We start from the raw sequence: 54,541 nt of genomic DNA, 5'->3' as shown, positions 1-54,541 counted from the left end.
CAGCGGCTGGACCGGGAGGGCGACGTGCACCGCGGTATCCACCTGCAGTGGCCGCGGGAACGGCATCATCTGGACTTCTCCGAGCTGGTCGGCCGCACGGTGACGGTGTACGGGCAGACCGACGTGACCAAGGACCTCGGCCGTGCGCGGTCGGCCGCGGGACAGGAGATCGTGTACGAGGTGAGCGACACCGCCGTGCACGACGTGGAGACGGACCGGCCCTCGGTGACCTACACCGGCCAGGACGGGCGGCCAGGACGGATCGAGGCGGACGTCGTGGTCGGATGCGACGGCTCATTCGGGCCCTCGCGCACGGCTGTGCCGGATCCGCGGACGTGGGAGCGGGTCTACCCGTACTCGTGGCTGGGCATCCTCGCCGACGTCGCCCCCTCGACCGACGAGCTGATCTACGCCTGGCATCCGGACGGGTTCGCGTTGCACTCCATGCGCTCGCCGACGGTGTCCCGGCTGTACCTGCAGGTCCCCAACGGCACCGACGTCGCAGCGTGGTCCGATGACCGCATCTGGTCCGCGCTCGCCACTCGGCTCGGCGACGGCCAGGACGGCTGGACACTCGACCCGGGCCCGATCATCGAGAAATCCGTGCTGCCCATGCGCAGCTTCGTGCAGCAGCCGATGCGTCACGGCAGGCTCTTCCTCGCCGGCGACGCCGCGCACATCGTGCCCCCGACCGGGGCGAAGGGGCTGAACCTCGCCGTCGCGGACGTCGCACTGCTGGCGCCCGCATTGGCTCGGTTGCTCAACGACAAGGATCCGGCACCGGCCGAGGCCTACTCGGACACCGCATTGCGGCGGGTGTGGCGGTGCACCCACTTTTCCTGGTGGATGACCACCATGCTGCACACCTCCGGCGACCCGTTCGACGAGCAGCTGCAGCTTTCGCAGCTGCGCTGGGTCGCCACGAGCGAAGCCGCCGCGAAGGGCCTGGCGGAAAACTACGCCGGACTGCCCATCGGGTACTGACGAACTTCCGCATCCGGACCGCCGCGGCGGTGCCTGCGCCGGGCCCGGCCGGGTGCAGTTCATCAGCTGTCCGGCGAGAAGGTCACGGTGGTCGAGTCGTCGTGACCGTTGATCTTGCTGTGCGTGGACAGCGTGTACCCATCGTCGCGTTGTCCGGTGACGGTGTAGTCGACGTCGCCCTCGGCCGAGGTCACCGTGAATTTCCCGTTCGGGCTCCAGGTGCCCCGGGAGATCTCCTTGTCGCTGGTCTTCGTCAGCCACCGGCGGACGTCGGCGGGTGTCGCGTTGGTCGTGACGCCCGCTTCGACGACCGTATGGTCGTCGTAGAAGCGCAGGAAAGATCGGCTGCCGCCCTCGTCGCCACCCACATACAGGCCGTCGGCCCGTGGGCTGAAACCCGCGCTCTTGCTCGCTGTCGACCTGACGATGCTGCCGGTCTCCGGCCCGGTACTGCAGGAGGCCAAGAGGAAGAGCACGCACAGGGCTGCGACGACCTTCATGGCTGACGAGCTTAACCAGGATCTGTCGATCCACCAGCTCCGCGCAGCACGCAGCCGAGGTCGACGACCTGGCCTGCGACGGTTGACCGGCCATCCGGGCGGTGGGGCTGACCTCCCCGCGGCCTACTTCAGGGCGTTGCCGGCCAGCCGCAGGTCCGTGAAGGCGCGGTCGAGGTGGGTGTGCAGGTCGTCGGTGCGGTCGGCGCCCCAGCGGCGGATCGCGATCGAATAGGTGTCCATGCCCACCTGGGCGCACAGAGCCGCGAGCGGTTCGGCGACACCGCGGGCCTGCAAGGCCTCGGTGAGCGCGGCGACCAGGCTCGCGGTCTTGGTCAATGCCCGTTCCTGCAGGGCCGGTGTGGCGGCGATGACCGGCGCCCGCCGCTCGGTGACCGGGAGGTTGCGCTCGATCAGTGGCACGGCCTGGTGGAACGCGGTCCGCAGGGCGGGCAGCGGCCTGGTGTCCGGCGGCACCTCCGCGACCGCACCGGTCAGCAGCTCCCGCAACTCCGCCTCGCCGTCGAAGAAGACCTCACGCTTGTCGGTGAAGTGCCGGAAGAAGGTTCGCTCGGTGACGCCCGCACGGGCGGCGATGTCCGCGCCCGTGGTCTTGTCGTAGCCACGCTCCAGATACAGCTCGAGCGCTGCCTCCTGCAGCCGCTTCCGCACTTCGTCCCCGCTCCGTGGCACGGTGCCGACCCTATCACGAGCGTCAGATACTGACGGAATTTTGCGTCAGTAACTGACGATCTGTATCGTCAGTTACTGACGAATAAGAACGGCGGTAACCGACCAGGAGAAGGTCCTATGGAACAGCGTTTCACCGGCAGGACGGTCGTCGTCACCGGCGCGAGCTCCGGTATCGGCGACGGCATCGCCCGGCGGTTCGCCGCGGAAGGGGCCAACCTCGTTCTCGCCGCACGGCGCGAAGACCGGCTCGCGGCCCTCGCGGCCGAGCTCGGTGCCGACCGCGCGCTCGCCGTCACCACCGACGTGACCAGCGCGGACGACGTACAGGCGATGATCGATGCGGGCGCGGCCCGGTTCGGCGGGATCGACGTCCTGGTCTCCAACGCCGGCGTCGGGCTCGGCAAGGAATTCGAGGAAACCACGTCGGCGGACTGGCGGCTGATCATGAGCACCGACGTCGACAGCTGCTTCTTCGGCGCGCAGGCGGCGTTGCCGTACCTCAAAGGCAGCCGCGGCAGCATCGTCCAGATCGCCTCGGCCTCCGGCCTCGGCGGGGACCGGCGGCGCACGGCCTACAACGCGGCCAAGGGTGCGGTCGTGAACTTCACCCGCGGACTCGCCTTCGATCTCGGCCGGTTCGGCATCCGGGTGAACACCGCCGCCCCGGCACTGACCCTCGGGGAAGAACTGGCGCCGACGTACGCCGACCTGATCGAACGCTTCGACCAGCGCCGGGCGCTCACCGGTTTCAGCACTCCGGCCGACGTCGCCGCCGCAGTCGGTTTTCTCGCCTCGGACGACGCCCGGTTCATCACCGGCACCATCCTGCCCGTCGACGGCGGCATCACCGCCGGCAGCGGCCAGCCCTCCCTCTACTGAACTCCTCCGAACGGATTTCCCATGCCTGGAACCATTCCCGAGCTCGACCCGGAACTCGCCGCCGCGTTCGCCGCGATGCCCAAGGCGGCGAACGGCACCCTGCTCGAACTCTCCGACATCCCGGGCCTGCGCGCGCAATCCCGCGCGGCGCTCGCCCAGCTGCCGCCGATCCCGCCGGACACCAGGGTCACCATCGAAACCCGCCACCTCCCGCGGGAGGACCGGACCGAACTCGAGATCGTCCTGTACCGCCCGGCCGGTGCCGAGCACGCTCTCCCGGCAGTGGTCTGGTTCCACGCCGGTGCCCAGGTCCTCGGCGACGACGCCCGCGACGACGACGCCTACCACACCGCGCTGGCGCTGGGCTTCGACTGCGTGCTGGCCGCCGTCGTCTATCGGCTCGCCCCGGAGACCCCGGCCCCCGGTGCCGCCGAGGACGGCTACCTGGCCTACACCCACCTCGTCGAGCACGCCGCCGAGCACCGGATCGACCCGCGCCGGATCGCGCTCGGCGGCGCCAGTGGCGGCGGAGCGCCCGCCGCGGCCACCGCGCTCATGGTGCGTGACCGGCAGGCCCCGCCGCCGTGCGCGCTGTCGCTGCTCTACCCGATGCTCGACGACCGTCTCGAAACCCCGTCGAGCTCCGAGGCCGGCTCCGAGGTCGTCTTCGCCCGCCCGGACATCCGGCTCGCCTGGGCCGCGGTGCTCGGCGACCGGCTCGGCACCGACGAGGTGCACCCGTACTCCGCACCCGGCCGGGCCACCGACCTCACCGGCCTGCCGGACACTTTCGTTGCGGTGGCCCAGTTCGATCTGCTGCGGGACGAGGGCATCGACTTCGCCCGACGGCTGCTCACCGCCGGCGTGCCGGTCGACCTGCACCTCTACGCCCGCGCCTTCCACGCCTGGGACCGGTTCGCCGCCGAGTCGGCACTGACCCACTCGTTCGAACAGACCTGGCGCATCTTCCTCCGCCGTCGCCTGCACGGCTGAACCTCCCGGGGGCAAATGTCCGGTGGCGAACGGAACTGGGCCGTCCGATGTGGTCTGGTGTGGTGGTGTTCGGGCGGCAGGTCGTGGACGGGGTGGAATGGGTGGCGGTGCGGGTGGAGCACCGGTTCACCGTGGACGAAGCGGTGATCGGCGTGCTGGCCGCGCACCCCGGCCATCCGGCCGGGCCCGCCGGAAGGCCCGCAGCGGTGGGCACGTTGTCGGTGCGGGAAGTGCGGGCGGCGTTGAAGAAGTCCGCCAGTGACCGGTTGTGCCCCGGGATGTCCGCACGGCTGGAAGGGGAACATCCGGGTGGCCGGTGGCACCGGTCGGCCGACGCGGTGCGTGCCGAGCTGGTCCGGTTGCGGATGTTCTCCGAACCGGGCGGTGGCGCCGGTGCGGGCCGGTACGAGTTCGTGGCGGTGCCGGTGGAGCACCGGTTCGCGGTGTACGACGCGGTGGTGGCGGTGATGTCCGCGAAGGCCGTGGTGCGGCCTGTTCCCGGGCGGCGGATCGTGCCGCTGACGGTGCGGGAAGTCCGGCGGGCGCTGGAGTTCTCGGCCCGGCACGGTCCGTGTGCCGAGCTGGTCCGCCGGTGGCAGGCCGAGCCTGCGGGCGGTCCGCTGGAAGGGCTGGCCGGATGGGTGCGCGCGGAACTGGTCCGGCTGCGGGTGTTCAGCGGAGCGGCCGCGGAGACCACGTAGTGGTGGTCTCCCGCTACCCTGGGTAGGCGAGCCGAGAGCCGATCCCGGGAGGCTGCGAGCGTGGTGGACGGGTGGCGGCAACCGTCGTTCCTGGACCGGTTGGCCGAGCGGGACCGGACGGCGCTGCTGCAGCTCGGTACTCCCCAGCAGGTGGCGGCCGGGCAATCGGTGCTGCGGCTCGGCGAGGCGGGCGCCGACGTGGTGGTGCTCGAGGCGGGGTACGTGAAGGTGACCTCGACCGATCCGCAGGCGCACCACGTCATCCTCGACATCGGCGGACGCGGTGGCCTTTACGGTGAGGCCGCGGTGATCTCCGGACGGCCGAGGATGGCCGACGTCGTGGCGCTGAGCGAGCTCTCGGTGCGCCGGATCGACGCGGACAGCTTCATCCGGTTCCTGCGCGCGCATCCGGACGCCGGTCACCAGCTGCTCGTGCTGTTCGCGTGCCGGCTGTCGGACGCGCAGCGGCAGCGGACCCACACGCGTGCCCCGGACACGGTAACCAGGGTCGCACGACGGCTGGCCTACCTGGTCGGCGTCTGCGGACGCAACACCGGCTCGTACTGGCAGCTGGAGGCGCCGCTCAGCCAGGAGGAGCTGGCCGCCTTCATCCCGCTCGGCCGCACGGCGCTCGCGACCGCACTGGAGCAGTTGCGGGAACTCGGCGTGATCAGCACCCGGCGCCGCGGGCTGTCCGTTCTCGATCTGGACCGGCTGCTCCAGCTCGCCAACATGTGACGGAGTTTCACCCTTTTGCGTGGGCCGCCGGGAGAGTTCTGTTCGTCGCCGAACAGAACTGAACGCCGGTAGTCGTGAGACTCCTCTGCGTAACCCGTTGGGAAGGTAGTGCAGGGGGAGAGTCGGATGAGCGCGTTCCCGTCCAGTCGGTACAACGCCCGCACCAAGGCGGTCATCGCCGTCGACATCGTCGGTTCGTCACAGGTGAGTGACGACCTGCTGGATCCGATGAAGAGCGAGATGGAGTCCTGCCTTGCGGAGGCTCTCGCCGCGGTCGGCCTGTCGTGGGGGCAGGCCGAACACGTGCGGGAGACCGGCGACGGCGTCATGCTCGCGTTCCCCGACCACCACGCGGGGCAGGTGGTGGAGGTGGTGTTCCACCTCGACCACCTGCTGCGCTCTCGCAACCGGAACCGGCGCGCGCCGATGCGGGCGCGGGTGGCGGCGCACCTCGGGCCGATGGCCGAGCAGAACCGCTACCACCGCACCTACATCACGCTGACCCGGGTGCTGACCGCCGCGGTGTTCGACGAGGTGGTGCGGCACTGGTGCCGGACGGATCCGGCCGGGGAACGCTTCGGTGCGGGCCTGGTGATGTCGGAGGCGATCTGGCGATCGGTGGTCGAGCCGTTCTCCGTCGCGCTGGTGCCACCCGCGCGCTGCACCCGGATCGAAGTGGTCAGTGCGGATTTCAGCGGTTCCGCCTGGATGCACCTTCCCGGGCTGGACGTCGAGGACGCACTGGCCCGTGCCCGCGGGACGGTGGCGTCGGCGATCGTCAAACCGTTGCTGCGCACCGGGGGCACCGCCTCGAACGGGACAGGCCTGCGCGCAGGCGGTGACGGGCCGGGACACGACGGCTGAACCCGGCCACTGCCGCGGCCGGGAGCGGCAACGATGCCCGAGGGTTTCCGGTCGCCCGAGAACGCAGAAGACGGTGTAAGCCCACTCGATCAGCACGGGGTTTGCCGCATGCGCATTGAATGCAAGAAGGTCATCGGCTGCAGGCCCCGCACATCGGTCGCCGCTCGCGCGTGGCGGGAGCTGAGCGACGACGATCTGGCCTGGCTGGCCTCGAGAGGTGAGCAGAAAGCCTTCCAGCGCTTGGTGGAACGCTACTGCTCGGCGGTCTATTCGATGGTCGACCGCCGGGTCTGCGACGCCGGTACCGCGGAACGGATCGTCATCGAAGTGTTCCGCACAGCCTGGCACGAATTGCGGGTACCGCCGTATCGGCGCGGATTCCTCGTGCTGCTCGCCGAAGCGGTCGCCGCGGCACTGCATCGGCACGACACGCGCTGAACCGACACGTTCCACAGAACGGGCATCCGCGCAGTGCGGAGGTCGCCGGAGCTGAGCCCGGACAGCCGTGGACGAGTCGTCTGCGCGGACGGCCGGCTCGGCGAGGTGTGCACGCGATGGTGGACCCGGTGCACCGCCCCACGGTCAAGGACGTCGCGCGCACGGCCGGGGTTTCGGCAGGCACGGTGTCCAACGTCCTGTACGACCACCCCGAGGTAACCGACGAGAAGCGGCAGCGCACTGGCCCGACGCCGGAGCATCGACCGTCTGCTTCGGACTCGCCGGGGATGGGTGTACTGGCATTCGGCTGGGTGCTGTTCCTGATCCCGGAGACGAAGAACCGCAGCCTCGGCCAGATCGGGCAACAGCGCCCGCCCGACCCGCAACCGGTCACCGGTCCCTGACCGAACGGTGGCAACCACCGGACTCGGCTGCCAGTGTCTCCGCGGTCGAGTTCTGCGGCAGTTTCGGTGCTCAGGCTTCGGCGACGACTTCGTAGTACCAGTGTTCGACCGTTCCCCCGGTGGCGGAGGCCAGCTTGCCGCGGTTGGCCGACGCGGCCGCGTCGGCGTTTTCGAGGGATTCCCGGCTGTCCCACAGTGTCACGGACAACCCGTGCCCGGAATCCCGGTCGAGCAGCCAGAGTGCCCGGACGAATCCGTCCTTGCCCGCCGCGTTCGGCGCGATCTCGGTGCGGACGATCCGGCGCCACTGTGCCAGCCCGTCCTCGTCGGCGGAAACCTTCGTGACTCGAGCGTGCATGGGAATCCTCTTCTCCTGCCGGTGCGGGCACAAGACCGGTGCTGATTGCGGAAGCTGTTTCTGCGGAACGGGTTCTTGACCCGTTCCGAGGCGTGTCGTAGCGTACCGGGCATCTGCTTGCCAGGCAAACATTAGTTCGCTAGGTGGGCACCAGTCAACACCAAAGGCGGTGGTTGCCGATGACGCACAAGCCGTGCCTCGTTCGTCGGGGCGGGCGCAGCGCGGTCCGCAGCTTCGGGCTTCGGCGATCCACAGTGGACGAAATGGACCACGACGCCGCCGTGCGGTGGCCGGCACACGACGAAGCGACACCGTCGCGCCGTTCTCTTCGGAGGGTGCTGTCATGACCCGTTCACCGGACGGCGGCGACGCCGGCAGGACTCGTGTCGCCCGCTCGCCCCGCCTCTTCGGCGTGCTGCTGATCTGTTTCCTCACCGTCATCTTCGACGGTTACGACATCATCGTCTACGGTTCCGTCCTGCCCGGTTTGCTGCACGAGCCGGGCTGGCACCTCGGCACCGCGGAGGCCGGGGCAATCGGCAGCTACGCGCTGGTCGGCATGCTGTTCGGGGCATTGGTATCCGGTCCGCTGGCCGACCGCATCGGACGGCGGCGCCTGATCCTGGCCGCCGTCACGTGGTTCACCGTGTTCACCGTGCTGACCGCGTTCGCCCCCTCGGTCACGGTGTTCGGGCTGCTGCGATTGCTGACCGGGCTCGGTCTCGGCGGTGTGCTGCCCAGCGCCGTCGCGTTCACCGTCGAATTCGCACCGCCTGGACGCCGGCAGATGTTCAACGGCCTGATGTCCATCGGGTTTCCGCTCGGCGGCATTCTCGCCGCGGTACTCGGGCTGGTGCTGCTGGCTCCGTTCGGCTGGCGCTCGATGTTCCTGGCCGGTGCGGCGCCCGCGGTGCTGATCCTCCCCTTCGCGTTCGCGTTCCTGCCGGAATCACCGGCGTATCTGTACGCACACGGCCGGATCGACGAGGCGAAGCGAACCGCCCGGCGCTTCGGCCTCGTGCTTGCCGACACCGAAACGGATTCCGGTCGCGAGGCCACCGGGTTGCGCAGTGTCCTCAGCCGGCGGCATTTCCGTGCCACGGTGGTGTTCGGCCTGGCCAGTCTGTGCGCGCTGTTGCTGACCTACGGCCTCAACACCTGGCTCCCGCAGATCATGCAACAGTCCGGGTACGCGCTGGGCTCGTCACTGCGTTTCCTGCTGGCGCTCAATCTGGGCTCGATCGTGCTGAGCACGATCGCGGCCATCGCGGCCGACCGGTTCGGTCCCAAGATCGCGGTGCTGGCGGCGTTCGTCGCGGCCGGCCTCAGCCTGCTGCTGCTCGGCCTCCGGGTCGCCCCCGGACTGCTCGTGCTCGCGGTCGCCGTCGCCGGTTTGGGCGGCACCGGTACCCAGGCGCTGATCCACGGTTACGTGGCCGCGCACTATTCGCCCGGCGCACGGGGCAGCGCACTGGGCGTGGTACTGGCGACCGGCCGGATCGGCGCAATTCTCGGCCCGATCGTGGGCGGCCTGATCCTCGCCTCCGGTGCCGCGCTGGGCTGGAACTTCGTGGTGTTCGCGCTGCCCGCGCTGCTCGGTGCGGGCCTGATCGCCTGCGGACCCCGGACCGCCGGGAGACCGCGCCCACCGGCTCCCGGTCCTGCGGCCGAGCCCCCTCGCGAAGCCGCGTCACCGCACTCGGGAAACGGCTGAGCCAGAGGTCGGCCGGTAGTGATCAGGGGGTACGGGACAACCTTCAGGTGCCGGATTTTCCCACGGGGCCAAGGCCGTTGAGGAATACCTCGAGAATTTTCTGCCGCTGGGCCTCGGAGTCGATCTCCATGGTGGCGATGCCGTATACCGCGCGGAGGAGGTCTGCGTCCGTCACGTCCCGGCGGAGATCGCCGCTGGCTCGTACCCGGTCGACGATCGGCGCGGCGGTGCCCAGTATCGCCTCGCTGCACGCTGCGAACACCTCGCCGTCGGGGCTGATCGCGACGCCGAGCTTGCGTTTGCGGCCGAGGTGTTCGACGAACCGGCGCACCCAGACCGTCATGGCCTCCCACGGCGCCAACTCCTCCACCGACGCCGCGTCGCCGACGATGGACTGGATCTCCTCGACGTAAAGGTGTTCCAGCAACACCTCACGGGTGGGGAAGTTCCGGTACAGGGTGGCGATGCCCACCCCGGCGCGTTCCGCGACCAGCTCGAGTGCGACATCCGCGCCGTCGGCCAGGAACGCTTCGCGCGCGGCTGCCACGATGGCGTCGAAGTTCCGTGCGCCGTCGGCCCTTCTCGGCCGCGGCACCCGGAACTTCTCGAGGTCGACGTCGGTCACCACGCGAGTGTATGCCTCACCCGCGGGGCATCATGATTTCCGGGTAACGGGCGCCGAACGCGCCGTGCGGGACGATCTCGTCGATCCGGGCGAGGTCGTCTGCGGTGAGCTCGACGTCCGCGGCGGCGGCGTTCTCCTCGACGCGCGCCACGCTCCTGGTGCCGGGGATCGGGACGATGTCCTCGCCCTGTGCGAGCAACCACGCCAGCGCGAGCTGCGTCACCGTGCTGCCCTTGCCTGCGGCCAGCTCGCGGAGTTGCCCGATCGCGGCGAGGTTCTTCTCGTAGTTGCCGGGCTGCCAGCGTGCGTCGTTGCGCCGCATGTCGTCCTCGGCGTAGTCGCCCGCGGGCTTGACGTCACCGGTGAGGAAGCCGCGGCCGAGCGGCGAGTACGCGACGAAACCGATGCCGAGTTCCCGGACGGTCGGCAGCACTTCCTCGGCGGTGGCGCGCTCGAAGATGGAGAATTCGCTCTGCAGCGCCGAAACCGGGTGCACCGCATGTGCCCGGCGGATGGTGTCCGGCCCGGCCTCGGACAGCCCGAAGTACTGCACCTTGCCCTCCTCGACGAGCTCCCCGACCGTCCCCGCGACGTCCTCGATCGGCACGTCCGGGTCCACCCGGTGCTGGTAGAACAGGTCGAGCCGATCCACCCCGAGATACCGCAGGCTCGCGTCGGCGACCTCGCGGATGTGCTCCGGACGGCTGTCGTAGAGCTTCTCCGGGTTGAGCGGGAGCACCCAGCCGAATTTCGTCGCGAGCGTGATCTCGTCGCGGAACGGCGCGACCGCCCGTCCCACGATCGTCTCGTTCGATCCGGTGCCGTGCCCGTACAACTCCGCCGTGTCGAACATGGTGACGCCGAGTTCGTGGGCGCGCCGGATCGCCGCGATGCCGCCTGCCTCGTCCGCGGCACCGTAGGCCGTGGTGATCCCCATCGCGCCGTAGCCGATGGCCGCGGCCTCGAGTCCCTGGGTGCCGAGCTTCCGTGTCCGCATGTCTGGTTCCTCTCCACTGGTCAGGCCATAAACGATAACACTCCTCCGGTTATTTGTCCTGTCCGCAGGCCGGGCCGCACGTTTCCGGCCGGCTCACCAGGCGGTGAAGTCCAGTACGAGACGGCCGCGCAGCCCGCCCCCGGCCAGTCGCCGGTGTGCCTCGGGCGCCTGTGCGGCGGGCAGCACGCCGGCCACGCGCAGGGTCAGCTCGCCTGCCTCCGCTTGCTCTCGAAGGCGGCGCAGCCGGGCGTGGTCGGTGGCCGCCGAGTTGACCCAGACCGGGTGCACCTGGATCGCGCGCTCGACCGGGCCGTCCCAGCCGCGCAGGACGGCGATGCCGCCACCGTCCCGGATCGCCGGGAGGACCGGCTCGTGCAGCATCGCCCCGTCGAGCACGCCGTTCACCCCGGCGGGGGCGAGCGCGCGGAACCGGTCGGCGACGTCGTCACCGCGGCGGACCACCTCGTCGGCGCCGAAGCCGGCCACCAGCTGCGTGTCCGACGGCGAGGCGTCGGCCAGCACACGCAGGCCGTCACTCTTGGCCAGCTGCACCGCGTACCCGCCGAAAGCCCCGGCCGCGCCGGTCACCGCGACAGTGCCACCGGCAGGCACCCCGAGCAGGTCCAGTCCGAGCCGCGCGGTGAGCGCGTTCATCAGCAGTGTGGCGGCAGCCGGGAAGTCCACATCGGACGGAATCGGCAGCACGGATTCGGCAGGCACCACGACCGACTCGGCGTAGGCGCCGCCGCGGCGCTCGTAGGGGCGGACTCGCGATCACCGCATCCCCCGGCCGGAGCGGGGTGTCGGTGCCCGGTCCGATCGCGTCGAGCACGCCCGCCGCGTCCATCCCCGGCACATACGGCCCCGGCCTGCCGTCGAACCGAGCGCTCGTGGCACCGGAACGCAACAGCGTGTCGGTCGGGTTGACTGCGGCGGCGTGCACCCGGATGCGCACCTCACCGTTGCCCGGCACCGGATCCGGCAGCTCGATCACCCGCAGTACCTCGGGTCCGCCGAACTCGGTCAGGCCGATCGCTCGCACTGCCCTGCCTCCTTGTCTCTTCGCCTGCCGTCTCGTTGCCTGATCTTGCCGTTCGCGGTGCTTCGCTAGGCCCGAATGCCGGCCACCTCCAGCCACAGGTGCCGGGGACCGCGCAGTGCGGCGGTGGGCCGGTACGGCGGCGGGTCGGCGGCCAGCCGCGGATCGTCGAGGCGGCGGACCAGTTCGGTGAGCACGATCTGTGCCTCCAGCCGGGCCAGTGGTGCGCCGATGCAGTAGTGCATTCCACCCCCGAATCCGAAGTGGTCGTTGGGGCTGCGGTCCGGGACGAAGCGGTCGGCGTCGGCGAAGTGCCCTGGGTCGCGGCTGCCTGCGGCCAGCAGCAGGACCACCACCGAACCGCGCGGGATGGTCGTGCCGCCGATCTCGATGTCGGCGAGGGCCGCGCGGTGGCGGAACTGCACCGAGGGCTCGTAACGCAGCAGTTCTTCCACCATCGGCACGACCAGTTCGGGTTCGCCGCGGAAGCGTTCGAGGAGATCGGGGTGCCGCAGCAGGGTGAGCATCCCGTTGGTGATGAGGTTGACCGTGGTCTCGTGCCCGGCGATGAGCAGCAGCCGGGCGGTCACCACCAGGTCCTCCCCGGTGAGCGGAGCACTGTGGCTGCTTCCGCTGAGCAGCCCGGAAATCAGGTCGTCGCCCGGGTTCTCCGCGTGGTCGTCGGCGAGCTTGCCCAGGTAACGGCCGAGTTCCTCGGCCGCGTGGTTGATGTCGTCGATCTCCTGCCGGGTCAGGCTCGGGTCGTTGTCGATGTTGCGGGCCACGGTGTCGGCCCAGGAGTGGAACCGGGCTTCGTCCTCCCTCGGCACGCCGAGCAGCGTGCAGATGACGCTGACCGGCAGCGGGTAGGCGACCTCGTCGACCAGGTCGAGGCGAGTCCTGGAACCGATCGCGTCCAGCAGCCCGTCGATCAGCGTGCGCACCTCGTGCCGGAACGATTCGACCACGGCGGGGGTGAACTTGGCCATCACCGCACTCCGCAGCCGGTCGTGGTCGGGCGGGTCCTGCACGAGCAGCGAGCCGCGCACCATGGCCGGCCGGGCGCTGTCGGCGTTGCGCAGGTCGGAGCTGATCCGCGGATCGTGCAGCAGGGTGTTGATCTCCTCGTAGCCGCTGACGACCCAGGTCCCGTCGGACTGCCGGGACACCGGCTCGGTGCGCAACGCGGAGTAGAGCGGATACGGGTCCGCCCGGCTGTCCTGGTCCAGGACGCGGGCGAAGAGTTCTTCGTGCGGCGTCGATACCGCGAGGCCGGCGGTGGACCGGATACTGGTCGTCATGATCGGTCTCCTCGGGAACGGGATGGTGGGTTCTCGTGCTCAGGCGTCGAGGATCCGGATGGGGTCCGGGGCGTCGGCCGCGTTGAGCGCAAGCGGGAATCCGGCGCGGTCGTTGATCATCGCGGCGTAGGAGTCGACCGCCCGCGGCGTGTTGACCGCCAGCGCGCCGATGAGCCTGCCCGCTCGGCCGTAGGTCGCGACGAAGCACGCGTCGCGCACCGAGCCCTGCACGACCGCGACCTGGTCGGCACGGCTGGGCACGCCGACCACCTTGATGTTCACGCCGAACTGGTTGGACCAGAAGGTCGGCAGCGCCGTGTGTGCGAGCACCGGTCCGTGCAGCATCGTCGTCGCGGCCACGCGGGCTTGGCGCACCGCGTTGTCCCAGTGCTCCACGGCCAGCGGCTCGTCTCCGAACAGGGGATGCGGCCAGCACGCGACGTCGCCGGCCACCAGTACGTCGTCGTCGATCCGTCCGTCGTCGTGGATCGCTCGGCAGAACGCGTCGCAGCGCACCCCGCGGTGGTCGACGGCCAGCCCGGAACCGTCGAGCCATTCCACGTTGCGGATTGCTCCCAGTGCGGCCACGACCACGTCGACCTCGAGGACGTCGCCGTCGGACAGCCGAGCGCGGCACACTCGGCCGGCGGAGTCCCCTTCCAGCGCCAGCACCGAAGTGCTGGTGCGCAGGTCGACGCCGTGGTGGCGGTGCAGCCGTCCCGCCGCGGTACCTGCCGGACCGCCGAGAGCGCCTGCCAGTGGTGCCGCACCGCGCTCGACGACCGTGACCGCCAAACCCAGCTCGCGGCACACCGACGCGGTTTCCGAGCCCACGAAACCTGCGCCGATCACCAGCACCCGCCGGGGACCGGCGGCCAGCCTGGCCCGCAGGTCACGGGCGTCGTCGCGGGTGCGGATGGTGACCACCCCGTCGAGTGCGGCCTCGGCCGGCTGCGGCCAGGTACGCGCCCTCGTGCCGGTGGCGATCAGCAGCTTGTCGAAGCCGAGCACGTCGCCGTCGGCGAGGGTGACCGTCTTGCCCTTGGTGTCGAGCGCGACCGCTGCGACGCCCAGCCGCCACTCTGCGTCCAGCTCGATCGACTGGGGGAGCCCGGTGTTCTCCGCGGACAGCCGGCCGGCCAGTACCCGTTTGGACAGTGGCGGACGGTCGTACGGCGGATGCGGTTCCGCGCCGACGAGCGTGAGACGTCCGGCAAATCCCTTCTGTCGCAACGTTTCGGCCGCGTGCAGAGCGGCGAGGGACGCGCCGACGAGCACGACGTGCCCGGCCGACGGCGGCACCCGGTCATCGGCGGGCTGCTGCTGCCCGCGGGGCGTCGCGCTCACTTCGGCTGCCGATCCCGCTGCGGGCCTGCGGCCGGGCCGATCGTGATGGCCTGGACCGGGCACGCGGCGCGGGCTCGTTCGGCGTGCAGGCGCAGCCGCTCCTGCGGGGCACTGTCGTACTCGAGGATCTCGGGTCCGCCGACGAGTTCGAAGATCTCCGGTGCCGCGAACACGCATTGCCCGTAGCTCTGGCATCGCGCGAGATCGACCGAAACCTGCATCGCGATCTGCTCCCTTCCGCCGCTCGTGCCGGGTGGTCCTGCCGCGGCAGCTCACCAACTACTATCGCTTTGGAAGTAGATCTTGTCCAGTAGTACTTCGTGATATGTGGTGATGAGGTATCGTGGCGGCATGTCGACACGGCCGCACACCCCGTTGGCCCAGGAACTGTTCGCACTGCTGGGCGAACGGTGGAACTACGCCATCCTGCGGGAGGTCTTCTTCGGCGTGGAGCGGTTCGGCGCGCTGCAGCGCAGCCTCGGCATCGCACCCAACACTCTGACCAGTCGCCTGGCCGGGCTGGTCGACCTCGGCTTGCTCGAACGCCACCGGTACCGGCCGGACAAGGACTGGTACGACTACCGGCTCACCGCCAGCGCGCGGGAACTCGTTCCGGGCTGGATCACCCTCTCCCAGTGGGCGGCGAACCACCTGAGCACTGATCCGGCGTCCCGGCGGCACTTGCGCCACACCGGATGCGGGGAACTGATCGAGCCACAGCTGACCTGCGGACACTGCGGAGCCGTGCTGCAGGGCCGCGAACTCGAACCCGTCGAACTGGTCTCGGAGGGCGAATCCTGACCCGCAATACCGGACAACACCCCGGCACGACCCGCTGACCCGAGCGGGAACGCCACCGGACGGCCCCCATCCACCTTGCGGCGGGAACACGCCGGCGGCACGGTTCACGGGAGCGGGTTTGGCCTGCGGAGGGTACTTCGGGGGAGTGGGCCTGCTTGCGGCTGGAGTACGACAAGGGCGCGGGTCTTGCTTGCGCGGGCGCTTTGCGAGAGGGGATTGCTTGCGCGGGACGCTTCGGAGGAGTGGGCCCGCTGGTAGCTGGAGCACTTCGCAGGAGCGGGGTTGGCTTGCGGCGGGGCGGTGGGCGGGATCGGCTGTGGCGGGAGGGTTTCGTGGCGGAGGGGCCGGGGAGCAGGTTTGCCCACCGCGGTCCTCCTCCGGGATTTTGCCGGGTGGTTGCCGGGGCGGTGCGGGCCGCAGCCGGCCATGGTCGGTGTGGTGACCGAGAATGACCGGCTGGCGGCTGCGCTTTCTGTGTGCTGACTCGGCGGCATCTCGCGCTTCGGCCGGGATACGCCGGGGCCCGGCAGGTGGCTCAGCGGTTCGTGTCGCCGCGGCTGTGCTTGTTCCGATCGCTGCGGCCGAGTTCGACGCCGTCAGTGGTTTCCGCGTCGATTTGCTCCTTTTGCAGCGTCTCGTTCACGGTGGCCTCGTCGGTCACGGTTTCCGTGCCGAGCCGGACCCGCTCCACCGGAACGGTTTCCTTGTCCGTGACCACTCGCTCCTCGTGCAAAGTGACCTCTTGTTCGTCCTCGGTGAGGTGTTTGCCGGACGTCGCATTTCCGCGATTGGTGTCCGTGATCGGCTCGCGTTCCACGACGACCTCTTCATGGCTCACCGGGACGGTCCTGGTAACATTTTCGGTCACGATGTGCTTGCGCAGCCGGGCGCGGCCGGATTCGTGGGTCTGCTTGCCGACGCGCAATTGTTCTTCCGAACGCGTCATCGTGTTGTCCTGACCCGAATCGCCGCGATTTTCACGGCCCTGCCCCACGGTGGCATCGCCGCGGTCATCGCGGGCGTGCCGCCGTTCGGAACGCTGGTCGCCTGCCGCCCCGGCGGCACCGGCGGTGCCTGCGGCTCCGGCCGTGCCGGCTCCGGCAGCCCCGGCCGTACCTGCGGCTCCGGCGGCTCCCGCGGTGCCTGCCGCACCGGCGGTGCCGGTCGCGCCCGCCGTGCCTGTCGCACCTGCTGCGCCGGACCGGTTGGCGGAAATCCCGTAGTGCCGGTAGAGCTCCTGCTCGTCCTTCTCACTCAGGGCCTGGTCGGGTTCGTGGTGCGGGGCGGCCTTGAGCGCTTCCTTGTCGAAGGGCACGCTCAAGGCGCTGCCGTCCCACTTCCCGCGTGCCAGCGGCACCAGGGAGACGTGGTTGCCGAACAGACCGCTCTTCACCGCGACCCATTCCGGCTTGTTGGTCCCGGTATCCAGGTAAACGGAGTCGACCTTGCCGAGTTTGCCGCCGTCCCGGTCGTATACCGCGGCACCCATCAGAGTGTCCGGGTTGTTGGCGTTGGTGTTCGGCTTGTCCGAGGTAGTCATCACTGCCCTGCCGATCGGCGTGCACGATTCACTGGTCTCGTCCTGTGCGGGTGTGCACGCACAAACTCGCACAATGGAGGTTGGAACGTCGAAGCTGGGGCTTCGAAAAATGTCCCTACTCGGGGCGAGTACCCCCGGGTCCCGGCCCGCACACTTACCGCGCCGAGGAATTCCCCGGGCCCGAGGTGAACCACTGCACCGCCCGTCTGCGCAAGTACACTGCCGGAGCAGCCGCGCCGATCCGATCAGGACCGTTCCTTTCAGGACACTGTCGCGGCCGGTGCCAGCGCATCACGGCCTTGGGGTCCGGTGTAGGCCGGCTGGTGTTCCTCCGCGCTCTCGTCGGCCGGATTCCCGGTCGCGCGCTGGATCGCGGCGAGGGCTGCTTCCGCTCGCGTCGCCGCGGCCTCGGCCCGTTCGGCGTCGTGGCGGGCCTGCGCACCGGCCTTCTTGATCTTCTTGAGCTTACCCACGTTTTCCTCTCTGTTCATCGGCTTCGTGAGACGGGCGGGTGCGGAACCGGTCAGCTCCTTCGCCGCGACGACGCTGCACGCCCACCGGGAAACGCTCGGAAACCCGTGCGGCACAACGAAGAAGCCGCAGTCCGCTCCGGCCGTCACCCGTTCCGGGTGCCCCGGACGTGGGACCCGGAAACCCCGATCCGCCACCGGCCGCGGCTCGTGCCCGGTGCGGTCAGTGGCGCGGGTGTCCCAGGATCGTGGCCGGCTCGGCGGTGCCGTCGATGACCGAGCGGGCGAGCTCGGTCAGGCGCCGGTTGTGGTCGCGGGCGTAGCGGCGCAGCCGGGCGAACGCCTCGTCCATGGAGATCGCGCTGTGCGCGGCGAGGACGCCCTTGGCCTGTTCGATCACGATGCGGCTGCGCAGTGCGGTGTGCAGCTGCTCGGTGAGCTGGTCGCCGTGTTCGATGGTGCGTTGCTGCAGGATCCCGATCGTGGCGACGTCGGCAAGGGCCTGGCCGAGGTCGAGGTCGCGGCGGTCGGCGCCGCCGGGGTCGATGCTCAGCAGGGTGAGCACCCCGACGGTCTGCTCCCGCAGCCGCATCGGCAGCGCCTGCGCGGCACGGAACCCGCATTCGGCGGCCGCCGCGGTGAACCTCGGCCACCGGTGTGCTTCGGCAGACAGGTCCTCGCACGACACCGGCGCCGCGGTGCGGACGCAGTCGAGGCACGGACCGTCGTCGGTTTCCACCGCGAACAGTTCCAGCAGTTCCGCCCGTTCCGATGAGGTGGCCGCGACCTGCAGGGTTTCGTCCGGGCCGAGCAGGATCACCCCGGCCGCGGAGACGTCGAGCAGGTCGGTGCACTGCTCGGTGAGCATGTTCAGGAAGTCCGCGATGTCGAAGTCGGCGACCAGGGTGTCGGCGAGGCGCACGAACGTGCGGGACACCCGCCGCTCCCGATCACGCAGCGCTTGTGTCGGCGATTCCGGTGTGGGTGACACGCGTTGTGCTCCTCTGTCCTTCACTGGTCACGGCCGCGAGACCGGACACATCGCCGCCCGGCAGACCGTCACCCGCTCGACCTCAAGCGGCTACCCGCAGCGTACGACCCGCACACCAGACGGAAAGCGGGCTACGGACAGTGGTGCTGCGGCTCGGCCGGGCGGCGTTGCCACGGACTGGTGCTCCGGAGTTCAGCTCGGCTGCCCGCCGGGGTGGTCGCCGCGTTCGGCGGCGCCGGTGATGTTGCGGGCCATGCCGCCGAACACGATGTCGTGGAAGGGCGCGATGGCCCGCCAGTAGAGATGCCCGGCGAAGCCGTGCGGTTCGAACAGGGCCTGCTGGCGGTAACGGGCACCGCCGGTGCCGTCCGGTTCGGCGCTCAGTTCGAGCCAGGCACGGCCGGGGAGTTTCATTTCGGCGCGCAGCCGGAGCCGGTGGGGGCGTTCGAGTGCTTCGACGCGCCACCAGTCGAGTGCTTCGCCCACGTGCAGGTGGCGGGGGTTGCGGCGGCCCCGGCGCAGCCCGACGCCGCCGATGAGGCGGTCGGCCCAGCCGCGGACGGTCCAGGCGAGCGGGAAGGAGTACCAGCCGTGCTCGCCGCCGATGGCTTCGATCACCTGCCACAGTGCTTCGGGGCCGGCGGTGGTGTGGTGCTCGCGGACGTCGCGGTACCGGGTGCCGCCGGACCACTCCGGGTCGGTGGGCAGCGGGTCGGAAGGAGCCGACGGCCAGGTCGCGTCCGACCAGCGGGTGGGCACGTCGGCCTCGCGGATGCGGGCGAGGGCGAGTTCGATGGCGCGTTCGTAGTGGGTTGTTCCTTCGGCAGGCGGCGGGATGTGCGCGTCGATGTCGTGGTCCCGGCGGACGACTTCGTGCACAAGGGATTCGATGAGCGGGATGCCGATGCTGCGCGGGACCGGGGTGACGAGGTCGACCCACTGTGCCGACAGCCACGGCGTCAGCACCGGCACCGGCAGCACGAACCGCCGGGGCAGGTGGGCCACGACCGCGTAGCGGCGCATCATTTCGAGGTAGGTGAGCACGTCCGGGCCGCCGATGTCGAAACCGCCGTGCACCGTGGCGGGAAGGCCGGCGGCGTGCGTGAGGTAGTGCAGGACGTCGCGGACGGCGATGGGCTGGATCCGGTTGTGCACCCAGCGCGGAGCGACCATCACCGGCAGCCGTTCGGTGAGGTAGCGCAGCATCTCGAAACTGGCCGAGCCGGATCCGATGATCACCGCGGCCTGCAGGACACAGGTCGGCACACCGGAACCGAGCAGGATGCGGCCGACCTCGGCACGGGAGGCCAGGTGGTCGGACAGCGGTTCATCGCTCGACGGGGTGATCCCGCCGAGGTACACAAGGCGCGTCAGGCCGGCTTCGCGGACCGCGGCCGCCACATTCCCGGCCGCGGTGCGGTCGACGCGCACGAAGTCGGCGCGGTGCAGTGCGTGCACGAGGTAGTAGGCGACCTCCTGTCCGTCGAGCGCGGCGCGCACGTCGGCGGGATCGGTGACGTCGCCGCGTACCACCTCGACCTGTTCGTGCCAGGGCACGTCGGCGAGCTTGTCCGGGCTGCGGGCCACCACGCGGACGCGATGGCCCGCTTCGAGCAGCGCCGGCACCAGCCGGCCGCCGATGTAGCCGGTCGCACCGAAAACCACGCAACGCATGGTCTGGCTCCTTTCGACGTGGGCCGGACCGACGTCGGGATCGAGCCCGGTGGTGACCTTGCCACATCGGACGGGTGCGCGTCAGACGTACGGCGGCCCCTGCGGCCGGTGCGGCACGCCGTAGGGCATCGGCTGGACCGGAGGCTTTGCCGACGCCAGCGCGACGATGCCGATGACCGCGGCGACGATGAGCGCAATGACCATGAACAGCGCCGCGAGCAGGTACACCAGCCGGAAGCCGAGCGCGTCCGAAACCAGCCCGCCGAGGAACGGTGCGATCACCAAGGCGAGGACGCCGAGGCCCGTCGTCACCGCGGCCGCGACACCGCGACCGGCGCGGAGCCGCCGGATCAGTGCGACGGTCACGCCGATGGCCGCGCCCGCACCGAGTCCGCTGAGCACCCGCCCGAGCAGAAGCAGGCCGGTGCTCGGGACGAACGCGATCAGCAGTACGCCGAGGAGCATCAAGCAGATCGCGGGCACGGTCACCGACGTCGGGAAGCGCGCGCCGGGCAGCAGACCGGCCGGGAAGGCGAGCGCGGCCGCGACGAGATACGCGACGAGGCCGCTCAGCAGCAGCGACTGACTGGACAGGCCGAGCTCGATCTGCAGGAACGACCGGCCGTTGAAGCGGTAGATCACGGTGAGCAAGAAGAGCCCGATCAGCGCGGCGAACGCGGGCCCGATCACCAGCCACCACGGCGGTCCGGCAGCTGGGCGTGGGTTGCTCTGCATCGGCGGCGTCACGTACATGCGCACACCGTATAGCGTCCGCAGGTGCGGCCGGACCACTTCGCCGGAAGCCGTGGACTGTTCTCCCACCGGCGGCCAAAAGCCGGCGGCAGCCGGCACACCACTTGCGTCGGCCGGTCGAGACGGCGCGGCGGAGTCAGACGATCTCCGCATCCGATTGCGGGTCGTGGTCCGGCCAGGCGAGCACCGGCGGGTTCGGTCCGTAGGCGTTGGCCCTGGCCGAGCGAGCGCGCATGCCCGGCAGTGCGGTGACGATTTTGAGCAGCCAGGGCGGGCCGATCGGCCGCCCGGTTTCGCGGGCGGCCGCGACCCGCTGTTCGGTGCGCACCTGGGCGGCCTGCACCTGCCGTACCGCCGGCTCGCGCTCGGCCTGCACCGCCGCGAGCACCGGGGCGGACACCGTCCGCCCGGCCCGCAGCACCGGCACGAGGTGGTTGGCCGCGACCACCGCGTCCTGTACGGCCATCAGGATCCCGTTGCCACCGACCGGGGAAATCACGTGTGCGGCGTCCCCGATCAGCAGCAGGCCCGGCTGCCACCACTGCCGCACACTGGCGATGTCCACCGACAGCATGGTGGTCTGCGAGAAGTCCGTCAGCAGGTGCACCCGATCCGCCAGCCACGGCACCAGGTGCGCGACTGCCGCCCGGATCGGCGCCACGCCCGCGTCGCGAGCGGCCGGATAGCCGCCTTTCGGCAGGCTGTAGCCGACCTGCCAGCCCGCCGTGCCGGTCAGCAGCCCCACGTAGTGATTCCGGGCGAAGAACAGATCGACCCCGGCATCCGGCGGATCCGAGGCGAGGTGCGGAAGCCGGAACCACAGCAGATCCGTGCTCGCGCCCAGCGAATCCGCGGTCAGGCCGGCGGCGCGGCGCACCCGGGAGAACCGCCCGTCGGCACCGACCACCAGTCCGGCGGCGAGTTCGTGCTCGCCGGTGCCGTCCCGGTACCGGACCCCGGTGATCCGCCGGTCGCGATCGCGGAGCAGGTCGGTGACCTTGGCGCCGGTGCGTACCTGCGCACTCGGCAGCCGCTCCAGCTCGGCGGCCAGGAAATCCAGGAACCGGGCCTGCGGCATCAGCGCCACGTAGGCGAACCGGCTGCGCAGCTTTCCGTAGTCGGCGGGGGTGATCGGACCGGCCGGGGTGTGCAGGCGGAAGTACCGAGCCCGGTGGTGCGGCAGCCGCAGCAGTTCCCCGGCAAGGCCGAGCCGATCGAGCAACTCCAGGGTGTACGGGTGCAGCGAATCGCCCCGGAAGTCACGGTCGAAATCGTGGTGTGCCTCCAGCAGCGTAACCGGCACTCCGGCGCGTCCCAGCAGATACGCCAGCACCATGCCACCGGGGCCGCCGCCGACGATCACACACCGCGTATCCGCACCATTCACACCGTCTCACCACTTCCGGGTAGGTATGCCACCAGGCCCCGTTTCCACAGCCTGCCCGCGGCTCGAGTTCCGTACCACTGCTTCGGCGGGTTTACCATCGAAAAATCAGGGCATCCGTGCCGTGCGCCCCCAGACCCCGGGCTCGATTCGACCTGTCTACCAGGGGGCGATGATGGCTGAAGCCAGGCGCAACTCGGAACCGCCGGACACCCCGCTGTTCCTGGAACGGGCTGCGAACACCTTCGTCAAAGCGGCCGACGCGGGACTCCTCGACGCCGAGGAACTGCTTTGGCTGCTGAACCACCTCCGGTCCGCCGTACCCGCCCCGAGGACGGCCCGATGACCGCCGGGACGAGGGAAGCCCACCTGGGTTCGGTGCCGGCCTGGCTGGACGGAGAACCCGCGGTCGACGAACGGATGCTGACGCTGGCCCACCGGGTTGCGCGGCGGGCCGCCGGACGGTCACGCCGTGCGCGTGCTGAGGCCGGGAAGAGCGTGGTGCTCGTACTGAGCACTGTGGACACGTCCGGCCCGGCCGCGGTTCCCGGCGGACGGGATGCCCGTGCCAAGGTGCTGGCGGCCCTGCAGGCCCGGCTCGGTGCGCGCGTCGATCGGCGACGGCTGGACTCCGCGGCACGGGAGGCGGTGCTGCTCGACGAGCTGGCACTGCTTCCGCCCCGGCAACGCTACGCACTGTGGGCGACCGCGTTGCAGCATCGGAGCGTGGCCGAGGTCGCCGCTGCGACCGGTTGGAGTCCGGCCCAGGTCGCACGCCTGTTGCGGGCCGCGCTGCGGACGGTCGCCGCCCACGCACAGCTCTGACCAACCTGACCAAGCCGGGCCCCGCGCTCACTCCTGCGGGGGAGCGGCGAACCGTTTCGTGCGCCAGGCGTGGAAAAACCCCAGCGCGCACACCGCCAGGAAACCGAGGCACCCGAGTGCGCCGTCACCGGCAACCAAACCGGTCACGAAGGTCAGCACCGCGGTGCTGCCGGCGAGCACGAGTACGGTGCGCCAGCGGATGTTTTCGGCGCGGGCACGGACCGCGAAGGCGTGCCGGGTCAGTGAGCGTGGCAGATCGGATTCGAGATGACGCAGGACGCGCTCGTCAGTCTCGTTCAGCATGGGACCTCCTCGGGCCGGGCGTGCCCCGGGTACCCGCGCACGCGCCCGTTACGCGGACCGCTCACCGGCTCGGGTGTTTCCGCGGACGAGTGGTCGGGTAGCCGGACGACGATCGACGCGGGAGGAGATACTGGTGGCCATCGCTACGGTGAACCCGGCAACCGGCGAGCGCATTCGCGAATTCGACGCCCTCGGCGAGAAGGAGCTGGAGCAGAAGGTGGCACTCGCTGCCGAGGCGTTTGCCGGCCAGCGGCGCACGTCGTTCGCCGAACGGGCCGAGTTGCTGCGCCGGACGGCGGGAATCCTCGAAGAGGAGGCCGAGGCGCTCGGCCGGATCGCGACCTTGGAGATGGGCAAGACACGGCCGGCGGCCGTCGCCGAGGTGCGCAAGAGCGCGGCAGGCTGTCGCTGGTACGCCGACCACGGCGAGGAGATGCTGGCCGACCAGCCGTGGCCGGTCGAGCGGGCGCGGGTGTTCACCCGGTACGAGCCGCTCGGTCCGGTGCTCGCCGTGATGCCGTGGAATTTCCCGTACTGGCAGGTTTTCCGGTTCGCCGCCCCGGCGCTGATCGCGGGGAACGTCGGCCTGCTCAAACACGCGTCCAACGTGCCGCAGGTCGCGCTCGCGATCGAGGACGTCTTCCGTCGCGCCGGCTGGCCGGACGGGGTGTTCCAGAGCCTGCTGGTGCCGTCTTCGGCGGTTGAAGGGCTGCTCGGCGACGACCGGATCCGTGCCGCGACGCTGACCGGCAGTGAACCGGCCGGGCGCGAGGTCGGCGCGGCCGCCGGGCGCAACATCAAGCCGAGCGTTCTCGAACTCGGCGGGAGCGACGCGTTCGTCGTACTGCCCTCGGCCGACCTTGCGAAGGCCGTCGAAAGCGCGGTGCAGTCCCGGATCCTCAACAACGGGCAGTCCTGCATCAACGCCAAGCGCTTCATCGTGCACCGGGAAATCGCCGGGGAATTCACCCGGCAGGTCACCGAACGGATGGCCGCACTGACCGTCGGCGATCCGGCGAAGGACGACACCGACCTCGGGCCGTTGTCCTCGGCCGATGCGGTCGAAACCCTGCACCGGCAGGTGACCGACACCGTGCGGGCCGGTGCCCGGCTGCACACCGGCGGCGAAACCGTTGCCGGGCCCGGGTTCTACTACCCGCCGACGGTGCTCACCGACATTCCGGACGGTTCGCCGGGACAGCACGAGGAGTTCTTCGGCCCGGTGGCGCTGATCTGGCAGGCCGAGGACCTCGACGACGCCATCCGGATCGCGAACGATTCGCCGTTCGGCCTCGGCGGCAGCGCGTGGACCACCGATCCGGCGGAGCAGGAACGCCTGATCACCGAAATCGAGACGGGCATGGTGTACTTCAACGAATTCACCCAGTCCACCCCGGAGGTGCCCTTTGGCGGCGTGAAGAATTCGGGCTACGGCCGGGAACTGGCGTCGTTCGGGCCACGCACCTTCGTCAACGCGAAAACGGTCTGGCTCGCCTGACCGGAGTGCTTCCGGGCGGCAGCCGACGACCGGTTACCCATGCCGATCCGAGGGCAAACCCCTCGGCGGTCCGCCGAGCGGAAGGGTGCGCAACGGCCTAGCGTCGAGAGTCATGACCGACATCACCAGTGCGATCCTCGACGATCACGACCGGTTCCGCCGGGCGTTCGCCGAGCTGGACGATCTCGCCACCCCGGACGAGCTGGCACGGGCGTGGGAACCGCTTGCGACACTGCTGGACCTGCACGCGGCGGCCGAGGAGGCAGTGTTCTATCCCGAACTGATCCAGCGTGGCACCGACGCCGAGGACGAGACGCTCGACGCGGTCGGCGACCACAACGAAATCCGCGATGCGGTCGCCGAGGCGAGGCGTCATCCGGCAGGCAGTGCGGCCTGGCGTGCCGCGGTCCGCCAGGCCCGCACCGCCAACAGCGAGCACATGGCCGAGGAGGAGGACGACGCGCTCGCCGACTTCCGCCGGCACGCCGATCCCGGGCTGCGGGAAGAACTCGGCCGCAGGTTCCTGGCGTTCAAGGCCGAGCACGAGAACGGGGAGGGCATCGACACCGGCGATGTCGACCCGGAGCGCTACGTGGCCGAGCAGGAGCAGAAGGCAGGCAACGAAATACCCGACGACGTTTCGCTGGGCATCGGCGGACTGAAGGAGCAGTGAGCACGATGAACCACCTGCTGCGCGAGCTCGCGCCCATCCCGGCCGACGGCTGGCAACAGATCGACGACGAAGCGCGGGAGCGGCTGACCACGCACCTCGCCGCCCGCAAGATGATCGACGTCGCGGGCCCGCACGGCTGGGCGCACTCGGCCACTTCGCTCGGGCGGACCCGCCGCATCGACGTGCCGGAAGCGGCAAGGGAGCGCGAGGCCCTCGTGCGGCAGCGCCGGGTGCTGCCCCTGGTGGAGGTGTGCGTGCCGTTCACCGTCGAGCGCGCCGAACTGGACGACGCCGAGCGCGGCGCGGACGACCTCGAGCTCGACGACCTGGACCGGGCCGCCGCACAGGTGGGTCTGCTCGAGAACCGGGCGGTGTTCCACGGCTGGCCGGACGCCGGGATCGGCGGGATCATCGACGCCAGCCCGTACCAGCACCGGACGCTGGGCACCGATCCGCAGCGTTACCCGCACGTCGTGGCGAATGCGGTGGACACGTTGCGCTGCAACGGGATCGGCGGCCCGTACGCGCTCGCGATCAATCCGGACGGGCACACCGCCATCGTGGAGAGCACCGAACACGGCGGCCTGCTCGTGCTGGACCACCTCCGCCGCGCGCTCGGCGGCGGCCGGGTCAAGCGCACTCCCGGGATCACCGGCGCGGTCGTGCTCAGCCTGTCCGGCGGGGACTTCACCCTGGAACTCGGCCAGGATCTCGCGGTCGGCTACCGCCACCACGATGCCGGAACGCTCACCCTCTACCTGGAGGAGAGCTTCAGTTTCCGGGTGCGCGAACCGGATGCGGCGATCGTCCTCGACTGAGTTCGGGGCCGGCGGCCGGATTCCGGTGCGGCCGCGGCGGGTATCCGGCGACCATGACTCGAAGTCGTGGAAAAGTGCAGGTCACCGCCAGGGTGCGGATCGAGGGCCCGGACGATCTGGCCGAGCACTACACACCCGGTGTCGCCGAGCAGGCGAAGCGGGTCGCCGAGGACCCCTCGGTGCTCGCGCGGGAAACGGTGCAGGCCAACTCCGTCGCGATCGTTTCCGACGGTTCGGCCCTGCTGGGGCTGGGCGATCAGGGCCCGGCGGCCGCGCTGCCGGTGATGGAAGGCAAGGCGGCCCTGCTCAAACGCTTCGCCGATGTCGATGCCTGGCCGATCTGCCCGGTCAGCCGGGAACCGGACGACCTGGTGCGCACGGTCAAGGACCTGGCGACGTCGTTCGGTGCGATCAACCTCGAAGACATCGCCGCGCCGCGGTGTTTCACCGTGGAGCGCCGGTTGCAGGACGAGCTCGACGTACCCGTCTTCCACGACGACCAGCACGGTACCGCGGTGGCCGTGCTGGCCGCTCTGCGCAACGCGCTCAAGCTGACCGGCCGTGAGCCTGCGGACACGTCGGTGGTGATCTCCGGTGCCGGGGCAGCCGGTTCCTCCGTCGCCCGGCTCTTGCTGGGCGCGGACTTCCGGGCCGAGCGGGTGGTGGTCTGCGACAGCGGCGGCGTCCTGCACGAGGGCCGCGATCTGACCGCGGAGAAACGATGGCTCGCCGAACACACCAACCGCGGTGGTGCGGCGCAGGGCAGTCTCCAGGACGCCTTGTGCAATGCGGACGTCTTCATCGGCGTGAGTGCCGGCGGGCTGCTCGACGGTGCCGACATTGCGCGGATGGCCGACCGGGCGATCGTGTTCGGACTGGCCAATCCGGACCCCGAGGTCGATCCGGAAGCCGCCGCCGAGCACGCGGAGATCGTCGCGACCGGCCGCAGCGACCTGCCCAACCAGATCAACAACGTCCTCGTGTTCCCCGGCATGTTCCGTGGCCTGCTCGACTCCGGCGCCGCGCGGGTGACCACCCGGATGCTGCTCTCGGCCGCACAGGCGCTGGCCGACACCGTGGGCGACGACTTCGATCGGGAGCACATCGTGCCCAGCGTCTTCGCCGAAGGCCTGGTGCCGGCGCTCGCCGAAGGTGTTGCTGCTGCGGCGAAAGACTACTGAACGCAGGCATGCCCTCGAACCACTGCGTGCGCGGTTCGAGGTGCCGCACCGAGCCTGCCGGGCTGCCAGTCCGGGAACGGCGGGGCTCGGCCGTTCCGCGAATCCGGTCAGAGGCCGGTCAGGTGCACGGTGGCGGGACGCGTGGCCGCGTCGAATGCCGCGTGGGAGCCGGTGCTGCCCATCCCGCTGTCGCCGGCAGGTTCGTAGACCCGGCCGGGGCCGCCGCCCTGCCACTGGTTGACCCAGACGACGCCGGCCCGCAGTGCCGCGGCCGCCGCGGCGTGCTCGTGGCTGCGGGTGTACACCGTGGCGGCGAGCCCGAACGACGGGTGGACGGCCCGGCGCAGTCCGTCCGCCCAGGACGACACGACCTGGACCGGCGCGACCGGCCCGAACGTTTCCTCCTGCATCACCAGCATGTTCTCGTCGACCCCGGTGAGCACGGTGGCCGGGTAGAAGAAACCGGGCCCCGGCGGGATCGTCCCTCCCGAGTGGACGGTGGCGCCGCGCTCGACGGCGTCGGTCACGTGCCGGTGGACGATCTCGCGCTGGCGTTCGTCGACGAGGGGCCCGAGTACGGTCTTCTCGTCGTGCCCGTCGCCGGTCGGATAGGCCGCCGCGGCTTCGCAGAGCGCGGCGATGAACTCCTCGGCAATATCGCGGTGGACGTAGATCCGTTCCATCGACGTGCAGATCTGCCCGGAGTTGACGAAGGCGCCGAAGGCGACGGCCTGTGCGGTCGCCACCGGGTCGACGTCGGCGTCGACGACGACCGGATCCTTGCCGCCCAGTTCGAGGACGGACCGGTGCAGGCGCTGCCCCGCGGCCGCGCCCACCTTCCTCCCCGCGGCGACGGAACCGGTGAAGTGCACCAGCTCGACGTCCGGATGCGCGGCGAGCGGACCACCGGAGCGGCCGTCGCCGTGCACGACGTTCAGCACGCCATCGGGCAACGTCAGCAGCTCGGCCAGCCTGGTCACCGACAGCGGGCAGCGTTCGGAGGGCTTGAGCACCACGGTGTTGCCTGCGGCCAGCAAGGGCCCGACGGCGATCAGGACGTTGAGGACGGGGAAGTTCCACGGCGTGATCACCGCCGTGACACCGAGCGGGTGGCGCAGGACGTGGGTCCGACTGCCGTCCGCGTGCTCGGTGCTGTCCTCGAACCGGTAGCTGCGCGCGTCGGCGCAGGCGCCCTGCAGTGCGGCGGCGCCGGACTCGATGAACGTCCGGCCGAGGGCCACCGGCTTGCCCATCTCACGGCATTGCAGCTCGGCGAGCTCTTCGGCGTGCGCAACCACCACGTCCGCCATCCGCTCGAGATGTGCGAGGCGGTTTTCCAGCGGGAGTGCGGCCCACGCCGGCTGGGCGGCGGATGCGGCCGCGACGGCGGAGTCGACGTCCTCGGCACAGCCGACCGGCCACTGGGCGACCACCTCACCGGTCGAGGGGTTCACCAGATCGGCGACGGCCGGGGAAGCCGAGGGCGCCCACCGGCCGCCGATGTGGTTGCGCAGGGTCGGCACGGCAGTGGCCTCCTCGGGCGGATTGGCGGTTTTCACGCGTGGCTCAGCCGGTCGGCCATGAGCTCGCCGGCCATGATCGCGGTGAGGTTGGTGTTGGCGCGTGGCACGGACGGGAAGATCGAGGCGTCCACGACGCGCAGGCCGTCCACCCCGAGTACCCGGCACGCCGGATCGACCACAGTGCCGGGACGGCCGGGATCGCCCATCCGGCAGGTACTGGTCGCGTGCTGCGCGTCGGCAGCGGTGGTGAGCAGGTGCTCGTCCAGCCGGGCGTCGTCGTCGAGCACCGACAGCAGGGTGGCATTGACCCGGTCGAGCGGCCCGTCCGCGATGGCGGCCGCGTCTTCGCCGCGGGCCAGCTCGACGAGAGCCCGGATACCCGCGCGCAGCCGGGCACGATCCCGTTCGTCGGACAGCATCGCCTCGCGGACCTCCGGCTGCGCAGCCGGGTCGGTGGAGGTGAGCGAGACCGATCCCCGCGACCACGCCTGGTTGACCCAGACACCGAACCCGCCTGCCCCGAACCGCACGTCGGCGTTCTCCATGGACAGCACGTTCTGGTTGAGCGACACGAACATCATGTCGTTCGGGCGGGCGTCCGGTGCGTCGCTGGTGTAGCGGACGCAGACATTGGTGTGCCGGTCGTCCGGGGTGCGGATGGCCGATTCCTCGTTCAGCGGGATGGCGACCCCGACCATCGGATGGTCCTGCAATCCCCGGCCCGCAGGCAGGTCCGCGACGACGTCGATGCCGAGTGTGCGCAGCTGGTCCGCCGGGCCGATGCCGGAACGCTGCAGGATTGCCGGTGAGTGCACGGCGCCCGCGCTGAGCACCACGAGATCCGCATGTTCCTCGACCGTCCGGCCGTCCGCGAGGTAGCGCACCCCGACCGCGCGAGCGCCGTTGAGCAGGACCCGGTCGACGAGGGCGCCGCCGCGGATGGTCAGCTCCGCCGTCGCCCTGGCCGGCTCGAGGTAGCCGTCGTTGACGGTCACCCGCCTGCCCGCGCGGGAGTTGATCGGGTAGGGCGACACCCCGGTCGCTCCCGGCGCGTTCACGTCCTCGGCCCAGGCGTGCCCGGCCTGCAGTGCCGCGGCCCGCAACGCGGTGTCGGCCGATCCCCAGTGCGCCCTCGGCATCCGGTGGATCGGCGTCGGGCCGCCCTGTCCGTGGTAGGGCTCGGTGCCGAACTGCTCGTCGTCCTCGGCGCGGCGGAAGTACGGCAGCACGTCGCCGGGCGACCAGCCCGCGCAGCCCCACCGGACCCAGTCGTCGAAGTCCTCCGTCGGTGGCCGGATCGCGATCTGCCCGTTGATCGCGGAGCTGCCGCCGGTGCCGCGGCCACGCCAGTACAGCGCGGCTTGCTGCCGGTCCGTCCGCGTCGCCAGCAGGTCCCGCCACACCAGGTGCTTGCCCGCCTCGGGATCGACCAGTGCGCGCAGCGGGTTCGGCGAGCGCCACACCTCGGGCAGCTCGCCGCCGCGGTAGTCCGGTCCCGCCTCCAGCAGCAGGACGCGCCGGCCGCTCGCCGCCAGCCGGGTCGCCAGCGGTGCGCCGGAAGAGCCCGCACCGACCACGATCACGTCCCACCCGTTCTTCGCCATACCGGACCTCCGTGACCGACCGGCGGAATCCGGAGCGAGCCCGCCGGTGTCCGGTACTATGAGCCGCACGAGAACTCTCAGTCAAGAGTGAATTTTCATGTGACAGTGAAAGTGGTGCTTGTGCCCGAGACGCCTGCCCGTGCCGGCGGTGCCCACACCGGGGGCGCTCATGCCGACGGCACTCACGCCGAAGGTGGCGAGCGGCTGCGTGACGACTTCGCGACGGTCATCGGTCAGGCGATGGGCTGGCCGCCGATGGCGGGCCGGACCGCGGCCGTGCTCCTGCTCAGCGAACGCCCGATGACCGTGCAGCAGCTGCAGGACGAACTCGGCGCCAGCGCCGGATCGGTGTCGGAAATGACCCGGCTGCTGATCACCAACGGCGTCGTGCACCGCTTCAAGCCACCCGGCGCCCGGCATTTCGCGTACGAGTGGCGCCAGGACGCCTGGGCAGGCTGCCTGGAACACACGCTCCGGCAGACCACGCAACTGCGCGAACTGGCCCACAACGCCCTGCGCGAGAACGACGAATTCGCCGGACTGCAACGAGGCAGACTTCGCCAGATGGCTGCCTACTACGACTTCATGGTGGCGCGCCTGACCTTGCTGCTCGAGGACTACCGAGCCGAACTCTGAATCACCGCGCCCGGGTGAGTGGCATCCGGCTTGGCACGAAAAGCGGACAGGCCTGCGCGAAGAATGGCTTGCCGAATTCCCGGATCCGCGCATAACGTTATCGGCACCGCAAGTGGTTCGTGCCCGTATATCGGCGCGAAGCGAGCCGAATGTCAGAGTGGACGGAGCATCGCATGGTCAAGTCGTGGCTTTTCGAGATCTTCAGCTATCCGTATGATTCGGACCCGGTGAATTTCGATCCGCAGCTGTGCAAGGAGCTGTACGACTGGAAGCTGGAATCCTGGATTGCCGCCGAGGATTTCGGGTTCGACGGTGTTTTCTTTTCCGAACACCACTTCACACCCTACAGCATCAGCCCCTCGCCGAACCTTCTCGTGGCGACCCTGGCGCAGCGGACCGAGCGTATCAAGATCGGCGTGATGGCGAACATCACCGCGTTCCACAATCCGCGCCGGCTGGCCGAAGAAGGCGCGATGCTCGACCACCTCACCGATGGCAGGCTGGAAGTCGGACTCGGACGCGGGGTCGACGAACCGGAGTTCGTGCGCGAAGGCATCAAGATGGAGGAAACCCGCGCCCGGTTCGAGGAATCGGTCGCGCTCATCCAGTCCGCCTGGAAAGAGCCAACTTTCAGTTTCAAGGGCGAGTTCTACAATTACGACAATGTCGGCATCTGGCCGCGGCCGTTGCGCCCGGAACTGCCGATCTGGATCACCGCGCTGAGCCCGCAGACGGTGAGCTGGGCGGCGAAGCAGGGCTTCAGGTTCACCTCGGTCTTTGCTCCGACCGACACCCTGCAGACGATTTTCGAGCAGTACAAGAAGGCGGCCGCGGAAGCCGGGCGCGAAGCGGAGCCCACGGACATGGGCGTGTGCCGCAACGTCTTCATCGCGGATTCCGAGCAGGAGGCGCGCGACCTCGCGGAGCCTGCTTTCGACGCGTTGTTCGCGGCATTCAAGGAAGCTGCGGTGTTCCACGACCTCGACAACGTGCCTACCGGCTACGAGCACTACCAGTCCTTCTTCCGTCCGTTCGCGGGCGAGAACGTGTCCTTCGACGCGCTCATCGAGATCGGCGCGATCTGTGTCGGAACGCCGGCGACCGTCCGGGACCAGATCGTGAGCCAGGTGGAGCAGATCGGCTGCGGGAACTTCCTCAACTGGGGCTCGTTCGGCACCCTGACCAAGGAGCAGACGATGCGCTCCTACCGGTTGTTCGGCGAGCAGGTGGCGCCCGCCTTGCGCTCGCTGAGCGTGTAGCCGTGGCCGCCGAACTGGCCCTGTGCTGCATGTCGCACAGTCCGCTGCTGCGGGTGGCCGACCCCGGCGAATCGGTCGAGCGGCAGGTCGAGGAAGCTTTGCGCGAGGCTCGGGCGTTCGTCGACGCGTTCGACCCCGACCTGGTCGTGATTTTCGGCCCGGACCACTACCAGGGCTTCCGGTACGAGCTCATGCCGCCGTTCTGCGTCGGCGCGGCAGCAACCGCCATCGGCGACTACGGCACCAGCGCCGGTGACCTCGACGTGCCACAGGCACTCGCCGACGACCTGATCGCCCATCTGCTGGCAGCCGATCTCGACGTCGCCATGTCCGAGAAGATGGTCGTGGATCACGGGATCTCCCAGCCGCTGGAGCTCCTGCTCGGCTCGAGCGGCGCGAAACCGGTGCTGCCGGTCTTCATCAATTCGGTTGCCGAGCCGCTGGGGCCGCTGCGCCGGATCAGGCGGCTCGGCACCGCGGTCGGCGAGTTCGCCGGACGACTGGACCGGAAGGTCCTGCTGGTCGGTTCGGGCGGGCTGTCCCACGACGTGCCCGTCCCGCGGTTGCGGGAATCGCCGCCGGAGGTCGCCGCCTACCTCGTGTCCCAGCGGCGCACCCCCGCAGAACAACAGGCCCGCGAGGAGACGATCTACCAGGCCGGTCAGTCCTTCGCGCGCGGTGATTCCCCGCTCCGGCCGTTGAATCCCGAGCTCGACCGGGAGATCCTCCGGCAGTTCGCCACAGGGGACCTCGCGGGGTTCGACGCGATGAGCGTCGAGTGGCTCGGTGCGCGGGGCGGCAGCTCGATCCACGAGGTGCGGACGTGGATCGCTGCGCATGCCGCATTGCAGGAGGCCGGCCCGTACCGGACCGAATCGTCGTTCTATCAGCCGATTCCCGAATGGATCATCGGGTTCGCGGTCACGACCGCGCGACCCCGGACAGTAACCAGGTGAGAAAAATGGTGGAGAAAGAAGAAATCGTCGAGACCGGCGACGGGCCCATGACGGTCACGATTCGCCATCCCGACGGTGGCGGTCCGTTTCCGGTTGTCCTCGTTTATCACGACGGGCCGGGGCTGCGGGCGGATATCCACGACGTCACCCGGAAATTGGCGGACGCGGGCTATTACGCCGTTCTGCCGGATCTCTACCACCGGATCGGGCCGCAGATCTCCTTCGACATCGACGGCATCGCCGAGGGGCCGGGCGCACCGGAGTTCGACCGGCTGACGGCGGCGGTCACGTCCCTTGACGACGACCTGGTGCTGGCCGACACGGCTGCCGTGCTCGCCGCAGCCGCGCGCGACGCCGCGGCCGACATGAACTCCAAGGCCGCCATGGGGTTCTGCATGGGTGCGCGGTTCACCCTGCGGCTGCTCGCTGCCCGGCCGGGACAGTTCGCCGCGGGCTCGGCCCTGCATCCCTCGAACTGCGTCACCGACGATCCGGACTCGCCGCACCGGAGCATCGGCGCGATCTCCGCCGAGCTGTTCGTCGGCCTCGGCGCGGCCGACACGATTTCCCCGCTCGAGCTGAACAAACCGCTGCGTGCCGAGCTGGGGCAGCCTTCGGTGAAGGCGACCGTCGAGGTCTTCGACGGAGCCGACCACGGGTTCATGTTCCCGCATTACCCGGCCTACCAGCGGCACGCTGCGTCGGTCTCGTGGGATCGCACCCTCGAGCTGTTCGGCCGGGCACTGCCGACCGGGAGCCGCTGATCATGAGTCCGATAAGGACAGAGGAACTGAGCACCGGCGCGGACACGACGCACCTCGCGACGGCAGGCGACGGCAACGGGGAACCGCTCCTGCTGCTGCACGGGACCGGGCCGGGCGCGACCGGAGCGCTGAGCTTCCGGCCGCTGCTGCCCGGACTCGGCGCGTACCGGTGCCTCCTGCCCGACCTGGTCGGATTCGGGCGCAGCAGCCACCCGGAGACCGTGGCTGCCGGACCCGGGCCGTGGTTCGCACGGCGCGTCGAAGGCGTGCGCCGGTTGCTGGACGAGCTCGGGCTGGAGCGCGTCCACGTGGTCGGGCACTCCTACGGCGCCCGGGTGGCGCTGGAGCTGATCCGCTGTGTCCCCGAGCGGATCGGCCGGGTCGTCCTGGTCGCCGCCGGTGGCACTCCGGTCAAGGCCAAGCTGCAGAGACTGACCGGCTTCTACCAGGATCCGAGCGAGGCGGGGATGCGTGCCATGGTGCGCGCGCAGTTCTCGCGCCGCGATGTTCCCGGCACCGACGAGTACGTCCGCGAGCGATTCGCCGTGGCGGCCAGGTCCGAAGTCCGGCGATCGTTCGAGGCCGCGATGGCGGCAGGAGAGCCCGCGCCCACCTACGACGAATCGGTGCTCGCCGCCATCGCCCACCAGGTTCTGGTGGTACACGGCAAGGACGACGCGACGATTTCCCCTGCCGCGAGCTGCTTCCTGGCAGAGCACCTGTCCCGAGCCGATCTGCACTTGTTCGCCGGTTGCGGGCATCTGGTGCAGTTCGAGGTCCCGGCGCAGCTCGGTTCCCTGATCCACGAGTTCGTGGCGGGCACCCGGTGATGGTTCCCGATCCCGCCGAGACCGGCGCAGTGCGGCGGGCCTACGGCACCTTCCCCAGCGGGGTGACCGCGGTTTGCGCACTGCGCGAAAACGCTCCGGTCGGCATCGTCGCCAGTTCGTTCGTCTCGGTCTCGATGGCCCCGCCCTTGGTGGCGGTGTGCGTGCAGCACACCTCCGCGACGTGGCCACTGCTGGCCGACCGGCCGCGGCTGGGGCTGTCGATGCTCGGTTCGGTCCACGACCGGGCCTGCAGGCAGATCGCGGCGAAGACCGGGGACCGCTTCGCGGGCATCGGCTACACCGCGACGGACGAGGGCGCGGTGCTGCTGCTCGACGCGGCGACGTGGCTGGACTGCTCGATCCACGAGACCGTGGCCGCCGGGGATCACGATCTGGTGCTGCTGCGGGTCGAGGCGCTGCAGACCCATGACGACGTCGCACCGCTGGTCTTCCACGAGAGCCGCTTCCACTCGCTCTCCCCGTTGGTGGCCCGGTGAGCGTCCGGTCCGCGATTCCGGCCGACCGGATCGGCCCCGCCGTGGCCGCTCTCCGCGCCGGGAGCCCTGTCCTCGTCGCCGACGACGCCGGCCGGGAGAACGAGTACGACGTCGTTCTCCCGGCGGCGCTCGCCGAGCCGCGGTGGACCGCATGGACCGTCCGTCACACGTCGGGGCTGCTCTGTGTGCCGCTGCCTGCCGCGCGCGCCGACGCTCTCGCACTGGACCCGATGGTGCGTGACAACCAGGACCCGCACGGCACGGCGTTCACCGTCGCGGTCGATGCGGCCCACGGCGTGACCACCGGCATCAGCGCCACGGACCGGGCACGAACCGCGCGGATCCTCGCCGACCCGGCCAGCGGTCCCGCGGACCTCGCCCGGCCGGGGCACCTGCTCCCGCTGCGGGCCCGCGCGGGCGGGGTGCTCGCCAGGCCGGGGCACACCGAGGCCGGCGTGGACCTGTGCCGGCTCGCCGGGCTGCCCCCGGTCGCGCTGATCGCCGAGCTGGTCGGCGAGGGCACCGGGATGGCCGGCGGTGCGGATGCCGCGCTGCTCGCCGCCCGGTGTGACCTGCCCGTCCTGCACATCGCCCAGCTCATCGACCACCGGCTGCGGTTCGGCGACGGCGAGCGGGCCAGGGTCACCCGCGCGGCCACCACCCGGCTGCCGACCGAACACGGCAGGCTCGACGCGGTCGGCTACCTCGACGAGGTGACCGGGGCCGAACACGTCGCGCTAGTCGGGCACGGGCCGGCGACCCGGCCGGTCGTCGCGGTGCACGCGGAGTGCGTGACCGGCGACGTTTTCGGCTCGCTGGACTGCGATTGCGCCCGGCGGTGCACCGAGTCCGTGGCGGTCGTCGCCCGCGAAGGCGGAGTGCTGGTCTACCTGCGCCGCCCGAGCACCCAGTCCGCCACGCACACCTGGACCTCCGCCGACGACGGCGCCGCCGGTGCGGTCCTCGCCGACCTCGGGCACCGCGCCGTACGGCTGCTCCCCGGGCCGACGACGTCCGCCAGGCTCGCGCGGCCGGACTTGACCGTCCTGGCGGCGTACTGACCCGGTCGCTTCCCGGCGACGATTCGGCGATCGGTGGCCAGTTCGAGGCGAAAGGTGGATATCCGATCCGAGCCCGCTGCTGGTTGAGTGGTGGGAGCATCGAGGCTGGAGGTGGCCAACGGGGTTCGCCAACCGCGCAGCACCCGACCCCTGCGGCGGAATGGATGGCTCGGGAGCACGAGGTGCGGCACACTTTCCGCATCGGGGCATCGGGGCATCGGGGCCCGCGGGCGATGCCGCTCTTCACCAGTGAGGCAGAGAAAGGGCAGAGCTGATGGCGTCGAGCAGTGTTGCACGCGCCGTTTCGACCGGGGACGAGGCCGCCGCGCACGGTCAGTGGCGCAGCCATGATCCTCAGGAAGCGCAGCACATCCTCAGCAGCGTCTACGCGCCGCACGACCTGCACGTGCGGGAAAAGGGCCGGTTCACCTTCGATTTCCAGCTGCTGGGTTCGCCGCAGCTGACGGCGGGTTTCAGCAAGTTCCGCACCGACGTGACGATCGACGTGCCTCCTCCCTCGACGTTCTACTGCCTGTGCCTCGCCCCTCGCGGCGCGATCCTGACCAGTTCCGGTGCTCGAGCCTCGACGGTCTCGGCGACGACGGCGGCTGTGCTCAATCCGGACGAGCCGTGGCGGTTCGCCGACTGGAGCGACACGCTCATGTCGGTGCGGGTCGGGCGCGCCGATCTGGAGGACGATCTCGCGGCGATCACCGGGCGGCGCGTCGAGAGCCCGATCGTGTTCGGTGAATCGCTCGATCTCCGCACCGGGCCAGGGCGCGAATTCGGGCAGATCCTGCAGAACGTGCAGGGCACGCTGGGTGAGTCGAGCACCATGCCGCAGCTGCACCCGGTGATCGCGGCCCGGCTGGGTGCGCTGCTGCGCTCGGCAATGCTGGTCGCGTTCCCGCACAACTACTCGGAACTGCTGGCCGAAGAGGACGCCCACGCCCGGATGCCGCGAGCGATCCGCCGGGTGATCGACGCCGTGGAGCACGATCCGATGCAGCTGCGCACGGCCGCGGACGCCGCCCGGATCGCCCATCTCAGCCTGCGTGCGCTGGAGAGCGGCTTCGAACGGCACATCGGCGTTTCCCCGACCGCCTACGCCCGCAAAGTGCGCATGGCGCGAGCCCGCGAAGACCTCGTGAACGCCGATCCCGAAAACGACACCGTGTCGGCGGTCGCGCGCCGCTGGGGATTCGGCCACGCCGGGCGATTCGCGACCTCGTACAAGCAGCGTTACGGCGAGACGCCCTCGAGAACCCTGCGTCAGTGAGGCCGAGCGCATCCCGAATCCGCTGGTGAACGGGTTACTGCGTCTGCATGGGGGGCGGAGCTGACCTAGGGTCGCGGGGGTGGAGACCGTTGATGTTGTCGCTCGTGGTGTGACGGTGCGGGGTCCGCGCGGGGCGGTGTTCGAGAACGTGGATCTCGAGGTGCCCCCGGGCGGGCTGCTGGTCGTACAGGGCCACGGCGGGTCCGGGCGCACCGCGTTGCTGCTGGCGCTGGCCGGTCGGATGCGGTTCGTTTCGGGCGCCATCCGGGTCGGCGGGCACACCCTGCCCGGTGCGGCGCACAGGGTGCGCAAGGTGGTCGGAGTGGCGCGCGCCGAGCCCGCGGTGGACTGGGAAGGCCGCCTGCGGGTGGCCGAGGTGATCGCGGAACGTCGGTGGATCGGGCGACTGGCGCAGCGGCAGATCCGCGCAGCCCTGGAGGTGGTCGGGGTCGAGCCACCGGAGCGCGCGCTCGTCGAGGATCTCGAACCACCGACGGCACTGCTGCTCGCGGTCGGTCTCACCCTGGCGGAGTACCCCGGCGCGCTCGTCGTGGACGATGTCGAACGCGGCTGCACACTCGATCAACGGCTGGTGGTGTGGGAAGCGTTGGAACGCGTGCGCGGCACCGGCTGCACGGTACTGGCGGGCACGACGGAGCCCGCTTGGCCGGTGGCCGATCCGGTCGTGGTGGAACTGCCCCGCCACAGCGCGGGTGAACTTCCCCCGGCCACCACCGACAGCGGAACAGAGGCGAGCCCATGACCGCGATCCGATTGGCCTGGCTGGAACTGCGCAGGTTCCGCGGTCCGGTGCGCAAATTCGTCCCGGTGCTGTTGATCCTGGTTCCGCTGCTGTACGGCGCGATGTACCTGTGGGCGAACTGGGATCCCTACGGCAAACTGGACAGTGTCCCGGTCGCGGTGGTCAACCAGGACCGTCCGGCGCAGGCGAAGCAGGGGCAGCGCGTCGACGCCGGGGCCCAGCTGGTGCAGCAGCTCAAAGCCGCGCGGAAGTTCGACTGGCACTTCGTGGACGCCGCGCAGGCCAAGGACGGGCTCGAGCACGGCAGCTACTTCTTCACGATCACGATTCCCCCCGATTTCAGCGGGAAACTGGCCAGTGCCACGGATCCCGACCCCCGGCGGGCCGGGATCTCCATCGAGCTCAACGACGCGAACAACTACATCGCCGGGATCATGACCGAGGTCGTGCAGCCCGAACTGCAGGACCAGGTCAACTCGGCGGCACACGCCGCGTACGTGCGCGGGATCTACGGCGAACTCTCCACCGTCCGCGACAAGCTCACCACCGCCTCCGACGGTGCGCACCGGCTGGTCGGTGCGACGCAGGTCGCCCAGCAGGGCAGCGCCACGCTCGAATCCGCCACCGGCACGCTGCACGACGGCGCGGGGCAGATCACCGATGGCGCGCAGCAGATCTCACAGGCGACCGCACAGCTCGACGGGATCAGCAGGAAGCTCACGAAAGCGACCGCCGACCAGCTTCCCGGTGCGGCCGCGGCATTGGTGACCACGGCGAGTCTCGCGGCGCAGGGCCTGAACACGCTGCACGACGCGACCGGTCAGGTCAAACAGCAGACCTCACGCGGGGTGGCCGACCTGACCCAGCTCGCCGACGCGCATCCGGAGCTGCGCGGGGATCGCCTGTTCCAGCGTGCGCTCGACGACGCGGGCCGGCTGGACGGGCTCGCGGGTCAGGTTGACGGGCAGGCCGCGGCCGGCGCGGCCAACGCGGGGCAGGCATTGCGGTCCGCGAAGGACATCCAGGGCGGCATCGGCGACATCCAGCGGCAGGTGCTCGATTCGGCCACACCGGTCCGGCTGATCGATTCGGGCGCGCACAGCATCGCCGACGGCGCCGGCACCGTCACCAACGGTCTCGGCACACTCCAGCAAGGTTCCGGCACCCTGCACACCGCGGCCGACCAAGCCACCAGTGGCGCCGAAGACCTCTCCCGGGTCGTCGACCAAGGACTGGACCAGATCCCGCCGACCGATCCGGCTCAGGTCGCCAAGGCCGCCGACGTACTCGGGTCCCCGGTCCAGATAGCTCGGCACAACCTGAATCCCGCGGGGGTTTACGGGCGCGGGCTCGCCCCCTTCTTCTTCGGCATCGCGCTGTGGGTGTTCGGCCTGTTCGCCTATCTGCTGCTGCGTCCGGTGAATCTGCGCGCGCTGGCCGGGCGGGTCAACGCGATGAGCGTGGCGGTGGCCGGATGGTTACCCGGCGCCGCACTGGGCGTCGCCGGTGCGATGGTGCTCTACGGCGTGGTCGACGTGGGGCTGGGGCTCGATCCCGTGCACGCCGGACTGACCGTGGCGCTGCTCGCCCTCGGCGCGGCGAGTTTCGTCGCGATCGACCATTGCCTGCGTACCACGCTCGGGGCGCCCGGGGACGCGCTGTCGCTCGTCCTGCTCATCCTGCAGCTGACTTCGTCCGGCGGTCTGTATCCGATGCCGACGACACCGGGCTTTTTCCAGGTGCTCAACCCGATCCTGCCGATGACCTACCTGATCGACGGCCTGCGGGTCACCATTTCCGGCGGGCTCACCTCGAACCTGGTCCGGGATTTCGCCGTGCTCGCCGGTTTCGCCGCACTGTTCCTCGCCCTCACCACCCTCGCGGTCCGACGGCAACGCGTCTGGACGATCGCGCGGCTGCACCCGGACGTCGAGCTCTGAACGAACCGGCGGCAAGGGTCATTTCGGCGGCGGGATCCGGCGGTGTACGTCGGCAAGCAGGTTCCGCATGGCGTTCCGGAATATCTCCGCCTGCGCGGGGCCGACGAAAGAAGTGTGGCCGAAGGCTTCCAGCACCACGAGACCGTGCAGGTGTCCCCAGGCGCTGATGAACATCGCGACGGCTGAGGGCGGCAGCCCACCCATCGACTCTTGCGGGAGTGCCTCGAAACGGGCGTGCAGTTCGCGGGTCAGCTTCGGGAAATCGGCGCGGGACAGCTGGTCGTCGGTGCAGCCGTCGAACAGTTCGCGGATGAAGACGGCACCGAAGCGGCGGGCGCCGTCGGTGGTGCGGCCGTCTGCCGGCGCGCGGTAGTGCGGCAGCGGAGTCCCGTAGAGCAGCTGGAACCGGGCCAGGTTCTCGATCGCCCATGCCCGGAACCCCTCCGCGGCTACGACGAACCGGGGCAGCCGCCCAGGGTCCGCCGCGTCGTCGAGGGAGGCCTGCACGGCGTCCGCCAGATCGTGGTAGCCCTCCGTGATCAAGGCGGTGACCAGCTCGTCGCGGCTCGGGAAGTAGTGGTAGAGGGCCTGGACCGTCATTCCGAGACTGCGGGCGACCGCGCGCAGCGACAGCCCGGCCGGACCGTGCTCGGCGATGTGCTCGCGCGCCGCGTCGAGGATCTCACGGGTCGCGGCAGCCCGGCGGCGTTCGCGAAGCGGCAACGTCATGCGGACAGCGTAGCGGTGTTAGGTAAATCTAACACTGCCAAACACGGAGTGTGCTCGTTACCGTCGGGGTCGCGGCCGCGGAAACCGGCACCCGGTCGTCTTCACCGGTATCGATCTGCGCGGGTCGACCGCGGCCGGCTCGCCGGGTCAATGCCGGCCGCCACGTCCGGCCGCCCAGCCGACGGCCGCAACCCGAAGAACAGGAAGAACCCGAACATGTCGAACAACCAGGATTCCCCGTTGCACGTGGTTCTCGGTGCGGGAGCGGGCGGAGCGACGCTCGTCGACGAGCTCGTCTCGCGTGGGCTGCGCGTACGCCAGGTCAGCCGGAGCCCGATCGACGGGGCACCCGCCGGTGTCGAGACCGGGGTGGCCGATCTTTCGTCGGCCGAGCAGGCAATCGCCGCCGTCGACGGGGCCGCGGCGGTCTACCACGCGGTGAACGTGCCGTATCACCTTGCGGTTACCGAGATGCCGGGTATCGGGCGCGCGATCCTGGCCGGTGTGCAGCGGGCCGGCGCGCGGCTGGTGGTGCTGGACACGCTCTATCCCTACGGCGAGGCCGATGGCGAGGCGATCACCGAAAACACCCCGTGGGCCGCGACGAGCCGGAAGGGGCGGATGCGGGCCGAGCTGGACGAGAGGTACCTCGAGGCGCACGAGGCCGGCCGTGCGAAGGTCGTCCTGGGCCGCGCGGCCGACTTCTACGGTCCGCGGGTGCTCAATTCGACCTTGGGTGCGACGTTCTTCCCGGCCCTGCTCACCGGCGGGACCGCGATCGGGTTCGGGGACATCTCGCTGCCGCACACGTATTCGTACCTGCCCGACGTCGCCGCCGGACTGGTCGATCTCGGGACCACCGGCGACGAGTCCACGCTCGGCCGGTCCTGGCACCTGCCCGCCGCGGCGGCGGTGAGCACCGCCCGGGTGCACGAACTGGCCGGTGAGCTCAACGGCCGCCCGGTGGCCGTCGAAGTGCTGGCGCGGGCCGAGCCTGCCGGGCCGTACGACGAGACCTTCATGCGCGAGTACGCGGAAATGTTCTACCAGCACACGATCCCGCAGAACATGGTGTCCACGCCGTTCGAAGAGAAGTTCGGCCGGAAGCCGACGCCGCTGGCGGACGGCCTGCGGCAGACCATCGAGTGGTACCGCGGCCGGCCGGCGTCGCGGGTCTGAACCAGCCGTTGAACGTGGCGTCCCGCATCGTGGGCACTTGGTCCGGACAGCGCCGGAAGCGGTGCGCGAGACGGCATGATGCCGGAATGTCGTTTCGATTCCGCTCGGTCACGTTCGCGGTGGCCGTGAGCTGTTCCCTCGGCCTGCTGGCGTGTGCACCGGTGGACGAAGGAAGTACCGCCGGTGCACCGCCGTCCGGATCGCTCACCGCCGGGCAGGGCTCCTGCGCCCCGGCCGGGCTGAAGACGCTGAAGCCGGGCTCGTTCACCTTCGGTACCGACGAACCCGTCTACCAGCCGTGGTTCTCCGGGAACCAGCCCGCCAACGGCAAGGGCTTCGAATCGGCCGTCGCCTACGCGGTCGCCGGTGCACTGGGCTACCAGCGCGATCAGGTGTCCTGGGTGCGGGTGCCGTTCAGCGCCGCGATCCAGCCGGGGGCGAAGACCTACGACGCCGACCTCAACGAGTTCTCCATCACCGACGAGCGGCGCAAGGCAGTGGACTTCTCCGCGCCCTACTACGAAGTGGCACAGGCCGTCGTCGCCACCAAGTCCTCGCCGGTCGCCGCAGCCACGACGCTCGCGCAGTTGCGCGGGGCGAAGCTCGGTGCGCAAGTCGGCACCACCAGTTACGACGCGACGCGGCAGACGATCGACCCGACCGAACAGATTTCCGTGTACAACAACAACGACGATGCGAAACAGGCGCTCGCGACCGGCCAGATCCAGGCGCTCGTGGTGGACCTGCCGACCGCCTTCGAGATCACCGGGGCCGCCCAGGTGCCGGATTCGGTGATCGTCGGCCAGCTGCCCGCCTCGGGCAAGCCGGAGCAGTTCGGCGCCGTGCTCGACAAGGACAGTCCGCTCACCGCCTGCGTTTCGGCGGCAGTGCAGAAGCTGCGCGGGGACGGCACGCTCGCGAAGCTGACCGACGAGTGGCTGGCCCGCGCCGGTCGTGCACCGGAGCTGAAATGACGAGCGATCTCCAGCGGGAACGGTTGGCCTACAAGCGTTCCCGTTCCCGGAGGTCGACCGCGGTCGCACTGTGTTCCACGCTGGTGTTCGCGCTGGTGGCGTGGTTCACCGTCACCTCGGCACCCGGCTGGCCACGGGTGCGGGACTCCTTCTTCGATCCGGGCTCGGCGCTGTCGTCGTTGCCGGACGTCCTGAGTGGACTGTGGCTGAACGTGCGGGTGCTGGTGGTGTGCGAGGTCGCGATCCTGCTGCTCGGGGTGGGCATCGCCGCACTGCGCACGCTGCGTGGTCCGGTGTGGTTCCCGTTGCGCGCGGTGGCGACCGGGTATGTGGACCTCTTCCGCGGCCTGCCGCTGATCATCTGCCTGTACCTGGTCGGGTTCGGCCTGCCGGGCCTGCGGCTCACCGGGATCCCGAACGATCCGGTGCTGCTCGGCGGCATCGCGCTGGTGCTGGTCTACGCGGCTTACGTCGCGGAGGTACTGCGGGCCGGTATCGACTCGGTGCACCCGTCCCAGCTCGCGGCGGCGCGCTCGATCGGGCTGACGCACGCCAAGACCATGCGGATCGTGGTGCTGCCACAGGCGGTGCGGCGGGTGCTGCCACCGTTGCTGAACGATTTCGTGGCGTTGCAGAAGGACTGCGGGCTGATCTCCGTGCTCGGCGCGGTGGACGCGGTGCGGGCCGCCCAGATCGACGTGGCCCGGTTCTACGATTTCACGCCGTACGTGGTGGCCGGTCTGCTGTTCGTGGTGCTCGCCGTGCCGTGCGCGCGGCTGGCCGATGCCGCGGGCCGCAGGCTGGCGACGCGGGAGGGCGCCCGATGAGTGAACCGGTGCTGCGGGTGTCCGGGCTGGTCAAACGGTACGGTCCGGACACCGTGCTGGACGGGATCGACCTCGAGGTCGCCGAGCACGAGGTGGTCGTGCTGATCGGCGCTTCGGGCTCCGGCAAGTCCACCCTGTTGCGGTGTGTGAACCTGCAGGAGGAGATCGACGACGGGCAGATCCTGCTGGAGGGCGAGGACGTGTCCGATCCGCGGGTGGACGCGGACCTCGTGCGGCGCCGGATGGGGGTCGTCTTCCAGGCGTTCAACCTGTTCCCGCACCTGTGCGTGCTGGACAACGTGGCCTTGGCGCCGCGCGTCGTGCACGGCCGCCCGCGGGAGGAGGCGGAGCGCACGGCACTCGCCCTGCTCGACCGGGTCGGTCTCGCGGACCGGGCGTCCGCCTACCCGGACCGGCTTTCCGGTGGCCAGCAACAGCGGGTCGCGATCGTGCGCGCGCTGGCGTATGACCCGCGGCTGCTGCTGCTCGACGAGATCACCAGCGCACTGGACCCGGAACTGGTCGGCGAGGTGCTCACCCTGGTCCGCGAACTGGCCGGGCAGGGCCGCACGATCCTGATGGCCACGCACGAGATGGGCTTCGCGCGCCGGATCGCCGATCGGGTCTGTTTCCTCGATGCGGGCAGACTCCTGGAATCCGGGCCGCCGGAGCAGCTGTTCACCGAGCCGGCACACGCGCGCACGCAGCAGTTCCTCGCGCGCATCGTCGCCGCCGGGCGGCTCTGACCCGGATATCAGGAAAAGTCTTGCGGGGCAGCCGAACCGCGGGGCGCGCGGGGTGGTTCGAGACGGGCCAGCCAGGCGGTGAGCAGGTCCTGCAGCCGGTCCGCCTCGGCCGCGGCCAGGTCGTTGAGCAACCGGCGTTCGTTGCGCATGTGGTCGGCGAACGCCTCGTCGATCAGGTCGCGTCCGGCCGGGGTGAGGGCGACGACCCGGCCGCGGCCGTCGCTGGCGCTGGGACGGCGGGCGAGCAGCCCCGCGCGTTCGAGCCGGTCCAGCCGCTTGGTCATGGCCCCGGTGGTGACCATGGTGAAGGACGCCAGTTCCCCCGGTGCACGTTCGAACGGATCACCCGCCCTGCGCAGCGCGGCCAGCACGTCGAACTCGCCTTCGCTGAGCCCGTGCCGGTGGTAGACGACGCAGAGCCGGTCGGTCAGCAGCGCGGCGACCCGGTGCAGGCGGCCGATGACGCCCTGCGGGGAGACGTCGAGGTCGGGGCGTTCCCTGGCCCATTCGGCCTGGATGCGGGCGACGTGGTCAAGCGGTTCGGTCACCCTTCCATAGTAGCTTCCTGGTAAGCTACTGTAGCTTCCATGGAAGCTACTTTGCGATGGAGCCTGATCACCGCCGTCGCGCCGATCGCGTGGGGGACGAACTACTTCGTCACCCATGAGCAGCTGCCGGAGGGGATCCCGCTGTGGGGCGCGGTCTTGCGGGCATTGCCTGCCGGGCTGTTGCTCCTGGCGGTGCGCAGACGGCGGCCACGCGGGTCGTGGTGGTGGAAGTCGCTGCTGCTCGGCGCGCTGAACACCAGCGCGTTCTTCACCCTGATCTACCTTGCCGCGCAACGGCTTCCGACGAGTATGGCGGCGATGGTGATGGCCACCTCGCCGGTGGTGCTGATGCTGCTGGCCTGGCCGGTGGTCGCGGAGCGGCCGAGCTTCGCGGCGCTGAGCGGTGCGGTGATCGGGATCGGCGGTGCGTGCCTGATGCTGCTGACCGCGACCGTACGGGTCGACGCGGTGGGGGTGCTGGCGTCGGTGAGCGCCATGGTGCTTTCCTCGCTGGGCTACCTCCTCTCGAAACGATGGGCGGGGCAGGTGGATGTCCTCGCCTCGACGTCCTGGCAGCTGATCGCGGGTGCGCTCATCCTGGTGCCGCCCGCATTCGTGTTCGAGGGCGCGCCGCCTGCGCTCGACGGTGCGGCGCTGGCCGGGTTCGGCTACGTCGCGGTGGTCGCGACCGCGGTGGCTTTCGGTGCGTGGTTCGGCGGGCTGGCGCATCTGCCCGCCGCCTCCGTCGGTCTGATCGGGCTGCTGAACCCGGTCACCGGGGTGCTGCTCGGCACGCTGCTGGCCGGTGACACCCTCGGCGGACGGCAGATCTGCGGCATCGCGGGGGTGCTGGCCGGTCTCCTGCTGGGACAGCCGGTTGCCACCCGGCTCGTGCGCCGGTTCACCGCGGTGCGGGCGGGAAGCTCGGCCCTGCGATGACGTTGCGGCCTGCGCCGTGGTGCGGTCCGGATGCTCGTCGTGGCCGCGCCACCATGGCGTAGGGTGGCGACGGGTAGGCGGATGCGCACCCTTCGGATGCGCGCAGTTCGGGAGCGCTTTTGTACTTGTCATGCCGATGTGCCGAGGTCGGGACTCTGTGCTCCCGGCCGCACCGGAGCCGCCGTCCCGGATCGCGGGAGTCGTTGTGGCGGCCCGCTGCCGGACGTAGCGTACGGCGTGAACGCCCCGCGAAATGACGCCGATCGTGCCGGGCACCGACTCTGCCGAGAGGCTGCCCTCAATGTCGTCCGGAGCGTCCTCGTCCGGGACTGCTGGGTCCGTTGTGGACGGAGCGCGGCGCGGCAGGTCCGCGGAGCTGGTGTCGGTCACCAAGGCCTACCGGGACGTGGTCGCGCTGGACGGGGTGAGCCTCGGCGTCGCGGCGGGGGAGTTCGTGGTGGTCGTCGGTCCCAGCGGCAGCGGCAAGACCACCGCGATGCGCGTGCTGGGCGGGTTCGAACAACCCGACCGCGGCCAGGTGCTGATCGGCGGGCAAGAGGTCACCCAGCTGCCCGCGCAGCACCGGGATGTCAACACCGTCTTCCAGAACTACGCGCTCTTCCCGCATCTGAGCGTTGCGGACAACATCGCCTACGGCCTCAGGATGCGCGGAGTCAAGGCAGCGCAGCGGCGTGCGGCGGTGTCCGATTTGCTGGACCTGGTCCGGTTGCCGGGGCTGGCCGGCCGTAGGCCCGCGCAGCTGTCCGGTGGCCAGCAGCAGCGGGTGGCGCTCGCGCGGGCGCTCGCCCGGCAGCCCGGGGTGCTGTTGCTCGACGAGCCGCTCGGCGCGCTGGACCGGAAGCTGCGCGACGAGGTGCAGACCGAACTGCGGCGGATCAACCGGGAGCTGGGCACCAGCTTCGTGCACATCACGCATGACCAGGACGAGGCGTTCGCGCTCGCCGACCGGATCGTGGTGCTCAACGAGGGCCGGGTCGAACAGCAGGGTGCCCCGGCCGAGGTCTACGACTTCCCCGCGACGCTGTGGACGGCCCGGTTCGTCGGCGCGCAGAACTTCGTGCCGGGCCGTGCGGAACGGGTCACCGGATCGTCGGTCACGGTGGCGGCCGACGTCGGGGAGTTCACCGCCGAGCAGGTGCACGGCCCGATCGAACCGGGTTCCGCGGTCGTGCTCGCCGTCCGGCCGGAACGCGTCACCCTCGAACCCGCCGGAGGACCCGCCGAGACGTCCGGCGCCGGGCCGCAGGCGCGGGTCACCGAAATCATCGCGGTGGGCCCGGACGAACGGATCACCGCGGAAACTCCGGGTGGCACGGTGTTCACCGCGTTGCGCGCCCGGCACGGCTCGCCCGCCCCGCTTGCGGCAGGCGATCCGGTCCGGGTGCGGTGGCCGCCCGCCGCCGCGCAGGTTTATCCCCGGCCGAGTGCCGAACTGTCGAACGGAGCGCCCCGATGATCCCCGCCGCCAGCCCCTCGTTGTCCCGCAGGCGGTTCCTCGGCGCCGCCGGCGGTGCTGCGCTGACCGGTCTGCTCGCCGCCTGCTCCTCCGGCAGCAGCACGAGCGCCGGATTGGCGATCTACAGCTGGGCGGACTACTTCGCGCAGGCGAACCTCGACGCTTTCGCGAAGTCGTCCGGTGTGACGCCGAAGATCACCACCTACGACTCGAACGACACGTTGTTCGCCAAGCTGAACAGTTCGGCGGGCAGCGGATTCGACCTCGTCGTGCCGTCCTCGGGGTGGATCCGGCAGTACGCGGACCGCGGGCTGATCCAGAAGATCGACCACGGCAGGCTGAACCTGTCCGCGCTCGACCCCGCGTTGCTCAACCGCGACTACGACCCCGGCAACCAGTACTCCATCCCCAAGGACTGGGGCGTCTACGGGGTGATCTACGATCCGGCGGCCGTCGGCGGGGAAATCCGTACCTGGCAGGACTTCCTGGAAGCCGCGCAGCGGCCCGCGGTGAAGGGCCGGGTCCGGCTCGGCGAGTCCGGCTGGGAAACGGTCGGCATTGCGCTGTGGGCGGACGGAAAGGACTGGAACACCACCGACCAGTCCGTGATCAAGGCGGCGGGCGACCGGCTCGCCGGCTGGGTGCCGAAGGTCAAGCCGCAGTTCTCCGGGTTCGACGTGGACCAGCTCGCAAGCGGTGCGGTCGTGCTCGCCGCACACAACCAGTCCGGTGCGCGGCGGGCGATCGCGCAGAACCCGAAGCTGAAGTGGGTCGTTCCCGGCCCGACGAGTGAACTGTGGGTCGACAGCTACGCGATCCCCAAGGACGCGCCGCATCTGGACACCGTGTACCAGTTCCTCTCCCGCCAGCTGACGCCCGAGGCGCAGGTGACCGACACCAAGTTCCTCGGGTACCCGACCGCGCTCGCCGGGCTGCGCGGGAAGCTGCCTGCCGGAACGGCCGACGCGGATCTCATCTTCGGCGGCGCGGGGGTGGACCTGACCAAGCTCACGACGTTCGTGGTCAACCCGGACACGATCACCGTGTACCAGGACATCCAGACGCAATTGCAGGCGCTCGCCTGAGATGTCGCGACGAGAAGTCCGCGGCCGGGGAAGTGCGGTCCTGCCCCATCTGCTCGCCGCGGCCCCCGGCGGGTGGCTGGCCGCGATGGCGGTGGCGCCGCTGCTGCTGACCGTCGTGCTTTCCTTCGGACATCCGGGTTTCGGCGAGGTGGTGCCCGGTTTCACCCTGGACAACTACGGCAGGGCGTTCAGCGGGCTCTACGCCGAGACGTTCGCCCGTACCGTCGGCACGGCGGTGCTGTGCAGCGCGATCAGCGTGCTGCTCGGCATGCCGGTGGCGTACTTCATCGCGCGCAAGGCGGGGCGGGCGACGAACTTCCTGCTGGCCGCGATCCTGCTGCCGTACTTCTCGAGCTTCCTCATCCGGGTGCTTTCCTGGCAGGTACTGCTTTCCGACGGTGGCCCGCTGGAGAAGGTGCTGCACGCGCTCGGGCTGCTGGACGGCCCGCTCGGGCTGCTCGGCACCCAGGGCGCGGTCGTGATCGGCATCGTCTACGGCTACCTGCCGATCGCGATCCTGCCGCAGTACCTCGTGTTCTCCCGGATCCACCCGTCGGTCACCGATGCCGCGGCGGATCTCGGCGCGGGTGCGTGGCGCAGGCTGCGCACCGTCGTGCTCCCGCTGGCCCGGCCGGGAATCGCCACCGCGGTGCTGCTGACCGCGGTGCCGATGCTGGGTGAGCTGGTGGTGCCCCGTCTGCTCGGTGGCGGCCGCGGCCTGCTGCTCGGCCAGCTGCTGCAGTCGCAGTACCTGCAGTCGCAGAACTACGCGCTCGGCTCGGCCGTCGCGGTGCTCGTCCTGGTGTCGGTCGCGGTGCTGGTCGCGCTGCTGCTGCGGCTCACCCGCGGCTTCGACGAGGACCGCCGATGACCGGATCCCGGCGGGCCCGGCTGGTGCTCGGCGCGGTCTGCGCGGCCGGGTTGGTGGTGCTGTACCTGCCGCTCGTGCTGACGGTGGTCTATTCGTTCAACGCAGGGGTCCAGGGCAAACAGTCCGCCCGTTTCACCGGCTGGACCCCGGATGGCTATTTCCGCGCGTGGGCCGACGATTCCCTGCGTTCCGCGGCCGGGACCGGGCTGGCGGTCGCCGCGGTGGTTGCGGTCGTCTCGGCGCTGCTGGGCAGCGCGCTCGGGTACTCGCTCGTCCGGCATCCCGCGGCGTGGGTCCGCCGGACGCTGTCCGGTCTGGTCTACCTGTTCCTGATCATCCCGGAAGTCGTGTTCGCCGTTTCGGTCCTGCAGTTCACGAGCCAGGCCGGGATTCCGCTCGGCTTCGGCACTCTCGTGGCCGCGCACACGCCGACCGCGATCAGCGTGGTCGCGTTGTTCGTCCGGACCCGAGTGCTGACCCTCGATCGCGAACTGGAGGACGCCGGACGTGATCTGGGCGCGTCGTCCGCGAGGGTGGCGTGGGACATCGTCGTTCCGCAGCTGCTGCCCGGAGTGCTGACCGGTGCGGTGCTCGCCTTCGTGTTCTCCTTCGACAACCTGGTGATCTCCACGTTCCTGACCACACCCGAGGTCGGCACCCTGCCCGTTTACCTGTACAGCAGCCTGAATTACGGGACCACGCCGGAGGTGTACGCCGCGACGACGGCGGTCCTGCTGATCACCGTCGCGGGGTTCGCGCTGGCCGGGCTGCTGCACCGGCTCTCGTCCCGCAGAGTCCGGCCTGCCGTACTGGAGGCATCATGAGCACCACCTGGCAACCCGATCGGTACGCGGCGCTGGCCGATGCGTTCGGCGGGCTGGTGCGCGCGGACCGGGCCGACACCGTGCTGGTGCACGCGGAGGCCACAGTCGCGCTGGAGGCGGTCGCCACAAGCCTCGCGGCACCGGGCACGACCGCGTTGAACCTCGTTTCGAGCCCGTACGGCACGCTTTTCGGCGATTGGCTCGCCCATGGCGGGACCACCGTCATCCCGGTGACGGCTGCGGACGGGCGCGCGATCGACGTGGCGGAGGTGCGCAGCGCGTTGCGAGCCGAGCCCGGGATCGGCGTGCTCGCGGTGGTGCACGCCGAGGTGATCACCGGGGTGGTCAACCCGATCGACGAGATCGTCGCGCTGGCACGGGAGCACGGCGCGATCGTGGTGACCGATGCGGTTGCCGCGGTCGGCGGGCTCGCGTTGAACCCGGACGTGGACATCACGGTGCTGAGCCCGCAGAAGGCACTGGGCGGTCTGCCCGGTCTGGCCGCGGTCACCGTCAGTCCGGCCGGCTGGGCAGCACTGGCGAAACGGGCGGACCCGCGGGCGCCGGAGTCGGTGCTGTCCCTCACCGGTCTGCGCCGCAGGTGGCTGGACACCGGCCGGGTGACGATCCCCGGTATACCGTCCACTTTGGATCTTTCCGCGGCCGAGGAGACCCTCGAGGCGGTGGCACGAGAAGGCGTGGACGCCCGGATCGCCCGGCACGTGCTGGCCCGCGACGCGGTTCGCGCCGGCATCCGGGCGTCGGGCTTGCGCCTCTGGGTGGCCGAGGACGCGCAGGCGAACAGCTTGGCGACGACGGTCGCGGTTCCCCCGGGAATCCCGGCGGAACGGCTTGCCGCACGAGCCGGTTCGCTCGGCGCACCCTGGACCGAGGGGATCGGGCGGACGCACGGCAAACTGCTCCGGCTGGACCACTACGGCGCCCGAGCCCGGTTCGACGCGGTGCTTGCCGGAGTGCTGGCGCTGGCCCGCGCCGCCGGCGAACTCGGCGTCGCCACCGACCCTGGTGCGGCAGCGGCCGCTGCCGCCGCCGCGTGGGCCGCCGGAGTGCTCTGACGGGTTCGTCGCGCCGAGGTCCGGTTTGCGCCGGGTTAGGGTGAGGCGATGGGGACGGGAGCCGAGGAACCGGTGGGCCGGCGTGCGCGCAATCCGCGCGGGCAGGGCGAACGGTTGCGCGCCGATACGGTCGCGGCCCTGGCGCGGTTGGTCTCCGATGACGAGCGGATGCGCCCGGTGTCGGTGTCGTTGCGGGAGCTCGCGCGGGAGGCGGGGGTGACCGCTCCCGCGATCTACCGGCATTTCTCCAGTGTCAACGAGGTTGCCTGGGCGGTCGCGCTGGACGGTTTCGCGCGGCTGCTCGCGGCGATGGACGAAGCGGCCGGCCAAGGCGGTTCGGGTGCGGAGCGGCTCATCGCGCAGGCACAGGCCTACGCCGCGTTCGCCGCGGAGCACCGCGGGCACTTCCGGTTGATGTTCCTGGTCGAGCCCGCCGTGTTCGAGGTTTCCGCGGAGGCCGCACCGCCGGCGCGGGAACTGGTCGAACGGTGGCGCCGGGCCGCGTCCGGACTGCGCGAGGACGGAATCGAGGTCGGCGACGTGGACGCGGCCGCGATGTATCTGTGGACCGCCGTGCACGGCCGGATCGCGTTGTCCCCGCTGATCAACTCGGTGTGGGAGCGGGGCGACATCCGTCGGTTCGTCGAGCTGATGGTGCACGAGATCGTCCTTGTCGGCGGGCGTTCCTAACCCTGTGCGGTAGTGGTTGACCGCACGCTCACGCGGTGTCGTATCGCTTGCGCTTGGTAAGTAAACGTTTGTAAAGTCATCGGTGCTGACGTTCATCGAGGAGGTGTGGGCCCGTGCAGGTGACCATCGACGAGGCCAGGTGTTGCGGTGCCGGACAGTGCGTGCTCGCCGCGCCGGAGGTCTTCGACCAGCGTGCGGAGGACGGTGTGGTGGTCCTGCTCGACGCAACCCCGCCCGACGGCGAATCCGCGGCCGTCCACGAGGCCGTTTCGCTGTGCCCGGCCGCCGTCATCGCCGTCGAAGACTGAGGAGCAGCGATGACCCGGACTGACGAAACCCCCGCCACGCCGTTGCCCGCACCGCGGGCGTGTCCGTACGCGCCGCCCGCGTTCTACACCGAGACCCGTGCATCCGGCAGTCCGCGCCGGGGCAGGTTGTGGGACGGCAGCGAACCGTGGCTGGTGGCCGGCTACGACCAGGTGCAGCAGGTGCTTCGCGATCCGCGGGTGGGCGCGGACGTCACCGAACCCGGCTTCCCGAACACGAGTGCCGCGCAACCGCAGGTCGAGGGCGGCATGTTCTTCCGCAAGGACGGCGACGAGCACATGCCGATCCGCCGCATCCTCAACCCGGACTTCACCGCCAAACGGGCGCAGGCGTGGCGGCCGCGGATCGAGGAGCTGGTCGACGAGGCGATCGAGGCGATGCTGGACCAGCCGCGGCCGCTGGACCTGGTGCGGCACTTCGCATTGCCGATCCCGACCGGGGCGATCTGCGAACTGCTCGGCGTCGACCTGGTGGACAGCCCGATCGTGACCCGTGCCGCGCATCTCGCCACGGACCTGGCGGCGCCGACCGAGGACAAGGTCGCCGCGATGCACGAGCTGAACGAAGTTCTCGCCCGGTATGCGAAGCAGAAACAGCAGCAGCCGGACGACCGGTTGCTCAGCCGGCTGGTCAACCGGCATCTGCCCAGTGGTGAACTGACCTTCGAGCAGGTCGTGCGCCTCGCCCAGCTGGTCATCGGCGCCGGGCACGAGACGACCGCGAACATGCTCAGCCTCGGCGTGCTGGCGCTGATCCGGGACGAGGAGCAGCGCGTCGAACTGCTGTCCGATCCGGACACCTACGCGGCGACGTGCGCGGAGGAAATGCTGCGGTACTGGACGATCGTGCAGACCGAGCCGCGCCGCTGCGCGCTGGCGGACCTCGAGGTGGGCGGCAGGCTGATCAAGGCGGGCGAGGGCATCATCTGCTCGCTGGCCGCGGCCAACCGGGATCCGGCGGTGTTCGCGGCGCCGGAGGAGCTGGACGTCACCCGTGCCGAGCGCCGGCACCTGGCCTTCGGGCACGGCGTGCACCAGTGCCTCGGCCAGAACCTCGCGCGGGTCGAGCTGCAGGCGGCGTTGCCGCGGCTGTTCCAGCGGCTGCCGGAGCTGCGGCTTGCGGTGCCGGAGGATCAGCTGCGTTTCCGCGACAGCCACATCGTGTACGGCCTGCACGAGCTTCCGGTGACCTGGTGACCGCGAAACTCGCCGGGCGCACGGTGCTCGTGGTGGGCGGTGGGCAGACCGCGGGGGAGACCACGGGCAACGGCCGCGCCGCCTGTCTGACCTACGCCCGCCATGGCGCACGCGTGCTGGTCGTCGACCGGGATCTCGGGTCCGCGGAGGAGACTGCGGCGCTGGTCCGCGATGCGGGTGGTGCGGTCCGCGCGCACCAGGCCGACATCACGTCCGAAGTGGACTGTCGGGGCATCCCGGAGGCGGCGCTCGCCGCGTTCGGCCGCATCGACGTGCTGCACAACAACGTCGGGTTCGTGCCCGCGGGGCGGACGGAGCGCCTGGCCGCCGAGCAATGGCGCACCGGGTTCGAGGTCAACCTCACCGGCATGTGGCTGACGTGCAAGTACGTACTGCCTCATCTGCGGGCCAACGGTGCGGGCGCGGTCGTGAACATCTCCTCGATGGCCGGCCTGATG

At 70.4% G+C, this 54,541-nt stretch carries 60 protein-coding genes and 1 pseudogene (2 of these 61 running past the window's edge); 40 read left to right on the top strand and 21 right to left on the bottom strand.

Annotated features, from left to right (window positions below; all coding sequences use genetic code 11):
* Positions 1-984, top strand: the 3' portion of a protein-coding gene (locus tag ABD793_RS16290; RefSeq protein ID WP_344860652.1) for a 4-hydroxybenzoate 3-monooxygenase. The gene continues 186 nt to the left of window position 1, outside the view; the window shows 984 of its 1,170 coding nt (coding positions 187-1,170); its start codon lies beyond the left edge, outside the window; its stop codon occupies positions 982-984.
* Between the two features lie 62 nt (positions 985-1,046).
* On the opposite strand, the gene ABD793_RS16285 is transcribed toward ABD793_RS16290, so the two are convergent.
* Positions 1,047-1,484, bottom strand: a complete 438-nt coding sequence (locus tag ABD793_RS16285) for a hypothetical protein (RefSeq protein ID WP_344860650.1) — start codon at positions 1,482-1,484, stop codon at positions 1,047-1,049.
* A gap of 123 nt (positions 1,485-1,607) precedes the next feature.
* Entirely contained in the window at positions 1,608-2,174 is a 567-nt protein-coding gene (locus ABD793_RS16280; RefSeq protein WP_344860648.1) for a TetR/AcrR family transcriptional regulator, read from the bottom strand.
* A gap of 117 nt (positions 2,175-2,291) precedes the next feature.
* On the opposite strand from ABD793_RS16280, the gene budC reads away from it, so the two are divergent.
* From budC to ABD793_RS16245, 7 genes are all read left to right on the top strand, one after another.
* Positions 2,292-3,053 carry a meso-2,3-butanediol dehydrogenase gene (gene budC, locus ABD793_RS16275; RefSeq protein WP_344860647.1) on the top strand — a complete coding sequence of 254 codons (762 nt, stop codon included), beginning with the start codon at positions 2,292-2,294 and terminating at the stop codon, positions 3,051-3,053.
* A gap of 21 nt (positions 3,054-3,074) precedes the next feature.
* Positions 3,075-4,046 carry an alpha/beta hydrolase fold domain-containing protein gene (locus ABD793_RS16270; protein WP_344860644.1) on the top strand — a complete coding sequence of 324 codons (972 nt, stop codon included), beginning with the start codon at positions 3,075-3,077 and terminating at the stop codon, positions 4,044-4,046.
* A gap of 47 nt (positions 4,047-4,093) precedes the next feature.
* A complete protein-coding gene (locus ABD793_RS16265; RefSeq protein WP_344860642.1) occupies positions 4,094-4,747 on the top strand; it encodes a hypothetical protein in 654 nt (217 codons plus the stop codon).
* Between the two features lie 60 nt (positions 4,748-4,807).
* Positions 4,808-5,485 carry a Crp/Fnr family transcriptional regulator gene (locus ABD793_RS16260; protein WP_344860640.1) on the top strand — a complete coding sequence of 226 codons (678 nt, stop codon included), beginning with the start codon at positions 4,808-4,810 and terminating at the stop codon, positions 5,483-5,485.
* 126 nt (positions 5,486-5,611) lie between these two features.
* Positions 5,612-6,349, top strand: coding sequence for a hypothetical protein (locus ABD793_RS16255; RefSeq protein WP_344860639.1), 738 nt, complete (start codon positions 5,612-5,614; stop codon positions 6,347-6,349).
* Between the two features lie 108 nt (positions 6,350-6,457).
* Positions 6,458-6,787, top strand: a complete 330-nt coding sequence (locus ABD793_RS16250; protein WP_344860637.1) for an RNA polymerase sigma factor — start codon at positions 6,458-6,460, stop codon at positions 6,785-6,787.
* Positions 6,788-6,903: 116 nt separating this feature from the next.
* A complete protein-coding gene (locus tag ABD793_RS16245; RefSeq protein ID WP_344860635.1) occupies positions 6,904-7,191 on the top strand; it encodes a LacI family DNA-binding transcriptional regulator in 288 nt (95 codons plus the stop codon).
* A gap of 70 nt (positions 7,192-7,261) precedes the next feature.
* On the opposite strand, the gene ABD793_RS16240 is transcribed toward ABD793_RS16245, so the two are convergent.
* The gene (locus ABD793_RS16240; protein WP_344860633.1) at positions 7,262-7,549 is read right to left on the bottom strand and encodes a hypothetical protein; all 288 of its coding nucleotides are present in this window, start codon (positions 7,547-7,549) and stop codon (positions 7,262-7,264) included.
* A 343-nt stretch (positions 7,550-7,892) separates the two neighbouring features.
* On the opposite strand from ABD793_RS16240, the gene ABD793_RS16235 reads away from it, so the two are divergent.
* Positions 7,893-9,263: an MFS transporter gene (locus ABD793_RS16235; RefSeq protein ID WP_344860632.1), complete on the top strand. Its 1,371-nt coding sequence runs from the start codon at positions 7,893-7,895 to the stop codon at positions 9,261-9,263.
* Positions 9,264-9,306: 43 nt separating this feature from the next.
* Here ABD793_RS16235 and ABD793_RS16230 read toward each other — a convergent pair whose 3' ends face one another.
* From ABD793_RS16230 to ABD793_RS16200, 7 genes and pseudogenes are all read right to left on the bottom strand, one after another.
* Positions 9,307-9,888 carry a TetR/AcrR family transcriptional regulator gene (locus ABD793_RS16230; protein WP_344860630.1) on the bottom strand — a complete coding sequence of 194 codons (582 nt, stop codon included), beginning with the start codon at positions 9,886-9,888 and terminating at the stop codon, positions 9,307-9,309.
* 16 nt (positions 9,889-9,904) lie between these two features.
* Positions 9,905-10,885, bottom strand: a complete 981-nt coding sequence (locus tag ABD793_RS16225) for an aldo/keto reductase (protein WP_344860628.1) — start codon at positions 10,883-10,885, stop codon at positions 9,905-9,907.
* Between the two features lie 93 nt (positions 10,886-10,978).
* Positions 10,979-11,605: a zinc-binding dehydrogenase gene (locus ABD793_RS16220; protein WP_344860627.1), complete on the bottom strand. Its 627-nt coding sequence runs from the start codon at positions 11,603-11,605 to the stop codon at positions 10,979-10,981.
* A 103-nt stretch (positions 11,606-11,708) separates the two neighbouring features.
* A pseudogene (locus ABD793_RS16215) lies at positions 11,709-11,828 on the bottom strand (NADP-dependent oxidoreductase); the annotation flags it as partial.
* Positions 11,829-11,992: 164 nt separating this feature from the next.
* Entirely contained in the window at positions 11,993-13,225 is a 1,233-nt protein-coding gene (locus ABD793_RS16210) for a cytochrome P450 (protein ID WP_344860625.1), read from the bottom strand.
* Between the two features lie 39 nt (positions 13,226-13,264).
* Positions 13,265-14,572 (bottom strand): NAD(P)/FAD-dependent oxidoreductase, encoded by a 1,308-nt coding sequence (locus ABD793_RS16205; RefSeq protein ID WP_344860623.1) that lies wholly within the window; start codon positions 14,570-14,572, stop codon positions 13,265-13,267.
* Positions 14,569-14,793: a ferredoxin gene (locus tag ABD793_RS16200; RefSeq protein WP_344860621.1), complete on the bottom strand. Its 225-nt coding sequence runs from the start codon at positions 14,791-14,793 to the stop codon at positions 14,569-14,571. Before ABD793_RS16200 ends, ABD793_RS16205 begins: the two co-directional genes overlap by 4 nt.
* Positions 14,794-14,923: 130 nt before the next feature.
* Between ABD793_RS16200 and ABD793_RS16195 the strand changes: the two genes are divergently transcribed.
* The gene (locus ABD793_RS16195) at positions 14,924-15,373 is read left to right on the top strand and encodes a winged helix-turn-helix transcriptional regulator (protein WP_344860620.1); all 450 of its coding nucleotides are present in this window, start codon (positions 14,924-14,926) and stop codon (positions 15,371-15,373) included.
* A gap of 535 nt (positions 15,374-15,908) precedes the next feature.
* Here ABD793_RS16195 and ABD793_RS16190 read toward each other — a convergent pair.
* From ABD793_RS16190 to ABD793_RS16165, 6 genes are all read right to left on the bottom strand, one after another.
* Complete coding sequence (locus ABD793_RS16190; protein ID WP_344860618.1) at positions 15,909-16,913, bottom strand: DUF2382 domain-containing protein; 1,005 nt, start codon at positions 16,911-16,913, stop codon at positions 15,909-15,911.
* Between the two features lie 260 nt (positions 16,914-17,173).
* On the bottom strand, positions 17,174-17,404 hold the full coding sequence (locus tag ABD793_RS16185; protein ID WP_344860616.1) for a hypothetical protein: 231 nt from the start codon (positions 17,402-17,404) through the stop codon (positions 17,174-17,176).
* A gap of 202 nt (positions 17,405-17,606) precedes the next feature.
* A complete protein-coding gene (locus ABD793_RS16180) occupies positions 17,607-18,374 on the bottom strand; it encodes a GAF and ANTAR domain-containing protein (RefSeq protein ID WP_344860614.1) in 768 nt (255 codons plus the stop codon).
* 192 nt (positions 18,375-18,566) lie between these two features.
* On the bottom strand, positions 18,567-20,048 hold the full coding sequence (locus ABD793_RS16175; protein ID WP_344860612.1) for an SDR family oxidoreductase: 1,482 nt from the start codon (positions 20,046-20,048) through the stop codon (positions 18,567-18,569).
* 81 nt (positions 20,049-20,129) lie between these two features.
* Complete coding sequence (locus ABD793_RS16170; protein ID WP_344860610.1) at positions 20,130-20,801, bottom strand: MFS transporter; 672 nt, start codon at positions 20,799-20,801, stop codon at positions 20,130-20,132.
* Positions 20,802-20,937: 136 nt separating this feature from the next.
* A complete protein-coding gene (locus tag ABD793_RS16165; protein WP_344860608.1) occupies positions 20,938-22,188 on the bottom strand; it encodes an FAD-dependent oxidoreductase in 1,251 nt (416 codons plus the stop codon).
* A gap of 172 nt (positions 22,189-22,360) precedes the next feature.
* Between ABD793_RS16165 and ABD793_RS16160 the strand changes: the two genes are divergently transcribed.
* Together ABD793_RS16160 and ABD793_RS16155 are read left to right on the top strand one after the other, a co-directional pair.
* Positions 22,361-22,531: a hypothetical protein gene (locus ABD793_RS16160; RefSeq protein ID WP_344860606.1), complete on the top strand. Its 171-nt coding sequence runs from the start codon at positions 22,361-22,363 to the stop codon at positions 22,529-22,531.
* Positions 22,528-23,010, top strand: a complete 483-nt coding sequence (locus tag ABD793_RS16155; protein WP_344860604.1) for a sigma factor-like helix-turn-helix DNA-binding protein — start codon at positions 22,528-22,530, stop codon at positions 23,008-23,010. Before ABD793_RS16160 ends, ABD793_RS16155 begins: the two co-directional genes overlap by 4 nt.
* A gap of 27 nt (positions 23,011-23,037) precedes the next feature.
* On the opposite strand, the gene ABD793_RS16150 is transcribed toward ABD793_RS16155, so the two are convergent.
* Complete coding sequence (locus ABD793_RS16150) at positions 23,038-23,313, bottom strand: DUF3040 domain-containing protein (protein ID WP_344860603.1); 276 nt, start codon at positions 23,311-23,313, stop codon at positions 23,038-23,040.
* A gap of 133 nt (positions 23,314-23,446) precedes the next feature.
* Between ABD793_RS16150 and ABD793_RS16145 the strand changes: the two genes are divergently transcribed.
* From ABD793_RS16145 to ABD793_RS16130, 4 genes are all read left to right on the top strand, one after another.
* Positions 23,447-24,811, top strand: coding sequence for an NAD-dependent succinate-semialdehyde dehydrogenase (locus tag ABD793_RS16145; RefSeq protein WP_344860601.1), 1,365 nt, complete (start codon positions 23,447-23,449; stop codon positions 24,809-24,811).
* A gap of 112 nt (positions 24,812-24,923) precedes the next feature.
* A complete protein-coding gene (locus ABD793_RS16140; protein ID WP_344860599.1) occupies positions 24,924-25,484 on the top strand; it encodes a hemerythrin domain-containing protein in 561 nt (186 codons plus the stop codon).
* A 5-nt stretch (positions 25,485-25,489) separates the two neighbouring features.
* On the top strand, positions 25,490-26,302 hold the full coding sequence (locus ABD793_RS16135; RefSeq protein ID WP_344861047.1) for a family 1 encapsulin nanocompartment shell protein: 813 nt from the start codon (positions 25,490-25,492) through the stop codon (positions 26,300-26,302).
* A 53-nt stretch (positions 26,303-26,355) separates the two neighbouring features.
* On the top strand, positions 26,356-27,483 hold the full coding sequence (locus tag ABD793_RS16130) for an NAD(P)-dependent malic enzyme (RefSeq protein WP_344860598.1): 1,128 nt from the start codon (positions 26,356-26,358) through the stop codon (positions 27,481-27,483).
* A gap of 107 nt (positions 27,484-27,590) precedes the next feature.
* On the opposite strand, the gene ABD793_RS16125 is transcribed toward ABD793_RS16130, so the two are convergent.
* A complete protein-coding gene (locus tag ABD793_RS16125) occupies positions 27,591-29,042 on the bottom strand; it encodes an aldehyde dehydrogenase family protein (protein ID WP_344860596.1) in 1,452 nt (483 codons plus the stop codon).
* Positions 29,039-30,610 carry a GMC family oxidoreductase gene (locus ABD793_RS16120; protein ID WP_344860593.1) on the bottom strand — a complete coding sequence of 524 codons (1,572 nt, stop codon included), beginning with the start codon at positions 30,608-30,610 and terminating at the stop codon, positions 29,039-29,041. The genes ABD793_RS16125 and ABD793_RS16120 overlap by 4 nt, the downstream gene beginning before the upstream one ends.
* Positions 30,611-30,715: 105 nt before the next feature.
* Here ABD793_RS16120 and ABD793_RS16115 point away from each other — a divergent pair, with 105 nt between their 5' ends.
* The 10 genes from ABD793_RS16115 (at position 30,716) to ABD793_RS16070 (ending at position 40,595) form a co-directional block, all read left to right on the top strand.
* Entirely contained in the window at positions 30,716-31,246 is a 531-nt protein-coding gene (locus ABD793_RS16115) for a GbsR/MarR family transcriptional regulator (protein ID WP_344860590.1), read from the top strand.
* Between the two features lie 173 nt (positions 31,247-31,419).
* The gene (locus ABD793_RS16110) at positions 31,420-32,505 is read left to right on the top strand and encodes an LLM class flavin-dependent oxidoreductase (RefSeq protein WP_344860587.1); all 1,086 of its coding nucleotides are present in this window, start codon (positions 31,420-31,422) and stop codon (positions 32,503-32,505) included.
* Between the two features lie 2 nt (positions 32,506-32,507).
* On the top strand, positions 32,508-33,461 hold the full coding sequence (locus ABD793_RS16105) for a 3-carboxyethylcatechol 2,3-dioxygenase (RefSeq protein WP_344860584.1): 954 nt from the start codon (positions 32,508-32,510) through the stop codon (positions 33,459-33,461).
* 5 nt (positions 33,462-33,466) lie between these two features.
* Entirely contained in the window at positions 33,467-34,225 is a 759-nt protein-coding gene (locus ABD793_RS16100) for a dienelactone hydrolase family protein (protein WP_344860582.1), read from the top strand.
* Positions 34,226-34,227: 2 nt separating this feature from the next.
* Positions 34,228-35,055 (top strand): alpha/beta fold hydrolase, encoded by an 828-nt coding sequence (locus tag ABD793_RS16095; protein ID WP_344860581.1) that lies wholly within the window; start codon positions 34,228-34,230, stop codon positions 35,053-35,055.
* Positions 35,055-35,552, top strand: a complete 498-nt coding sequence (locus tag ABD793_RS16090) for a flavin reductase family protein (protein ID WP_344860578.1) — start codon at positions 35,055-35,057, stop codon at positions 35,550-35,552. The genes ABD793_RS16095 and ABD793_RS16090 overlap by 1 nt, the downstream gene beginning before the upstream one ends.
* A complete protein-coding gene (gene ribB / locus ABD793_RS16085) occupies positions 35,549-36,613 on the top strand; it encodes a 3,4-dihydroxy-2-butanone-4-phosphate synthase (RefSeq protein ID WP_344860575.1) in 1,065 nt (354 codons plus the stop codon). The genes ABD793_RS16090 and ribB overlap by 4 nt, the downstream gene beginning before the upstream one ends.
* Before the next feature lie 274 nt (positions 36,614-36,887).
* Positions 36,888-37,892 (top strand): AraC family transcriptional regulator, encoded by a 1,005-nt coding sequence (locus tag ABD793_RS16080; protein WP_344860573.1) that lies wholly within the window; start codon positions 36,888-36,890, stop codon positions 37,890-37,892.
* Positions 37,893-38,007: 115 nt separating this feature from the next.
* A complete protein-coding gene (locus ABD793_RS16075) occupies positions 38,008-38,655 on the top strand; it encodes an ATP-binding cassette domain-containing protein (protein ID WP_344860570.1) in 648 nt (215 codons plus the stop codon).
* Entirely contained in the window at positions 38,652-40,595 is a 1,944-nt protein-coding gene (locus ABD793_RS16070) for a YhgE/Pip family protein (RefSeq protein ID WP_344860568.1), read from the top strand. Before ABD793_RS16075 ends, ABD793_RS16070 begins: the two co-directional genes overlap by 4 nt.
* An 18-nt stretch (positions 40,596-40,613) precedes the next feature.
* Here the strand turns inward: ABD793_RS16070 and ABD793_RS16065 are convergent, their stop codons facing one another.
* Positions 40,614-41,324 carry a TetR/AcrR family transcriptional regulator gene (locus ABD793_RS16065; RefSeq protein WP_344860565.1) on the bottom strand — a complete coding sequence of 237 codons (711 nt, stop codon included), beginning with the start codon at positions 41,322-41,324 and terminating at the stop codon, positions 40,614-40,616.
* Positions 41,325-41,540: 216 nt separating this feature from the next.
* Here ABD793_RS16065 and ABD793_RS16060 point away from each other — a divergent pair, with 216 nt between their 5' ends.
* The 4 genes from ABD793_RS16060 to ABD793_RS16045 all read left to right on the top strand — a co-directional run bounded on the left by ABD793_RS16060 (position 41,541) and on the right by ABD793_RS16045 (position 45,050).
* Positions 41,541-42,503, top strand: a complete 963-nt coding sequence (locus tag ABD793_RS16060; protein ID WP_344860563.1) for an NAD-dependent epimerase/dehydratase family protein — start codon at positions 41,541-41,543, stop codon at positions 42,501-42,503.
* Positions 42,504-42,589: 86 nt separating this feature from the next.
* Entirely contained in the window at positions 42,590-43,477 is an 888-nt protein-coding gene (locus ABD793_RS16055; RefSeq protein WP_344860562.1) for an ABC transporter substrate-binding protein, read from the top strand.
* Positions 43,474-44,304, top strand: a complete 831-nt coding sequence (locus ABD793_RS16050; protein ID WP_344860559.1) for an amino acid ABC transporter permease — start codon at positions 43,474-43,476, stop codon at positions 44,302-44,304. Before ABD793_RS16055 ends, ABD793_RS16050 begins: the two co-directional genes overlap by 4 nt.
* The gene (locus tag ABD793_RS16045; protein ID WP_344860558.1) at positions 44,301-45,050 is read left to right on the top strand and encodes an amino acid ABC transporter ATP-binding protein; all 750 of its coding nucleotides are present in this window, start codon (positions 44,301-44,303) and stop codon (positions 45,048-45,050) included. The genes ABD793_RS16050 and ABD793_RS16045 overlap by 4 nt, the downstream gene beginning before the upstream one ends.
* A gap of 8 nt (positions 45,051-45,058) precedes the next feature.
* Here the strand turns inward: ABD793_RS16045 and ABD793_RS16040 are convergent, their stop codons facing one another.
* Entirely contained in the window at positions 45,059-45,598 is a 540-nt protein-coding gene (locus tag ABD793_RS16040; RefSeq protein ID WP_344860556.1) for a MarR family winged helix-turn-helix transcriptional regulator, read from the bottom strand.
* Between the two features lie 39 nt (positions 45,599-45,637).
* Here ABD793_RS16040 and ABD793_RS16035 point away from each other — a divergent pair, with 39 nt between their 5' ends.
* From ABD793_RS16035 to ABD793_RS15990, 10 genes are all read left to right on the top strand, one after another.
* Positions 45,638-46,537 carry a DMT family transporter gene (locus ABD793_RS16035; RefSeq protein ID WP_344860554.1) on the top strand — a complete coding sequence of 300 codons (900 nt, stop codon included), beginning with the start codon at positions 45,638-45,640 and terminating at the stop codon, positions 46,535-46,537.
* A gap of 301 nt (positions 46,538-46,838) precedes the next feature.
* Positions 46,839-48,014, top strand: a complete 1,176-nt coding sequence (locus tag ABD793_RS16030) for an ABC transporter ATP-binding protein (protein ID WP_344860552.1) — start codon at positions 46,839-46,841, stop codon at positions 48,012-48,014.
* Positions 48,011-49,099 (top strand): polyamine ABC transporter substrate-binding protein, encoded by a 1,089-nt coding sequence (locus ABD793_RS16025; protein WP_344860550.1) that lies wholly within the window; start codon positions 48,011-48,013, stop codon positions 49,097-49,099. Before ABD793_RS16030 ends, ABD793_RS16025 begins: the two co-directional genes overlap by 4 nt.
* Before the next feature lies 1 nt (position 49,100).
* Positions 49,101-49,970 (top strand): ABC transporter permease, encoded by an 870-nt coding sequence (locus tag ABD793_RS16020; protein WP_344860548.1) that lies wholly within the window; start codon positions 49,101-49,103, stop codon positions 49,968-49,970.
* Positions 49,967-50,794 carry an ABC transporter permease gene (locus ABD793_RS16015; protein ID WP_344860546.1) on the top strand — a complete coding sequence of 276 codons (828 nt, stop codon included), beginning with the start codon at positions 49,967-49,969 and terminating at the stop codon, positions 50,792-50,794. Before ABD793_RS16020 ends, ABD793_RS16015 begins: the two co-directional genes overlap by 4 nt.
* On the top strand, positions 50,791-51,870 hold the full coding sequence (locus tag ABD793_RS16010; RefSeq protein WP_344860544.1) for a pyridoxal-phosphate-dependent aminotransferase family protein: 1,080 nt from the start codon (positions 50,791-50,793) through the stop codon (positions 51,868-51,870). The genes ABD793_RS16015 and ABD793_RS16010 overlap by 4 nt, the downstream gene beginning before the upstream one ends.
* A gap of 48 nt (positions 51,871-51,918) precedes the next feature.
* Positions 51,919-52,560 (top strand): TetR/AcrR family transcriptional regulator, encoded by a 642-nt coding sequence (locus ABD793_RS16005; RefSeq protein WP_344860542.1) that lies wholly within the window; start codon positions 51,919-51,921, stop codon positions 52,558-52,560.
* A 113-nt stretch (positions 52,561-52,673) separates the two neighbouring features.
* Positions 52,674-52,868, top strand: a complete 195-nt coding sequence (locus tag ABD793_RS16000) for a ferredoxin (protein ID WP_344860540.1) — start codon at positions 52,674-52,676, stop codon at positions 52,866-52,868.
* Positions 52,869-52,877: 9 nt separating this feature from the next.
* Positions 52,878-54,083 (top strand): cytochrome P450, encoded by a 1,206-nt coding sequence (locus tag ABD793_RS15995; RefSeq protein WP_344860538.1) that lies wholly within the window; start codon positions 52,878-52,880, stop codon positions 54,081-54,083.
* A protein-coding gene (locus tag ABD793_RS15990) for an SDR family NAD(P)-dependent oxidoreductase (protein ID WP_344860536.1) crosses the window boundary here: on the top strand, positions 54,080-54,541 show its 5' portion. Its footprint extends 342 nt past the window's final position; the window shows 462 of its 804 coding nt (coding positions 1-462); the start codon lies at positions 54,080-54,082; its stop codon lies off the right edge, out of view. The genes ABD793_RS15995 and ABD793_RS15990 overlap by 4 nt, the downstream gene beginning before the upstream one ends.

It is taken from the genome of Amycolatopsis ultiminotia, assembly GCF_039536925.1.
GTDB classification, from domain to species: Bacteria; Actinomycetota; Actinomycetes; order Mycobacteriales; family Pseudonocardiaceae; genus Amycolatopsis; species Amycolatopsis ultiminotia.
This window is presented reverse-complemented; position numbering and strand designations above follow the sequence as displayed.

Coding starts and splice junctions, on each gene's coding strand:
- ABD793_RS16285 (WP_344860650.1), bottom strand. CDS start 1,484: ATGAAGGTCGTCGCAGCCCTGTGCGTGCTCTTCCTCTTGGCCTCCTGC.
- budC (WP_344860647.1), top strand. CDS start 2,292: ATGGAACAGCGTTTCACCGGCAGGACGGTCGTCGTCACCGGCGCGAGC.
- ABD793_RS16270 (WP_344860644.1), top strand. CDS start 3,075: ATGCCTGGAACCATTCCCGAGCTCGACCCGGAACTCGCCGCCGCGTTC.
- ABD793_RS16265 (WP_344860642.1), top strand. CDS start 4,094: ATGTGGTCTGGTGTGGTGGTGTTCGGGCGGCAGGTCGTGGACGGGGTG.
- ABD793_RS16255 (WP_344860639.1), top strand. CDS start 5,612: ATGAGCGCGTTCCCGTCCAGTCGGTACAACGCCCGCACCAAGGCGGTC.
- ABD793_RS16250 (WP_344860637.1), top strand. CDS start 6,458: ATGCGCATTGAATGCAAGAAGGTCATCGGCTGCAGGCCCCGCACATCG.
- ABD793_RS16245 (WP_344860635.1), top strand. CDS start 6,904: ATGGTGGACCCGGTGCACCGCCCCACGGTCAAGGACGTCGCGCGCACG.
- ABD793_RS16240 (WP_344860633.1), bottom strand. CDS start 7,549: ATGCACGCTCGAGTCACGAAGGTTTCCGCCGACGAGGACGGGCTGGCA.
- ABD793_RS16235 (WP_344860632.1), top strand. CDS start 7,893: ATGACCCGTTCACCGGACGGCGGCGACGCCGGCAGGACTCGTGTCGCC.
- ABD793_RS16225 (WP_344860628.1), bottom strand. CDS start 10,885: ATGCGGACACGGAAGCTCGGCACCCAGGGACTCGAGGCCGCGGCCATC.
- ABD793_RS16210 (WP_344860625.1), bottom strand. CDS start 13,225: ATGACGACCAGTATCCGGTCCACCGCCGGCCTCGCGGTATCGACGCCG.
- ABD793_RS16200 (WP_344860621.1), bottom strand. CDS start 14,793: ATGCAGGTTTCGGTCGATCTCGCGCGATGCCAGAGCTACGGGCAATGC.
- ABD793_RS16195 (WP_344860620.1), top strand. CDS start 14,924: ATGTCGACACGGCCGCACACCCCGTTGGCCCAGGAACTGTTCGCACTG.
- ABD793_RS16190 (WP_344860618.1), bottom strand. CDS start 16,913: ATGACTACCTCGGACAAGCCGAACACCAACGCCAACAACCCGGACACT.
- ABD793_RS16185 (WP_344860616.1), bottom strand. CDS start 17,404: ATGAACAGAGAGGAAAACGTGGGTAAGCTCAAGAAGATCAAGAAGGCC.
- ABD793_RS16175 (WP_344860612.1), bottom strand. CDS start 20,048: ATGCGTTGCGTGGTTTTCGGTGCGACCGGCTACATCGGCGGCCGGCTG.
- ABD793_RS16170 (WP_344860610.1), bottom strand. CDS start 20,801: ATGTACGTGACGCCGCCGATGCAGAGCAACCCACGCCCAGCTGCCGGA.
- ABD793_RS16160 (WP_344860606.1), top strand. CDS start 22,361: ATGGCTGAAGCCAGGCGCAACTCGGAACCGCCGGACACCCCGCTGTTC.
- ABD793_RS16155 (WP_344860604.1), top strand. CDS start 22,528: ATGACCGCCGGGACGAGGGAAGCCCACCTGGGTTCGGTGCCGGCCTGG.
- ABD793_RS16150 (WP_344860603.1), bottom strand. CDS start 23,313: ATGCTGAACGAGACTGACGAGCGCGTCCTGCGTCATCTCGAATCCGAT.
- ABD793_RS16140 (WP_344860599.1), top strand. CDS start 24,924: ATGACCGACATCACCAGTGCGATCCTCGACGATCACGACCGGTTCCGC.
- ABD793_RS16135 (WP_344861047.1), top strand. CDS start 25,490: ATGAACCACCTGCTGCGCGAGCTCGCGCCCATCCCGGCCGACGGCTGG.
- ABD793_RS16130 (WP_344860598.1), top strand. CDS start 26,356: ATGACTCGAAGTCGTGGAAAAGTGCAGGTCACCGCCAGGGTGCGGATC.
- ABD793_RS16120 (WP_344860593.1), bottom strand. CDS start 30,610: ATGGCGAAGAACGGGTGGGACGTGATCGTGGTCGGTGCGGGCTCTTCC.
- ABD793_RS16110 (WP_344860587.1), top strand. CDS start 31,420: ATGGTCAAGTCGTGGCTTTTCGAGATCTTCAGCTATCCGTATGATTCG.
- ABD793_RS16100 (WP_344860582.1), top strand. CDS start 33,467: ATGGTGGAGAAAGAAGAAATCGTCGAGACCGGCGACGGGCCCATGACG.
- ABD793_RS16095 (WP_344860581.1), top strand. CDS start 34,228: ATGAGTCCGATAAGGACAGAGGAACTGAGCACCGGCGCGGACACGACG.
- ABD793_RS16090 (WP_344860578.1), top strand. CDS start 35,055: ATGGTTCCCGATCCCGCCGAGACCGGCGCAGTGCGGCGGGCCTACGGC.
- ABD793_RS16080 (WP_344860573.1), top strand. CDS start 36,888: ATGGCGTCGAGCAGTGTTGCACGCGCCGTTTCGACCGGGGACGAGGCC.
- ABD793_RS16070 (WP_344860568.1), top strand. CDS start 38,652: ATGACCGCGATCCGATTGGCCTGGCTGGAACTGCGCAGGTTCCGCGGT.
- ABD793_RS16065 (WP_344860565.1), bottom strand. CDS start 41,324: ATGACGTTGCCGCTTCGCGAACGCCGCCGGGCTGCCGCGACCCGTGAG.
- ABD793_RS16060 (WP_344860563.1), top strand. CDS start 41,541: ATGTCGAACAACCAGGATTCCCCGTTGCACGTGGTTCTCGGTGCGGGA.
- ABD793_RS16055 (WP_344860562.1), top strand. CDS start 42,590: ATGTCGTTTCGATTCCGCTCGGTCACGTTCGCGGTGGCCGTGAGCTGT.
- ABD793_RS16050 (WP_344860559.1), top strand. CDS start 43,474: ATGACGAGCGATCTCCAGCGGGAACGGTTGGCCTACAAGCGTTCCCGT.
- ABD793_RS16045 (WP_344860558.1), top strand. CDS start 44,301: ATGAGTGAACCGGTGCTGCGGGTGTCCGGGCTGGTCAAACGGTACGGT.
- ABD793_RS16035 (WP_344860554.1), top strand. CDS start 45,638: ATGGAAGCTACTTTGCGATGGAGCCTGATCACCGCCGTCGCGCCGATC.
- ABD793_RS16030 (WP_344860552.1), top strand. CDS start 46,839: ATGTCGTCCGGAGCGTCCTCGTCCGGGACTGCTGGGTCCGTTGTGGAC.
- ABD793_RS16025 (WP_344860550.1), top strand. CDS start 48,011: ATGATCCCCGCCGCCAGCCCCTCGTTGTCCCGCAGGCGGTTCCTCGGC.
- ABD793_RS16020 (WP_344860548.1), top strand. CDS start 49,101: ATGTCGCGACGAGAAGTCCGCGGCCGGGGAAGTGCGGTCCTGCCCCAT.
- ABD793_RS16015 (WP_344860546.1), top strand. CDS start 49,967: ATGACCGGATCCCGGCGGGCCCGGCTGGTGCTCGGCGCGGTCTGCGCG.
- ABD793_RS16010 (WP_344860544.1), top strand. CDS start 50,791: ATGAGCACCACCTGGCAACCCGATCGGTACGCGGCGCTGGCCGATGCG.
- ABD793_RS16005 (WP_344860542.1), top strand. CDS start 51,919: ATGGGGACGGGAGCCGAGGAACCGGTGGGCCGGCGTGCGCGCAATCCG.
- ABD793_RS15995 (WP_344860538.1), top strand. CDS start 52,878: ATGACCCGGACTGACGAAACCCCCGCCACGCCGTTGCCCGCACCGCGG.